The sequence below is a fragment of the Shewanella sp. KCT genome (assembly GCF_007636505.1).
GTDB classification, from domain to species: domain Bacteria; phylum Pseudomonadota; class Gammaproteobacteria; order Enterobacterales; family Shewanellaceae; genus Shewanella; species Shewanella halotolerans.
Map to the genome: position 1 here is coordinate 1 of NZ_LVDJ01000018.1, position 57,671 is coordinate 57,671.

The window sequence follows — 57,671 nt, forward strand, 5'->3', positions numbered from 1 at the left end:
TACCCCATAACTTCTTCTTTCGTAAGTATGGAAATTTATTAAATAACCTTATCGCCGTACGACCTTTCAAAGTCCCCATTAGCTCTGAAACACTCAAGCTTGGAGGAGTTCTTACCACAAGATGTACGTGATCTACTTGAACATTCAATTCCACAACAGAACATTTCTTCATGCTACAAAACACATAAATACTTCGATAAAGCTCCTTGCCAACATTTCCTCTCAAAATCTTATATCTATACTTCGGGGTCCACACAATGTGATACTGGCAACGATAGAAAACGTGAGAAGCGGATTCATATCTGCTCATGCTATTTACTCCGTTTATTTGCTGGTAACAAACAAGTGTGAGTATCTAGCATGAGCACTCTACGGGCATAGCCCAGAAGGAACGATCACCACCTCCATAGGAGGTGGTTTCAGATTGCCAATAAAAAACCTTCGCATTCGCGAAGGTTTTTTTGTCGTTAGAGATTTTTCATCACTAACATAATCGCTTTCCCAAATGTTGCTAACATTACTGCGACGAAGATACAGATAATGACGACATAGGTCAGCCACTGAAAATAGCGCCCACCGTTATCCATGTTTCACACTATCTCTTTATCGCGTTAGCCTATTTGAGTCAGGCCGCCCATGTATGGACGTAGCGCCTCGGGTACTGTGATTGAACCATCGGCATTCTGATAGTTTTCCAGCACGGCCACCAAGGTACGGCCGACTGCAAGACCTGAACCGTTCAGTGTGTGTAGCAACGCCGGCTTCTTGGCAGATTTGGCCTTATAGCGCGCTTGCATGCGACGAGCCTGGAAATCTTGCATATTGCTGCAAGATGAGATCTCACGGTAGGTGTTCTGCGCCGGCAGCCAGACTTCGATGTCGAAGGTCTTCGCCGCGCCAAAGCCCATATCACCAGTACAGAGCACAACGGTGCGGTAAGGCAGGCCCAGGCGTTGCAGTACAGTTTCGGCGTGCTGAGTCAGGCTCTCGAGCGCGGCCATAGAGTCTTCAGGCTTCACCAGCTGAACCAACTCGACCTTGTCGAACTGGTGCTGACGAATAAGACCACGAGTATCACGGCCGTATGAGCCGGCTTCGCTGCGGAAACAAGCGGTATGAGCCGTCATCTTAATCGGCAGCTCATCTTCATCGATAATGGTATCGCGGGCCAGGTTAGTCAGCGGCACCTCGGCGGTCGGGATCAGGCTCAGGCCCTGGCCTTCTTCGGTAGCAGGCTTGGTGTGGAAGAGATCTTCACCAAACTTTGGCAGCTGACCGGTACCAAGCAGGCTGTCTTCGTTAACCAGCAGCGGCACATAGGTTTCAGTGTAACCATGCTCTGTTGTGTGCAGGTCCAGCATGAACTGGGTTAGCGCACGGTGCATCCGGGCGATCTGCCCCTTCATCACGATGAAACGAGAACCAGTGATTTTAACAGCGCTCTTGAAATCAAGACCTGCGTGTTGCTCACCCAGATCCACATGATCTTTCACTTCGAAATCAAACTGCTTAGGCTCACCCCAGCGGCGGATCTCGACGTTGTCGTTTTCGTCCGCACCAATAGGCGCCGACTCGTCCGGCAGGTTAGGCACGCTCATGGCGATGGCGTTTAACTCTTCCAGCAACTGGTTGAGTTCGGCTTTCTTGCTGTCTAGCTCGGCGCCAAGATCGCCGACTTTGGCCATGATAGGCTCAACATCTTCGCCCTTTGCCTTAGCCTGACCGATAGACTTGGAGATCGCATTACGGGACGCTTGCAGCTCTTCTGTCGCCACCTGTAGTGACTTACGCTTTTCCTCTAACTTGCTGAGACGATCCACATCCAGGATAAAACCACGGGTGGCGAGACGCTCGGCGGTCGCTTCTAATTCAGTACGTAAAAATTTGGGATCTAACATGTTTTTAGTTTCTTAATAGTTAAATGCGAGAAAAAACCAACTGCTGTCCTAAGTAAACCATGAATAAACATAGACATAGGTTCAGAGCGATATTTGTAAATGCTTTCAACCAGGCGCCCTGCTGCATCAATAACAGGGTTTCGTTTGAAAAAGTTGAAAACGTCGTAAGTGCTCCTAATAACCCAACACCTACTAATGCTTTGATTTCAGGACTGACCTGACTCGCTTCACCTAGGGCATAGATCACGCCCATCAGGAAGGAGCCGATCACATTGACCATGAGTGTACCAAAAGGAAAAGAAGAGCCAAACACCTGAATCATGAATATTGAAATAAGATAACGAAATACCGCACCAATAGAACCACCCAGGGCCACAAAAATGAGATTACTCATAGCGTTTCACCTCACTTGCCCTGTCCATCTCTGCCAAGGTGGCCAACTTGGTCTTGATGCGTTTCTCGAAACCATGCTCGCTAGGATAGTAGAACTGCGTACCTGCTAGCGGCTCAGGGAAATAACACTCACCGCTGGCATAATGATTAGGTTCATCATGGGCGTAGCGATACCCCTCGCCAAGGCCGATATCGGCCATCAGCTGAGTTGGCGCATTACGCAGGTGACTCGGCACGGGCTGACTGCCGGTCTCCCGAGCCAGCTGGCGCGCCGCCTTGAAGGCGGTATAGACGGCGTTACTCTTGGGCGCGCAGGCGAGATAGACGACGGCCTGGGCAATTGCTCGCTCCCCTTCGGCCGGCCCGACCCGATGGAAACACTCCCAGGCATTGACCGCTACCGACATGGCCACAGGATCGGCGTTACCTATATCTTCCGAGGCGATGGCCAGCAGGCGACGGGCGACATATAAGGGATCGCAGCCCCCTTCGAGCATACGGCAATACCAATAGAGCGCCGCATCCGGCGCCGAGCCCCGAATCGACTTATGCACAGCCGAGATAAGGTCGTAATATTGATCGCCATTCTTATCAAATCCGGCGAGCTGTTGCCCGGCCACCTCGATAAGCATCTGGGGATGAAACTCGCCCCCGTCCGGCAGCATATCGCTCATCAACTCGATAAGGTTGAGGGCCTTACGGGCATCTCCATCACAGAGACTGGCCAACTTCTCTGCTACCTCATCTGGCATCTTAAGCTGACGCTTACCCAGACCACGCTCCTCATCTTCAAGCGCCTGACGGACTATCTTGATGATCTCAGCGTCTTGCAACCGCTTGATCAGATAGACCCTGGCGCGGGATAACAGCGCGTTATTGATTTCAAACGACGGGTTTTCCGTGGTGGCACCGATAAAAATCACAGTGCCATCTTCGATAAAAGGCAAGAAGGCATCTTGCTGGCTCTTGTTGAACCTGTGCACCTCATCGACAAATAGCAAGGTGCGCTGCCCGCGTGACTGGGCCACACTCTTGGCGTGCTCGATGGCGGCGCGGATCTCTTTCACCCCGGAGGTGACCGCAGAGATGCGCTCGACATGAGCATTGGCGTAATGGGCTACCAGTTCGGCAAGTGTGGTTTTGCCGGTTCCCGGTGGGCCCCAGAACATCATGGAGTGGGCCCTGCCGGCCTCGAGGGCCTGACGCAGCGGCTTACCCTCACCTAATAGGTGATCTTGCCCAATATATTGCGACAGGGTTTCCGGCCGCATTCTTGCGGCAAGTGGGCGGAAGTCTGGCGCGAAATCGAAACTTAAGCTAGACACAAATGGCCTTATCTAATGACTTATTCAAATGGCTTATTCTAACGGCTAATTCAAAGGCTTAATCCAATGCCTTAAGGCGCTGATCGTCAATATCGACGCCTTCGGGGACAGTAAACTGAAACAGGTTAGCATCGGCGTCCATCAATGGCGCCTGGGCTGACAGATTAAAGACGCTAAGGTTACCCTGCTGGTCAGTCAGCTTCATCACCTCGAGTTGCTCATCCTTAAAGCAGACCTCAACGCTAGTCACGCTGGCATCGACGGCCTTAGGGGTGATCTGATAGCAATCATCCTGACGCTTTACCTGATAGGCCTGCCAGGTCGTTTCGTCGCGATGTACCAAGAGCGCGATCGGCGAAGCATCGATGGCCTGATTGAAATCCAACACAGACACCTCTTCTGCGAAGGGATTGTAGATCCACACATCCCGGCCATCGGCGACAATCAGGGATTCATCCGGCTGGGTCAGATGCCAATAAAACTGATTGGGTACCGCTAGGGCGAAGGTGCCCGTGCCCTGCTGGATCACCTTGTTGTTAACGTCGGTTACCTGCTGGCTAAAATTTGCCTTGAGGTTATCAAGCTTGGCAAGTTTGTCCTTTAGGGCTACCGAATCATCGGCGTAGCTCGATGCCGCCACGACTAAAGGTATGGCACAGACTAATTGAGATAAGGGTTTTAGCATTTCAAATCCTTTCATGTAAAAGCGCTCGCTATTCACTCGGGTTACAGTCCCTATTAACTCAGGACTTTTTACTCTGGACTGTTAACTCTCTATATTTAACTCTCACCTTTTCATCAGAGAGTGTCACACGAGTTTGTCACGAGAAATATTAACGAGAGCTTAATAATCTTTCGGCGGTGGAGGCGCCAGCACCTCACGGTTACCATTATGGCCTTGAGCGCTGACGACCCCCTGCATCTCCATCTGTTCTATGATACGAGCGGCGCGGTTATAGCCAATCTTAAACTTACGCTGCACGCTGGAGATAGAACCACGACGCGTCTCGGTAACAAAGGCCACCGCCTCATCGTAGAGTGAATCCATCTCTTCATCATTCTCCGCAGCCTCACCCGGCAGCAGCACCTGTTCGCCCTCGGCCGAGCCCTGCAAGATCTCATCGATATATTGCGGCTTACCGCGGCTATGCCAGTCGGCGACGACAGCGTGGACTTCATGGTCATCGATAAAGGCGCCGTGAACACGGATAGGCACACTGGTCCCCGGCGGCAGGTAGAGCATGTCACCCATACCCAGCAGAGTTTCAGCGCCTTGCTGATCTAAGATGGTGCGCGAATCGATACGAGACGATACCTGAAACGCCATACGGGTCGGAATGTTGGCCTTAATCAAACCTGTGATCACATCAACCGATGGACGCTGGGTCGCCAGAATAAGGTGGATACCGGCGGCGCGGGCCTTCTGGGCGATACGAGCGATCAACTCTTCCACCTTCTTACCGACGATCATCATCATATCGGCAAATTCGTCGACGATCACCACGATAGACGGTAGCTTATCCAGCTCAGGCGCCTGCTCTTCCATGCTGTCTTGTGAGCGCCACAGCGGATCTGTGATCACCTCACCGCGCTCCTTGGCTTCCTTGATCTTGGCGTTGTAGCCCTTGAGGTTACGTACCCCGAGGGCCGACATCAGCTTATAACGACGCTCCATCTCGCCTACACACCAGCGCAGGGAGTTAGCGGCTTCCTTCATGTCGGTGACCACCTCACAGAGGAGATGCGGAATGCCTTCATACACAGAAAGCTCCAGCATCTTAGGGTCGATCATGATGAAGCGTACATCATCCGGCCCCGACTTATAGAGCAAGCTGGTGATCATCACGTTGACCCCCACAGACTTACCCGAACCTGTGGTACCGGCCACCAGAAGGTGTGGCATCTTACCAAGATCCACCACTACAGGCTCGCCCGAGATATCCTGACCCAGCACCATGCTAAGGTGCGACTTGCTATGCTCAAAAGATTCGCTGCCCAGCACGTCACGCATAAACACGGTTTCGCGGAACTTGTTAGGGATCTCCAGACCCACATAGGCCTTACCCGGGATCACCTCGACCACACGAACGCTCTCTGCTAGCAGTGAACGCGCGAGGTCTTTCGACAGGTTAGTGATCTTAGACGCTTTGACACCTGGCGCGAGCTCAAGCTCAAAACGGGTAACCACAGGACCAGGAAAGACCCCGACCACCTTGGCCACAATGTTAAAGTCGGCAAGCTTGACCTCGACCAGACGAGCCACCTGATCCAGCTCTTCCTGACTGATTGGGTTTGTCTTACGGTTTGGCGCATCGAGCAGTGAAATATCCGGCAGCGGCGTAACAGGCTTCTTCGGTTGAGCCTCTTCCCCACCCGGCAGGACGACTATGCCATCGACAATTTTCGCCTGCTCGACCTTCTGGTTTTTGGGCAGTTTCTTGGGCAGCACGGCGCCGGTTGAATGCTTGGCATCGAAGTCTATGGAGACTTCATCATCCTGAGCACTAAAGCTCAGAGCAGGGTCTTGCGCTTCTACCTCGGCAGCTGGTTTTGCCGTTGGCAGGCTAAAGCTTGGCTCCTTAACCCGGCCGCGAGAAGAGGTTTCTTGAGCCTCATCTTCGTCATATTCATCATCGTAATCATCCTGGTCGTCTCCATAGGCGTCCTCTTCTGCCTTAGCCAAAGCCTTCTGACGACGAGACTCCTTATATCGGTCAAATACCGACATGAACCCCTTGGTATCATCTGTTTCGGGCGCGCTGGAGAACTTCTCTGGAATATGTTTTAGCTGCCTAATGCACCAGATGGTGGCAAAACCGACCATTTCGACCACGGTTAACCAGCTGATGCCGGTCAGCAAGGTAAAGCCGGCGCCGACGAAACAGAGCAGCAGCAAGGTGGTGCCCAGCTGATTAAAATAAGGCAACATGGCATCGGCGATCACATCACCGGATACACCGCCGGCCGAGAACTCGTAGATGTCATTGGCATTCATGCTGGCCAGGGATGCCAGGCTGAAGGTGATCAACAAGAAACCAATCAGCCTTAGGCCTACCGAAAAATAGTCGATCTCCAACAGGCGATGAATACGTTTGAACAACAGCCAGCCGGTCACCGCCACTATGATAGGAATTAGGTAGGCGGTATAACCGAAGAAATAGAAGAGGACATCGGCAAGCCATGCTCCCACGGCGCCGGTAACGTTTTTAATCTCACCTTCAAAATTAGACTGACTCCATCCAGGATCAGACGAATGAAAGCTGCTCAGTGCAAGCAGAATATAGGTGGCGACCATGCAGCAGAGGATGAGTCCGCCTTCAAGCAGACGCTGCAGACCACTGAGTGTTTTGACACTATTTCCCTTAGACAAAAGACAACCCACAAAGCAAAAACGAAAAGGTGAGCCTAAGATATCAAAATAATTCATGCTATGCAGCGTTTTACCTGCCTATACAGCACAATAGCAAGGCAAAAGGCCTTCATTGGTGAAAAACTATTCGAGGTGAAAAAAAAGGAGCCTTTACGGCTCCTTTTTTACGACATAAATCGTTTTTAAGACTCAAGCGTTACATTGATTGCAACTCTATTGGTCTGCTTGACTTCTTCCATCACAACGTAGGTACGAGTATCAGAAACAGCGGGCAACTTAAGTAGAGTTTCACCTAACAAGCGACGATAGGCAGACATGTCAGAAACACGGGTCTTCAATAAATAGTCGAAGTCGCCAGACACCAGATGACATTCTTGAATATCATCTAGCAGCTGTACGGCACGATTAAACTTATCAAATACTTCTGCAGTATCGCGATTTAGCGTGATTTCTACGAACACAAGTAATGAGGCCCCAAGATAATGGGGATTTACTAGCGCAGTATATCCATTGATGTAACCTTGCTTTTCGAGTCTTTTAACTCTCTCTAAACAGGGAGTGGGGCTCAGCCCTACACGCTTTGACAACTCCACATTGGAAATGCGGCCGTCGATTTGCAACTCGTTAAGGATGTTACGATCGATCCGATCTAAGTCTTTTATAGGACTCTTTTTATTATTAACCATATTTTTAACCTTGCTTTATCACTAAAACAACATTTACTGCTACGTATGTCAAAAGTTCAGCAGCATTAACTGCCGAAGTGATACTATACTAGATTTCCCTGAAACAATCACGTTCAGGACCTATAAAATAACAATTCAACCCAGAATAAATGGGTTTTTATTCAATTTGAGGCTCGAAGATGATAATTGGTGTACCTAAAGAAATCAAAAACCACGAATATCGTGTTGGTATGGTGCCGTCAAGTGTCCGCGAATTGACCCTAAAAGGTCATGAAGTATTTGTAGAGAAGAATGCAGGTGTTGGGATCGGTTTTAGCGATCAAGACTATGTCGATGTAGGCGCATCAATCTTAGACACTGCAGCTGAAGTTTTTGCGAAAGCAGAAATGATCGTTAAGGTAAAAGAACCTCAAGCGGTCGAGCGTGCCATGTTGCGTGAAGATCAGTTGCTGTTCACTTATCTTCATCTTGCTCCCGATCTGCCACAAACTGAAGATCTTATTAAGAGCGGTGCCGTCTGTATCGCCTATGAAACAGTAACCGATGCCCGTGGCGGCCTGCCGCTACTGGCGCCAATGTCTGAAGTTGCCGGTCGTATGTCTATCCAGGCTGGTGCCATGGCACTGGAGAAGTCTAAGGGCGGCCGCGGCATGCTACTTGGCGGCGTACCTGGTGTTGAGCCAGCTAAAGTCGTTATCATCGGCGGCGGTATGGTTGGTACCAACGCGGCGCAGATGGCCGTTGGTCTGGGCGCAGACGTTGTTATCCTAGATCGCAGCATCGATGCGCTGCGTCGTCTGAACGCTCAATTCGACAACCGCGTTAAGGCAATCTACTCAACGGCTGACGCCATTGAGAAACACGTACTGGAAGCTGACCTGGTGATCGGTGGCGTATTGGTTCCTGGTGCAGCTGCACCTAAACTAGTGACCAAAGATCACATCAAGCGTATGAAGCCAGGCAGCGCAATCGTTGACGTCGCCATCGACCAAGGTGGTTGTGTTGAGACTTCTCATGCAACGACTCACCAAGACCCAACTTATATCGTTGATGAAGTGGTACATTACTGTGTAGCTAACATGCCAGGAGCCGTGGCTCGTACCTCTACCTTCGCGCTAAACAACGCGACCCTGCCTTACATCATCAAGTTGGCCGACCTGGGCTACCGCGAAGCACTGCGTCAAGACAAGCACCTGCTAAACGGCTTGAACGTAATGCATGGCAAGGTAACCTGTAAAGAAGTTGCCGAAGCCCTGAACTTCGAGTTTGTCGATCCAAGCGTACTACTCGCTTAATCAAGTAAAGAGTGTAAACAAAGGGAGCCAATGGCTCCCTTTTTCGATTAGAACAATCTAAAAGATTGCCTTTACCCCTTAGGGGAAATTCCCTACAATCGCTGCAATTCGCTAAAGGCACGGAGAAAAAGATGAGCCAAGCTAGACACTGTAACTTATTAATTTTGGGTTCGGGCCCTGCTGGGTACACCGCCGCTGTTTATGCTGCCAGAGCAAACCTAAAGCCTGTATTGATCACAGGTATGCAGCAAGGTGGTCAGCTAACGACCACGACCGAAGTTGAAAACTGGCCAGGCGACGCCGACGATCTAACCGGTCCAGCTTTGATGGAGCGTATGCAGAAGCATGCCGAAAAATTCGAAACAGAGATCATCTTCGACCACATCAACGAAGTTAACCTGCAAGAGCGCCCTTTCCAACTAAAAGGCGACAGCGGCGAATACACTTGTGATGCCTTGATCATCTCAACCGGCGCCTCGGCCATGTACCTTGGCCTGGAATCGGAAGAAGCCTTCAAGGGTAAAGGCGTATCGGCCTGTGCCACCTGTGATGGTTTCTTCTACCGTAACCAGAAGGTTGCCGTGATCGGTGGTGGTAACACGGCCGTTGAAGAAGCGCTTTACCTGAGCAATATCGCATCAGAGGTTCACCTTATCCATCGTCGCGACAGCTTCCGCTCAGAGAAGATCCTGACCAAACGCCTGATGGACAAGGTTGCGAACGGCAACATAGTACTGCATCTCGACAGCACCCTAGACGAAGTCGTTGGTGACAACATGGGTGTGACCGGTGTGAAGATCAAGAGCACCAAAGATGGCGCCATCACAGAGTTTGATGTCATGGGCGTATTCGTCGCCATCGGCCACAAGCCAAACACTCAGATGTTTGAAGGTCAGCTAGAGATGAACAACGGCTACATCAAGGTGCAGAGCGGTCTTGGCGGCAACGCCACCCAAACCAGCATTCCTGGTGTATTCGCCGCAGGCGACGTGATGGACCAACATTACCGTCAGGCGATCACCTCTGCCGGCACCGGCTGTATGGCTGCCCTGGACGCAGAGCGTTTCTTAGACGCACAGTAAGCGTTACTCATAATGAAAAAGCAGGCCTTGTGCCTGCTTTTTTTTGTCTTTAATACCAATCACGGTAGATAGGTGCTCAGAAATAGCACGGGAAAAACGTTCGAGAACAAGGTAGAGTTTTTGATAAGTAGTTATTCTACAATCAAAAATGATAACACCGTTTTCGGACGTTTTAACAAGCTAGAGTGAGCAGTTATTTACTACGATTGGTATAAGATCAGCCAAATAAATTTGCGATGATCGGGCACAAAAAAAGGGACCCTGGGGTCCCTTTCAAAGCAAAGCTCACTAATTACTTAGCTAGAGCTTCTTTTGCCTTTTCAACTAGAGTGGCGAAAACCACTTTGTCGAATACAGCGATGTCTGCCAAAATCTTACGATCGATTTCGATAGACGCCTTTTTCAGACCGTTGATGAAACGGCTGTAAGACAGACCATTTTGACGAGAAGCCGCGTTGATACGTGCAATCCACAGTTGACGGAATTGACGTTTCTTCTGACGACGGTCACGGTAAGCATATTGGCCAGCTTTGGTTACTGCTTGCTTAGCAACACGGTAAGTACGTGAGCGAGCTCCGTAATAACCTTTAGCTAGTTTTAATACTTTCTTGTGACGAGCACGTGCGGTTACACCACGCTTAACTCTAGGCATTGTTCTTTACTCCTCTAATTAAGCGTATGGTAGTTGACGTGCAATTGCTGGCACATCAGACTTCGCAACTAAACATTTAGCACGTAAGTGACGTTTACGCTTAGTGCTCTTCTTGGTCAAAATATGACGTAAATGGGCTTGCTTGCGCTTAAAACCGTTAGCGGTTTTCTTAAAACGCTTTTGTACACCCTTGTCTGTTTTCATTTTAGGCATTGCTAAAACTCCGCATTGGGAAATTAATAAAACGCAAGGCGAGCAGAGGCCCTCAGAGAGGTCTCTGCTACTTTTAAATTTGCCTTACTATTTCTTTTTCGGCGCGAGTACCATCACAGCCTGGCGACCTTCCATTTTTGGAAAAGCCTCCACAACTGCTATCTCAGCCAGGTCGTCTTTAATACGATTCAAAAGATTCATACCAAGACTCTGGTGAGCCATCTCGCGACCACGGAAACGCAGCGTTACTTTCGCCTTGTCGCCGTCTTCTAGAAAACGCTTCAGGTTGCGTAGTTTTACCTGATAGTCGTTTTCGTCAGTACCGGGACGGAATTTTATTTCCTTCACCTGTATCTGTTTCTGCTTCTTCTTTTGCTCTTTTTGGGCCTTAGCCTTGTCAAAAAGATACTTTCCGTAGTCCATTATGCGACATACAGGCGGCTCAGCGTTTGGGCTGATCTCTACGAGATCTACGCCCGCTTCATCTGCAAGTTCTTGCGCTTCGCGAAGACTTACAATGCCGATAGTTTCACCGTCTAATCCATTGAGTCGTACTTCTGATACGCCCACAATGAGTTCGTTAATTCTATTCGCCGCTGCTTTACGCACGTCTGTTTTCTTGATCTTTATGACCTATTCCTCCAACAAATTTAGACTACGGAGCGAAATCTGTTCTTTAACCATGGCAGCAAATTGATCGATTTTGATCTTACCTAGGTCAACACCATCTCTGGTTCGCACCGCGACTTCCCTATTTTCCATCTCTTGATCACCCACGACCAATAGATAGGGAACACGCCTTAGGGTGTGTTCGCGTATTTTAAAGCCAATCTTTTCATTCCTCAAGTCTTTCGAGGCACGAATTCCCTGATCTTTAAATAATTTGACCACTTCGTCAACATATTCAGACTGTTTGTCAGTAATATTCATCACAACAGCCTGAACCGGTGCCAACCAAGTTGGGAACTTACCTGCGTACTCCTCAATCAGAATACCCAGGAAACGCTCCAGTGAGCCTAAAATCGCACGGTGGATCATCACTGGCGTCTGACGGCTGTTATCTTCGGCAACATAAGTCGCACCCAGACGTCCAGGCAAGGCGTAATCAAGCTGCACTGTACCGCACTGCCATGCCCTGTCTAAGCAGTCATGGAGCGTAAATTCGATCTTAGGACCATAGAAGGCACCTTCGCCCGGTAGGATCTCATACTCGATGTCATTGGCTTTCAGCGCATCCATCAATGCCTGCTCTGCTCTGTCCCACATGGCATCGTCACCGATACGCTTCTCTGGACGGGTAGAGAGTTTTACCACGATATCGTGGAAACCAAAGGTCGCATAGGTGTCATAGACCATCTTGATACAGCCACTTACCTCTTGCTGCACCTGCTCTTCGGTACAGAAGATGTGGGCATCATCCTGGGTAAAGCCACGAACACGCATCAAGCCGTGAAGAGAGCCCGACGGCTCGTTACGGTGACAACAACCAAACTCGGCCATACGCAGTGGTAGATCGCGGTAAGACTTGAGACCTTGGTTGAAGATCTGAACGTGACCTGGGCAGTTCATCGGCTTCACCGCGTACTCGCGGTTTTCAGAGTGAGTAGTGAACATGGCTTCGGAATACTTATCCCAGTGACCACTGCGCTCCCACAATACACGGTCCATCATCAAGGGGCCTTTCACCTCTTGATAGGTGTACTGACCCAGTTTCTGACGAATGAATCTTTCAAGCTCGAGGAACAGACTCCAACCGTCGTTGTGCCAAAACACCATGCCTGGTGCTTCTTCCTGCATATGGTACAGGTCAAGCTGCTTACCTATCTTACGATGGTCGCGCTTAGCCGCTTCTTCGAGGCGAGTCAGATGCGCCTTAAGGGCCTTCTTGTCTGCCCAAGCGGTACCATAGATACGCTGCAGCATCTTGTTTTCTGAGTTACCGCGCCAGTAGGCACCGGCAACACTCATCAGCTTGAAGTTATGACAGAACTTCATGTTAGGCACATGGGGGCCACGACACATGTCGGTATATTCTTCGTGATGATAGAGCGCAGGCTGGTCGTCTTTGCTGATGTTCTCATCTAAGATGGCCATCTTGTAGCTTTCGCCGCGTGACTCGAAGGTGTCACGGGCTTCTTGCCAGCTGACGACGCGCTTAACCACATCATAGTTTGTCTTAGCCAATGCCAGCATACGCTTTTCTAGCTCGGCTACATCTTCCTCGGTCAGCTTATGGTCGAGATCCACGTCGTAGTAAAAACCGTTATCGATCACCGGGCCGATGGCCATCTTGGTTTCAGGCCACATCTGTTTGATGGCATGACCCAATAAGTGAGCACATGAGTGACGTAAGATCTCTACCCCTTCTTCGTCTTTTGCGGTGATGATAGCCAGATCGGCATCTGTCTCGATCAAGTCACAAGCATCTTTCAGCTCGCCGTTGACGCGACCTGCGATACAGGCTTTTGCGAGACCAGGACCTATGTCCGCGGCGACATCTAGGGTAGAAACGGCGTTAGCAAATTCACGCTTGCTGCCATCGGGAAGTGTAATTACAGGCATGTATAATCCTTATCCAGTGGTGACCCCTACGTAGGGCCACTTGGTCATATTGAGAAAAATTTAAGCAACTGAAGCGCAAAACATTACCGGAGTTTTGATCTACTTCAGCGCAGGCCTGACATTCTAGGGCCGCATCAGGTAAATCGCAAGGTTTAAGGCCGCCGCTTCGCCTTAAAATAGCCGCTAGCCTGACTAGCCGGCTACAGCTGGTTAAATCTGTCACCAATTGTCCATCTGGGTGTCATCGAAAAGTCATGGACGGCCCCTACTCTAGCCGCCATATCGTTATGGCTAATTCGCTAAGGAGCCCGACCATGATGAAGCTTATATTATTGACCGCACTCTTTTATCAGCCTTTGTACCCAAATGACGGTACACGCGGCGCCTCTATGCTGGAAACTGCTACACCACAAACTCAAGTACAGGCTTTCGAAGCCAAAGGTATCGAACTGCAAGCGTCAAACCTAGGCCTGGATGTGAGCCAACTGGAAAGTGAGATAGCGACTGAACTCGACAAGCAGCTCAAGGCGCTACATGCCGAGTTGCCGCAGCAAGGCGGCGATCAGGAGCTGCTCGCCAACCAAAATCGATAACGATTAAAGGCAAACTGGTCATTAGTCCGGGGCTGCAACCGCACTATAGGCAAGCTATTACCCAAACACTTGCGATGCTATTGCCAAGCTATTGCTATGCAGGGGAAAGTCATCCAAGATTGTGCTCAAAAGGTAATGAGCAACTTAGATGACAATGAACAAGTGGGCACTGGTAACCGGCGGTGCCAAACGTATTGGTGAAGCGATCGTATTAGCCTTGCATAAGAAAGGCTTCAATATATTGCTGCACTATAACGGATCTGAGAGCGATGCAATGGCTCTCGCAGGCAAGCTTAATCTCAGCCGCGCCAACTCCTGCATGGCAGTGCAGGCAGATCTCGCTACCGAACAAGGGCCCCTTAGCCTTGTCCAACACATTAATGACCAACAACTTCCGCTTGCGGCTCTTATCAATAACGCCTCGCTGTTTATACCAGACAGCAGTATTGAAGACTGGCAGTCTAGCCAGCGGCTGTTAAACCTTAATCTGCTAGCGCCCTATCTGTTAGCCACAACACTTAGTGATAATCTAGCCAGCAATCACGGCTGCGTTATCAACCTGGTAGATATTCACGGCGACCGCCCCTTAAAACGCCATGGGCTATACTCAATATCTAAGGCAGGATTAAACATGGCGACCCGGGCCTTGGCTCAAGAGTTAGCGCCTAAAGTCAGGGTCAACGGCATATCACCAGGCGCGATACTCTGGCCATCCCAGAGCGATCAAGCGGCTATCGCTAGCGTCACTCAGGCCATTCCTCTGGCGAGAGCCGGCAGCCCCGAGGATATCGCCGATACCGTATGTTTTATCCTTGAGAGCCCCTACCTTAATGGCCAAGTCATCGCTATCGATGGCGGTCGTAGCGCAACCGGATATACAGGAGCCGACGGATGAAGATTTTTGATAAAGTGATCTGTTGTCCCCACTGTGGGCACCATCAACATATCAACTTGGATATCAGTTGTGGCGATCAGGACTACTACGACGATTGTCGAGTCTGCTGTAACCCTATCCATTTTCGAACCCACATAGACGATTCCCGGCAAAAAATTGAGGTCTATGTGGACTCGGACGATGAGCAGTACTATTAGGCTAACTAAGACTCAGTGTAGGCCAACTAAGACTCAGTGCTGCTGTGTTAATTTAGCGAGATTAGGTCACCCGCACCTGGCTACGCCTTAATCTGCGCCTCAACACCAAGCCTTATCCGTTAACCAAGACGTTTAACCCAAACGCTTGGCCAATACCCGCTCTACCGTGTCCACGATAGCCTGAGTCTGACTGTCTATCTCTATATTAAGCATGGTGCCGACAGCGACCTCGTCTAAGTTGGTGATCGCCAGGGTTTCAGGGATCAGATGCAGCATAAAGCCAGTTTCGCTGACCTCGCCAACGGTTAGGCTACAACCATTCACGCCAACGAAACCTTTATAGAGAATGTAGTTCATCCACTTAGGGTCAACTTGGAGACGAATATCAAAATGGGCAGGCGTATGATTCACCTCGACCACGGTTGCTTGAGTGTGCACATGACCCGATAACACATGGCCACCTATCTCGCTACCATAGGTCAAAGAACGCTCGATATTAACCTGGCTACCCACAGACAGACAGGCCAAATTGGTAAGCCTCAATGTCTCTTCCATTACATCGAAAAACACCCTATCATCTGCCATCTCGGTAACGGTCAGACAGACGCCGTTATTGGCGACACTTGCACCTCGCTGCAAGTTTTCCTTCAGGTGTGACGGCATCGCAATTTCGATTGTATTAAGACCATCTTTTTTATGGATAGCCACCACTTCACATGTGGCTTGAACAATACCTGTAAACATTTTTTACTCTCTGCATTAAGGCTTTTTTCATGAATCAATTCGGCTTTCAAGCTAAAAAGCTCGTCCATCTTGCGTTGCCTGTGCTGATCGCCCAGGTCACCCAAACCATGATGGGTTTTATCGATACCGTCATGGCCGGACGTGTCAGCGCATTGGATATGGCCGCGGTGGCCATCGGCGGCAGTCTGTGGCTGCCAGCGCTACTGTTCGTACAGGGTTTGCTGGTTGCCTTTACCCCTGTATTTGCCAGCCATCATGGCGCCGATAATCAAAATGCTATCAGGCCAATGGCTTTTCAGGCTGCCTATATTGCCATAATCGGTGCCGCCGTAGTGATAAGCTTTCTGCTTTTTGCGCCACAGATCTTCAAATTGATGGATTTGTCTCCCGAGCTGGCCGAGCTGAGTGTCAGTTATCTCCATGGATTTGCCTGGGGCGTCCCCGCTTTCGTGCTTTATCAGGTCTTGCGAGGATGTAGCGAGGGGATCTCCTACACACTACCGACTATGGTGATAGGGTTTGTTGGCCTGGCGGTAAACATCCCCGCCAACTATATCTTCATCTATGGCCACTTAGGTGCGCCCGCGCTGGGCGGTGCGGGCTGTGGTATCGCAACGGCCCTGGTGTTCTGGGCCATGTTTATCGCCATGACCATATACATGCAATGGCATAAGCGCTTCGCCGTTATCAAGCCGCTAGGTGCCTTCCACCTGCCGGATCTTAAGACCATGAAGAGAATGACCAAACACGGAATGCCCATCGCCATGGCCTTGTTTTTCGAGGTGAGCCTGTTTGCCATCATAGCGCTGCTGCTCGCTCCCTTGGGCGCCGATGTAGTGGCAGGCCACCAGATCGCGCTTAACTTTTCATCCATTGTATTTATGTTGCCACTCTCTATCGGCATCGCCGTATCGATCAGGGTCGGATACTACCTCGGACAGGATAAGGCGGACGTGGCTAAGCTAGTGACTAAGGTCGGTCTGGTTATCGCCTTTAGCCTGGCCGCCTGCACGGCCATCATTACTGTGGTGTTTCGCACTCAGATCGCGCTACTCTATAACCAGAACCCCGAGGTGGTCACCCTGGCGAGCAGCCTGATGTTTCTGGCCGCTCTGTATCAGCTGTCTGACTCGGTGCAGGTGGTTACAGCAGGTGCCCTGCGGGGTTATCACGACACCCGCAGCGCCTTCTACATTACCCTTGTCTCCTATTGGGCCATCGGCATGGTGCTCGGCTATCTGCTGGCAGAAACCGACTTACTGGTGCCCGCCATGGGCGCCCACGGCTTTTGGATTGGTCTGATCGCCGGCCTCACCAGCGCCGCACTGCTGTTTGCCTTAAGGCTTCAGTATATTCAAAAGCATCCAAAGCAACTGGCCTTGGTTGACCAGCCGATTAATCACGCCGACCTGTAGCCAAGATCAACACAGGCAAGGTGATGTTTAGCTCATGTTTAGCTAAATAATCATCATCTTGCCTGTATCTTTATTTAAACGCTTTGCCGAATATAACGACGCTTTGGCGTTAAAAAGATCAAGTTGCGCAGCAAATCACCGCTTGATTGAAAAATTACGATTTTTTACTTGCAACTCACATCACATCCCTCGTAATATAGCGCTCGTTCGCTGGCCGACAGGTCGTGAACGGTAAAGCAGTACAACCGTAGCTCAGTTGGTTAGAGCACCACCTTGACATGGTGGGGGTCGGTGGTTCGAATCCACTCGGTTGTACCAATTTTACAAGAGATAACAGTACAACCGTAGCTCAGTTGGTTAGAGCACCACCTTGACATGGTGGGGGTCGGTGGTTCGAATCCACTCGGTTGTACCATCTTGTAAAAATATCAGCCAGCACAAGCTGGTTTTTTTATGCCTGCTTCCTGCTATTACCTGCTCGCTCTCACATCTATTGCCCCGACACCGTCGCTAGCCACTCACCTACTTTGCACTCACCATCACCACAATTGGTTCACCACCGCCGGATCTATTGCTGGCAAGATCGGTAATGCTCACCTTGGTTTTCACTCGATTGGCGATCGAGGAGTGACGCTCGAGAAACTGAAAGCTTTGTGATGCCTGATACTGGTGGGCAAACTGTGCCAGACTCACGCCATTGCAGGAGATGCTATTGACTCCGAAGCGCATGTTATGGTCATAGTTAACCAGTTTACGCTTTAACGCCGAACTGTTATCGCTACCTGCCGCGATACAGATCTTGGTCTCGGCACTACTGTCCTGCGCCACAAATCTATAATTGGCATTGGTGTTAGTGCTGGTATTAGCAGCGGCTGCAGCCTCTTCAGCCACTGCCAGCTGAGAACTCAAGCCTAAACCTAAAGCCGTAACAGCTACACCGATAGATACAAACGCCCCTGTTTTCATCTTCAACTCCTTAAGCCTTATTGATAAAGGCACAGCGATACCTTTTTATTGTTGATCCGCAAAGGCACTTAGGTCTGCATCTCATTGCATTGCCAGTCGCCTCGGCGCATCAGATCCCCTCAAGTAAAGCCCAAAAACCGCGTCAAGGTTGTTAACCCTTGATGTCAAAGTGTTGCAAGCTGTGTAGCCCAGATGATGGGAGTGGTAAACGCTGCTTATCCTACTAAAATCCTAGAGAAAAAAAGTACAACTGAGGTACACTGTTTGCTGGCGAGTGACAACAGGAGCCGGGAATGAGCCAGCGTACATTACACACCCTATTTAAACCTAAGTCGGTGGCCATCATTGGAGCCTCTAACGGCGCCAAGCGCGCCGGCAATGTCGTAATGCGCAACCTGCTCTCCAGCGGGTTTTCCGGGCCTATCATGCCGGTCACGCCAAAATACGATGCCGTGATGGGCGTGCTAGCCTACCCCAATATCGAAGCCCTGCCGCTTAAGCCAGATCTGGCCATCATCTGCACCGCAGCCAGCCGCGTCCCCGCAATCGTCGAACGTCTCGCCCAATTTGGCTGCAAGGTAGCGATTATCAATGCTTCCGGCATGGCCAATCAGCTCGATGAAGAGGGCCAGAATCTACTGACGCTGACCCGCGCCCACGCCAAACGCTACGGCATGCGTATCCTCGGCCCCAACAGCCTGGGGATGATGTTGCCCAATTTAGGGCTCAATGCCAGCCTGGCACACACCAGCGCCCTGCCCGGCAAAATCGCATTTGTCTCCCAGTCTGCCGCCATCTGCACCACAGTGCTCGATTGGGCCAACAACAAGGGGATTGGCTTCTCCTCCTTTATCTCCCTGGGCGATGCCACAGATATCGATTTCGACGAGCTGCTGGACTTTCTCGGGCGAGACTCGCGTACTACAGCGATCATGCTCTACATTGACTCTGTCAACGAGAAGCGCCATTTCCTCTCTGCCGCCCGCGCTGCAGCACGGAACAAGCCGATATTAGTGATCAAATCGGGTCGAAGCCTAGAGGGCACCACAGCCGCAAAGCTTCACACAGGCGGAGAAGTAGGTAACGACGCCGTCTACGAGGCCGCATTCAGACGCGCGGGTATGCTGAGGGTAAACGATTTGGTGGAGCTTTTCGCCGCGGTAGAAACCCTGGCCCACTCTGCTCCCCTGCAAGGCGAGCGTTTGGCCATACTCAGTAATGGCGGCGGCCCCGCCGTATTAGGCCTGGATCAGCTAATTCTCGGCGGCGGTAAAGCCGCCACCTTAGATGATGATACCTTCGACAAACTTAACGCCTTGCTACCCGATACCTGGTCCGGGCAAAACCCAGTAGACATAGGTGGCGATGCCGATGCCAAGCGTTACACCCAGAGCCTGGATATCCTGATGAACGCCGATGTGGCCGATGCCATCTTGGTGTTGCACTCTCCTTCTGCTCTTGGAGATAGCATAGAGATCGCCGACAGCATCATAGAGCTCGTCTCAAAACATCCAAGGCGTCACAAGGTCAATGTGCTCACAAACTGGAGCGGCGAAGACTCGGCCTATCAGGCCCGTAAACACTTTAACCGCGCCGGGGTGCCCACCTATCGCACACCAGAGGGAGCCGTCGGTGCCTTCATGCATATGGTGGAATACAGACGCAACCAAAAGTTGCTGCAGGAAGTGCCGCAATCTATCCCAGATAATATTCCCACCGATGCCCAACTTGCGCGCTCCTTGCTGCAACGGGCGATTGCCGACAACAAGCAGGTGATCGAGACCCATGAGGCAAGTGCCATCCTAAAGGCCTATGGGCTTAACACCATAGAGACCCACTTTGCCGCCAGTGCCGAGCGCGCCGCCGAAATTGCCGAACAGGTAGGCTATCCCGTCGCCCTCAAGGTGCAGTCACCTGATATTCACCATAAATCCGATGTTCATGGCGTCATGCTCAACCTCACCTCCCATCAGGAGGTGTTACAGGCCGCCGATGCCATGGTCGGCCGGGTACATTCGCTCAACCAAGACGCCGACATCCAGGGGCTGATAGTGCAGAAGATGGCGCTCACCGCTGGCACCCAAGAGATCCGCGTCGCGGTGACCCATGATCCCGTATTTGGCCCGGCCATCCTGCTTGGCGAAGGCGGCTCCGAGTGGCAGCCCAGCACAGATGCGGCGGTTGCCCTGCCACCACTGAATATGACCCTGGCCCGCTACATGGTGATCCAGGCGCTGAAGACCCACAAGCTCAAAGACAGGCATCTGCCGCTGGGCTTAGACATGAACGCCCTGTGCGTCATGCTGACCCAGATCTCCCATCTCATCATAGATTGCCCCGAGATCGCGGGCTTAGATCTTAACCCTGTGCTGTGCGCCGGTGAGCAGATCACCCTGTTAGATGTGAATATTCAGCTCAATGCCAATGCCCAGGACAATACCAACCGCCTGGCGATTTGCCCCTACCCTAAGGAGCTTGAAGAGCATGCGGTATTGAAAAACGGTCTCAAGATCATGCTAAGGCCTATTTTGCCGGAAGATGAGCCTAAGCATCTGGCTTTTGATAACTCCCTCTCTGACGAAGACAGGTATAAACGCTATTTTGGCGTGCGCTCTAAGATGACCCATGAAGAGATGGCGGTGCTTACACAGATTGACTACGCCAGGGAGATGGCCTTTATCGCTACCACTAAGGGCGCCGATGGCGATGATATTACTTTAGGCGCCGTGAGGGCCTCCATCGACCCCGACAATACCGAGGCCGAGTTTGCCATGGCGGTGCGCAGCGATCATCAGGGGATAGGCATAGGTAAACTATTACTGGAAAAATTGATCGCCTATTACAAGGCCAATGACACTGAGGTGCTTACTGGCTTCACCATGTTTGAAAACCGCAACATGGCAAGCCTGGCGAAGAAATTGGGCTTTAGTGTGACCTTCGACATGGAGGAGCATCTGATCAAGATGGACATGCCCCTCAAGCCGAAACAAGACTAGCTGGTACGCCCAGCTTATGCGCTGTGCTTGTTTACCGAACGTACAAGCGTTAACCACTAATATGCTTAGCGTCTAACATCTGCTTTAAACTGCCGCTGACAGCAAGGCTAGCGCTTAACTGAGTTAGCCTTTCACACAGTTGCGGCCCGCCGACTTGGCTCTATATAGGGCTTCATCGGCGCGCACCAGATAAGACTCTCTGTCGTCATCGTGGCGCAGTGTCGCCACCCCGATGGAGACGGTGATCGCCCCAAGTGATAGCTTCTTATCTTTGCCTATGCTTAGATGGCGCTCGGCGATACGTGCCCTAAGCTGCTCGGCCACCACCATTGCACCAGAGTGCTCGGTATCGGGCAGCAGGATCACAAACTCTTCGCCGCCGTAACGCGCGACAAAGTCATCCCCCTTCACCCCTTGCTTTAACGCCAATGCGATATAGGCAAGTACCTTGTCTCCCACCAGGTGACCGTGGGTGTCATTAAACTGCTTAAAGTTGTCGATATCGACCAGCAGCAAGCTGCTAAGGCGCTGCTCTCTTCTAAATCGTTGAATATGACCCAGCACCTCCTCATCGAAGGCGCGGCGATTACGCAGCGAGGTAAGCTGATCTGTCATCACGGCAATATTGAGATCTTCCATCTCTGCCTTTAGGGCAGCGACCTCCTGATTCATCGTCTTCAGATTCGCTTCCATCTGACGATTGCTGATCACCACCTGAGACACCTCTTCGGCCAGGGTATCGACTAGGCGCTCGAGGGTCTTAGGGTCTGGTTCCTGGCTGATATTTTGCTGAAAGGTGGTCAGGCTGAGGTTAAACTGCGCCGTACCAGCAGTGACCTCGGATAAACGGGTCATAAAATTATTGATTAAGATCTGCGTCTCTATCTGCACATTCTCGATCACCTCGGGTGACTGCTCGCGAATGAAGCTGTTATAGAGGCCAGCATTGACCTCGGCGGTAAACTGGGCGCGGCTGGCCACTAAGGTGTCTATGGCGCGCTTAAGATCCAGATTGACCCCACGGAAATACTCATACCACACGGCATAATTATCTGGGGTTACTGGGATATTGAGTTCAGACATGCGCGGAACGGCATGCCTGAGAATTTTAGCGGAAAGTTCGGTCTCGGTAAGTTGTTTAGCCAAATTCATAGAGATTTTCGCCATTTTATTATTAGAGAAACACTAGCGCACACTAGGCGCCTTCATCCGAGTACCTTAGTGAATGAAGGCGCAATCTCTACAATAACGAAAATTTTAAGCCTTACCAGCTATTTTTGTTGTTTTTATGTTACAAACCACTATTTTACCCGGCAAGTCGCAAACAGATCCATCTCCTTGCGATACACCTCGGTCGATACGTTCATCAACCCGAGCAAGCTGGAGAAGAGGTTATCGTGGGAGAAGCCGCCCTTGGTGGCATATTCACGCAGACACTGCTTGTCTAAACCATTGTCGGAGGCAAAATCCGCTGAGAGCCAGGCTAACATAGGGATCTTGATCTGCTCATCCGGTGCTATCGCATAAGGTGCACCGTGAAGGTACATGCCACTCTCCCCCAGCGACTCGCCGTGGTCGGACACATAGAGCAAGGCAGTGTCGGCCTTGTTCTGCTGCGCCTCGAGGCGTGAGATCACCTGAGCGATAATATAGTCGGAATACAAGATGGTGTTGTCATAGGTATTCATCAGCTCTTCATTACTGCAGTTTTGGATGTCGCTACGCTGACAATCGGGTACAAACTTGCGATGGGCTTCTGGGTAGCGCAAATAGTATGTCGGGCCGTGTGAACCTATGATGTGCAGCACGATAAGGGTATCCTGGCTGATACCTTCGCCAAGGCGCTTATCGAGTTCATTCAGCAGCACCTGATCGTAGCAGTAGTGACCATCGCAGAGCTCTGGGTCGCTATTGAGATCTATGTTGATGTGTTTAACGCGGTCACACACGCCCTTGCAGCCACTGTCATTATCCAGCCAGTTAAGCGAGATACCGGCGTGATCCAGCACGTCCATGGCGGTGTCCTGGGCCTGGGCCCGGCGCGCGTCGTAATCTTCTCTATCCATACTCGAGAACATACAAGGCAGTGACACCGCGGTCGCGGTGCCGCATGACTCGGTATCTTTAAAGGCAATCATGTCATAGGCCTTGGTATGGGCATTGGTCAGCTTATCATAGCCATAATACTCATAGTTATGGGCCCTGGCGGTCTCGCCGACCACAACCACCACCAAGTTAGGCTTGCCGTTATGATCTAAGGTCAGGTTCTTGGCATCTTTGCCCTGCACCTTATAGACCAGCGGTTCCTGGAAGTAGTTAACCTTGACATACTTGATCATAGATCCGATGGCATAGGTAGGGACTATGTAGCGCTTCATCTGATCGTTGTTACGGCCAAAGGCGACATAGTTTTGATAATAGAAGAAGCCGATCACCGCGATACCGGCAAGCATAGCGAACATGAAGGCAAGCTTATGCAGCAGCTCTTTGACGAAAGGCTTGTAGACGATATCGGCCTTTAAGATCAGCAGCGCCGGCAACAATCCGGTCAGGGTAAAGTTTAAAATTGATGACCAGTTAAGATAGGTTAAGGCCTCGGCGCTGTTGGTCTGCACTGTGTTTTCGATCATGCCATAATCGAACACGACGCCATATTGCAGCGCCGCGAAAAACACGCTGGAAGAGATCAGAGTAACCATGATGAAAAACGGTTTAAGTAGATACTTAACCGAAAAAAGCGAGAAGATGAAGCTTAACGCGAAGATAAGAAATAGCGGAATGGTGGCGATGAAGAGGTAATTAACCTCGGCTTGTTTTTCTATACCCTGCTTAACGATCTGAAACAGCGGAATATTAAATATGCCAACATAAAATAAGGCGGTGATCAGCGTAAACTGATTCGCCGAAAGGGTTTTAACGCGTGACAGCACTGAGTGTTCTCTCTGTAAATAAACCAAAAATGACGTTAAAAAAATAACCAAGCCGCCTGTTACAACGGCCTGTTAGTCCATTAACGCCAAAACTACTTTTTCATCTTCTGCATCATCTTCCGCATCAGAACCAAACCTAGCCTGAGTCAGAAGCTATTCATGCTCAAAGCACTTAGCGAAGTAGCAATTAGCTATCAAAAATTTGCCTTTAGTCAAAATTCAGATAGCCTCGGCGCAGAAATGTTGCGGCAATATTACCAATCAACACACCGCGCCACAATTGTAATCGCCATCCGCCTACCAACACAGGCACAGATCACCTTTGTTAACAGCTATGACTTAAGGGTGATAGCTGAAAGGCTATTTGTTAACTGACAGCTACTAGTTGCTAGTTGTTAATTGCCAGTTGTTAATCGCATAAGACTATTGACGAGCAAGGCTTTAGCGCTTTGAAGTAACACTCGGGAGTCTACACACCCGAGGTGAAAAAAAAGTGTTTTTACAGACGCAGTGCATGAGTAGCGGGTTAAAACTCGCTGTTCATGCGCTGAAAAAAACTCAACAAGAGCTCACGTTCGCTGTCGGAGAACTTAGCGGTAAGTTGATCAGACAAGCCATGGTGCAATTGGTCATGCTCCCGGTAGACAGCCTGCCCCTGCTGGGTTAGACCAACCAGAATCGATCGTCTGTCTTGCTGGTGGGCCTTACGCGCAACTAGGCCCGCCTGCTCCATCTTATCGATCTGCACCGTCAGCGTACCTGTGGTGATCCCCATCTTCTCCGCCAACTCTTTCATGCGCATGTCACCATTGCCGCCCAAAATCTCCACGGCATGGATCTGAGGTAAGGAGTAGCCGGCATCCTTGACTACAGCCATCTCCCAAGACGAGAGCTTTTCATAAAATTCGACTATGGTGTGGCTCAATAGGTCATTATTCATCGTTAACGCACAATTCCTTTTTAAAGAGTTCGAAACTTAAGCTTATTCTGCCCCTTGGCAAGCTACTTGGCGGCAAGTGATGAGTTCGACCGTCAGATGGTCAATACGTTCAAATTTGGCCAACTTCTGCTTGAAATAATCCAGCTCCTTCGGCGCATGGCTGACGATAGAGACCATGGCGGCATAATGATCGGCGCTAACACGCCAGACGTGAATGTCGCTCACCTGATGATCTTGCTCGGCCTCAATCAACTCAACCATCTGCTTAACGTATTGTTTCTCTATGCTGGCATCGAGCAGAATCGGCCCAGTTTGCTTCATCAAGCCCCACGCCCAGCTGGTGATGATCACAGCGCCAACCACGCCCATCACGGGATCTAACCAGGTCAGTCCCAGATACTTACCGAACAGTAAGGCGCCAATGGCGAGCAGAGAGGTCAAGGCGTCGGCCATTACATGGAAATAGGCTGCGCGCAGGTTGTGATCATGATGACCCTTGTCACCGTGTGCATGCGCTTTCTCATGTTTATGCTCATGAACATGGTGATGAGCGTCATGCTCGTGGCTATCTTCGTGCTCATGGCTGTGATCATGCTCATGGTTGTGATCGTGATGATGCCCGTGACTGTGGTTATGACTGTGATGATGCCCGTGGTGGTGGTGATGTCCATGGTGGTCTTTTAGCAAAAAGACAGAAATTACATTGACCGTCAGGCCGATCACCGCCACAAAGATGGCTTCGTTAAAGTGGATCTGCTCTGGGTTAAACAGCCGGCTCACCGACTCAACCACCATAAGCAGCGCTACCAGTCCGAGCGCGACGGCACTGGTAAAGCCCCCTAAGACGCTTACCTTACCTGTACCAAAGGCAAAATCAGGGCTGTTGGCATGTTTCTTCGCATAGTGATAGGCAAACAGGGTAATGAGAAACGCCGCGGCATGGGTCCCCATATGCCAACCGTCGGCCAATAAGGCCATCGAACCGTATACGGTACCAGCAACAATCTCGGCGATCATGGTAAATAGGGTTAGCAGCAACACATAACGGGTGTTGCGCTCGCCATCACTGTTTAAATTGGCGAACTGATGACTGTGCTGCCAGGGGGCTAGATGATCCTTAACGTTAGACATGAATGTTTCTCTATTTGTTTTTATTGGTTAACTTTGGCTAGTTAACTGTTGGTTGTTTAACTTGGGTTGATTAACTTTTAACGGTTAACTTCTACTGGTTCGTATATAGGTTCGTACATAGCTTTGTACATAGGCTCGTATATCGATTCGTAGCTATCGGTTGTCATTATCAGTACTGGAGACGCTCTCTCCAAATACTTTGAAAACCAAACAGTCGGCATATTAACTAGTTTGATTTTCAAAGTAAACAAATATGAGATGCTCGAATAGAAAACTGCCATTCTCGTCACAAGCCATCTTAAAAATTAACTAAAAACAATTAATTAAAAATTATGTCTTTGCTTTTAACCCTTTTCCTCTATGCTAGCGTTTATACCTGTATAACCGTTCAATTTAACGCTAGGAGCTTTCATGAAATTACCATTGAACAAATATACATCTGCCCTACTAATCGGCCTGGGTCTCCCCCTTAGCACCTTCTGTGCCCAGGCGACCAGTCCGGCTAAGCCACAGCAGTTAACCATGCCCGTTGCAGTGAGCTACTCTGCGAGCGACTATCAAGCCGAGGAAGCTACTAAGATGTTTCCTGCGCCAGCTGACGGCCTGGTGCAGCATATTCTTACCCTGCCAAAGCTTGCCAATGAAGGCGACTATCGCCTGGAGATAGCCATCGGCCGTAGCGAAGAGGTAGATTGCAACAAGCATGGGCTGTCGGGGGAGATAACTCAGCATACGGTAAAAGGCTGGGGCTATAACTACTATCAGGTGGATGCCATACATCAAGGTCCTAGCACCATGATGGCCTGTTTCGATAAGGCAAAAAAGACAGCATTTCTCACCCTGCCTGAGAAACTTACCTTAGCCTACGACAGTCGCTTACCTAAGGTGTTTTACTTGCCAGCAGGTGCTCAGCTTAGATACCGCATCTGGCAGGCCAGCAGCGACTACCAGTACAGCGAAGCCAAGTAGTTCTGTTCAGCCTTACAGCCTATAGCTCATATTAATCAGATACAAAAAAACCTCTGCCTAGGCAGAGGTTTTTTATATTGCTTTCTGTATTTACAAGCAGTTATTACAGGCCGTTGATGGCGTCTTTACACAACTGAGTGATACGCGCCCAGTCGCCCTGCTCCATCGCATCGGTTGGGGCAATCCAGCTGCCGCCGATACAATCGACATTCTTAAGCGCCAAATAATCTTTGTAGCTGCTCGGGGTAATACCGCCAGTTGGGCAGAAACGTATGTCGGCTAGCGGACCAGAGAAAGCCTTCAGCGCATTCACGCCGCCAGATGCCTCAGCAGGGAAGAACTTAAAGTTGGTGTAACCCAAGGCCATACCCGCCATCACCTCAGAGATGCTAGCAACGCCAGGGATTAACGGCACACTGCCTTTCATCGCCGCCTTTAGCAGCTCAGGCGTGGCACCCGGGGTGATCACAAACTGAGCGCCGGCGTCGATTGCCTGCTGCAGCTGCGCTTCGTTAAGCACAGTACCCGCACCAACCAAGGCTTCGGGCACCTCTTTGGCGATCTTGGTGATCGCTTCCAGCGCACAGGGGGTACGCAGCGTCACTTCCAATACGCTGATACCACCCTCAACCAGGGCTCTGGCGAGTGGAACCGCATCCTCAATCTTATTAATCACCATGACGGGAACGATCGGGCTACGTTTAAAAATATCTTGGGGTTGAATTGACCAGTTATTCTCAGCCATTGCTAAAAGCTTCCTCAATGATTAATAATTTTCGTCTATGGTCGTGGTGCAACGTGCACCCGTCTCTGGACTACTTAAATTGGAACGCAGCGCCGCAAACAGTTCGCGGCCCATGCCGAAACTGGTACTGCGTAGATCGACTTTTTCCGCTTCACGACTCGCCAGTACAGCCTCATCGACCAGCAGGCTCACCTCACCTGTATTGGCATCGACACGAATCAGGTCACCATCTACAACTTTAGCGATCAGACCACCGCCTAATGCCTCTGGCGTCAGATGGATCGCCGCAGGCACCTTACCGGACGCGCCGGACATACGGCCATCGGTCAGCAGCGCAACCTTAAAGCCTTTATCCTGTAGCGAGCCCAGGATAGGCGTTAGCTTATGCAGCTCAGGCATACCGATCGCCTTAGGTCCCTGACCTTTAACCACGACCACACAGTCTCTGTCGAGCTCTCCGGCCTTGAACAAGCCTTCAAGTTTGTTTTGATCGTCGATCACTACGGCTGGCGCCTCGACAAATCGGTGCGATTCGGCAACCGCTGATACCTTGATCACCGCGCGGCCCAGGTTACCCTTAAGCAGCTTCAATCCGCCGTTGGCCTGGAATGGCGACGCCACGCCCGTCAGCACCTCTGTATCCAGAGAGTCACTTGGGCCTTCGACCCAAACCAATTCATTGTCGATAAGGCGTGGCTCCTGGGTGTAACGACGCAGACCAGGACCGGCCACCGTCAGCACATCTTCATGTAGCAATCCTGCATCGAGCAGTTCCTTGATCAGGAAGGCCATACCGCCAGCGGCGTGGAAGTGGTTGATGTCGGCGTGACCGTTAGGATAAACGCGGGCGAGTAACGGCACGGCATCAGACAGCTCAGAGAAATCATCCCAGTTAACGATAATGCCGGCAGCACGGGCAGCGGCAACGATATGCATGGTCAAATTGGTTGAGCCACCCGTTGCCAGCAAGGCAACTATGCCATTGACCACAGATTTCTCGTTAACCACCTCACCGATTGGTGTGTATTGAGTACCCATCTCGGTCAGACGACACACCTGCTTTGCCGCCATCTTATTGAGGGCTTCACGCAGCGGATCGTCAGGATTCACGAATGAGGAACCTGGTAGTTGCAGGCCCATCACTTCCAGCATCAGCTGGTTGCTGTTTGCCGTACCGTAGAAGGTACAGGTGCCCGCGCTGTGATAAGACTTAGACTCGGCTTCCAAGAGCGCGGCGCGATCCACCTGCCCCTGGGCAAACTTTTGTCGAACCCGCGCCTTCTCCTTGTTAGGAATACCGGATTTCATCGGACCGGCTGGCACAAACAACATAGGCAGATGACCGAAGCTCAGAGCGCCGATCAACAGGCCAGGAACTATCTTGTCACAGATCCCCAGCAGCAAGGCGCCGTCAAACATGTTGTGAGACAGACCCACAGCCGTTGACATGGCAATTACCTCACGGCTAAGCAGACTGAGCTCCATGCCGGGTTGCCCTTGGGTCACACCGTCACACATGGCTGGCACACCGGCTGCAACCTGGGCAACGCTGCCGACCTCGTGACAGGCCTCTTTCAGCAGCTGAGGGTAATGCTCATATGGCTGATGGGCCGACAACATGTCGTTGAAGGCGGTGACAATACCTATGTTGGCCTTGTTGAATGCCTTGATGGCATTCTTATCCGCCGGGCTACAGGCGGCAAAACCGTGGGCTAGGTTGCCACAGCTTAGGCTGCTGCGATGAACGCCATTGGCTTTTGCTTCGCCCAGCGCCGCAAGATACTTTGCACGAGTCGCTTGGCTTCTGGCAATGATCCTGTCGGTAACTGACTGTACTACTGAATGCATAATCGCTCCTTAAGCGCTCCAATAAACATCGACGGGTGTCTTATGCTGGGCAAGTACCGCACGTATCGGCATCGCCTTGGCATCGTCATTCTCAAGCGCTTGTCGGTAAACGGCGAGCTTCTGTTCACCGACTATGTGTAAATAGATTTGGCGTGACGCTAAAATCCCCTGCTTAGAGATGGTCATGCGACCATGGGGCGCCTCACCCGGATTCACCGCCAGACACAGTGCTTGGGTGCTCAGCGCCTGTTCAATCTCCTTAGCGCACGGGAACCAGGAACAGGTATGGCCGTCGTTGCCCATACCAAGCACCACCACATCGAAGGGCTTAGGGAAATTGGCGAGTTGCTCAATGGCCATGTCGACGCCAGCCTCTGGGGTGGCGAACATATTCTTCAGGCCGCGAAACTTGGCGCCCGCGGCGCGGTTTTGCAGCAGGTGCTGCCTCACCAAGCGCTCATTGGAATCGCTGTGCTCGCTATCGACCCAGCGCTCATCGGCCAGAGTGATATAGACATCGTTCCACTCAATCGCCTTCTGACTCAGCAGCTTGAACAGCGCCAATGGTGTAGAGCCGCCAGACACTACCAGGCTCGCCTTACCACGGGCATCGATAGCCGCCTGAAGCTGCTCGGCGATGCGGTCGGCAAGTTGTGCCTCCAGGCTGTCTTTGCTATCAAAAGATTTGAATACGGATTCTTTAATCATCTTAAAATTCCCTTATTCGTCCCAAGAGCGGCCGTCTTTAGCGATCAAAGCAACTGATGCCACAGGGCCCCAGCTACCGGCTGGGTATGGCTTAGGCTTCTCATTGCTCTCTTCCCACGCCTGGATGATGCCGTCGACCCAGGTCCATGCCTGCTCAACTTCATCGCGGCGCACGAACAGTGCCTGATTACCCAGCATGGCCTCAAGCAGCAGACGCTCATAGGCATCGGCGATACGGTCGTTCTTGAAGGTATCGGAGAAACTCAAATCCAGCTTAGTGGTTTGCAGTCGCTGTTTCTGCTCAAGACCCGGCACCTTGTTCATCATCTGGATCTCAACTCCTTCGTGAGGCTGCAGACGAATCGTCAACTTGTTTGGCGGCAGGTTACGGTAGCTTGAGCGATACAGGTTGTGTGGTGGGTTCTTGAAATAGACGACAATTTCAGAACTCTTGGTCGGCATACGCTTGCCGCTACGCAGATAGAAAGGCACACCGGCCCAACGCCAGTTGTCGATATCGACGCGCAGGGCGACGAAGGTTTCGGCGTGAGACTGAGTATTAGCGCCCTCTTCCTCTAGGTAACCAGGTACTGGCGCCCCTTTGAGGAAACCGGCAGAGTACTGACCGCGCACCGTGTTTTCATAGATGTTATCGGCATCTATCTTACGCAGTGACTTAAGTACCTTTACCTTCTCATCGCGAATGCTGTCTGCGTCTAGGTTTACCGGTGGATCCATGGCGACCAAGGTAAGTACCTGTAGCAGATGGTTTTGGATCATGTCGCGCATCTGACCGGCCTTATCGAAATAGCCCCAACGCCCTTCGATACCCACCTCTTCGGCAACGGTGATCTGCACATGATCTATCGTGCGGTTATCCCACTTAGAGGCAAACAAAGAGTTGGCGAATCGCAGTGCGATCAGGTTCTGTACCGTCTCTTTACCTAGGTAGTGGTCGATACGATAAACCTGGTTTTCATTAAAGTAGGCGCTGACTTGATCGTTAATGACTTTAGAAGAAGCGAGATCTGAGCCGATGGGCTTTTCGAGGACGACACGGGTATCGGGATAGATAAGGTTTTGTTCATGCAGGCAGCGACAGATATCGCCGAAGATGGCCGGCGGCGTCGCGAAGTAGTTCACCATGACGCGCTTCTTGGGCTCGAGGATCTCATGGAAGGCACTGTAACCTTCTGCCTCGGTGAAGTTAGTCCCAATGTAGACACAGCGCTTTAGGAATCGCTCGAGGGTTTCATCACACAGGGCTTCTTTAACGAAGCTCTTTAATGCCGTGACAACCAGCTCCTGATACTCATCATGGCTAAAGGCGTCTTTGGCTACTCCGATTATCTTAGTCTCCTCATTAAGTAGACCTGCCTTATCCAGTTGATAAAGAGAAGGGAGTAACTTACGTCTGGCGAGATCGCCTTTGGTGCCGAACAATACAAAATCACAAGCTTTGGCTTCTGGTGATGTCATGCCCATAGCTTAAAAATCTCCTATGTACTGTGTCCCATCGTTTCGATGAGAAGCTCACATGTTTGTTGTAATATAACAACAGAATTTGTTAATTGCATCTAAATTTTGCAAAAAATGACCTATTAGTAAACTAGCAACGAGACACCAAAATCTGATATGCTTTTTGTGATTAAATTACTATATATAGTAGAAAGTTTGCTCTGTAGTTAGATCATAATTCGTCATATAAACCAAACTGTAGCACTTTTTGTTTGGTTCTATCATGACATAAAAGAATAAATATAATTACATTACAATCCAGTGGATGTACGCATATGAATACCCTAGAAAAGGTTCAGAAAAACCTAACACATTTCAGTAAGTCGGAACGTAAAGTGGCTGAGGTGATCCTGGCGTCACCACAAACCGCGATTCACTCCAGCATCGCCACCCTGGCCAAGATGGCCGACGTGAGTGAACCTACTGTGAACCGCTTCTGCCGCCGTCTCGACACTAAAGGCTTCCCCGATTTTAAGCTGCACTTAGCACAGAGCCTGGCCAACGGTACGCCTTATGTCAGCCGCCACGTCGAAGAAGACGACAGCCCAGACTCCTACACCACTAAGATCTTCGAATCTTCAATGGCGGCACTGGATACCGCCAGACAGAGCATGGACACAGCTGCCATCAATAAGGCGGTCGACATTCTTACTCAGGCAAAGAAGATCTCCTTCTTTGGCCTTGGCGCCTCGGCCTCTGTTGCCCATGACGCACAGAACAAATTTTTCCGCTTCAATGTACCAGTGATCTGCTTCGACGATGTTTTGATGCAACGCATGAGTTGTATCAACAGCAGCGAAGGCGACGTCGTGGTGTTGATCAGCCACACAGGCCGTACCAAGTCACTGATTGATATCGCCCGTCTGGCCCGTGAGAACGGCGCCGCGGTGATCGCCATCACCTCACGTAACTCGCCGCTGAGCGCCGAATGTACCCTGCCAGTGACCATGGAAGTCCCCGAAGATACCGACATGTATCTGCCCATGGCTTCACGCCTGGCTCAACTGGTCATTGTCGACGTGTTGGCAACTGGTTTTACCCTGCGCCGCGGCCCACGTTTCAGAGAGAGTTTAAAGCGGGTAAAAGAGGTGCTGAAAGAGTCTCGCATCGACAAAGAAGCGACACTATAGTCCAGTTTTGTAAGGATATTAGGCGGCCCTTGTATAAGGGGCCGCCTTTTTTTTCACTTTTAATCGCAGCAGTTCACAAAATTAATAATTTGAGATAGATCATTTTGTTTGTAATTTTCCTACAAAACTCCATTTTGTCTGTTAATATAGAGTAAGATTATTTAAAACTTAACGGAGTATCTCATGTTCCGCAGAACCAAAATTGTAACGACTCTGGGTCCAGCAACCGATCGTGACGACAATCTACGTCGTATCATCAAAGCTGGTGCAAACGTTGTTCGCCTAAACTTCTCTCATGGTTCACCTGAAGATCACCTGAAACGTGCCACCGACGTGCGAAATATCGCCAAAGAACTCGGTGTTCACGTTGCCATACTGGGTGATCTACAAGGCCCTAAAATCCGTGTATCAACCTTCAAAGACAACAAGAAGGTGCAACTGGATATCGGTCAGGCATTTATCTTAGATGCCGATCTCGAAAAAGGCCAAGGTGATGAACACCAAGTGGGTATCGACTATAAAGAGCTACCACAAGATGTCACCATCGGCGATATCCTGATGCTCGACGACGGTCGTGTTCAGCTTAAAGTAGAAAAAGTTGAAGGTAATAAGGTTCACACCACAGTGACGGTTGCCGGTCCCCTGTCTAACAACAAGGGCATCAACAAGAAAGGTGGTGGTTTGTCCGCAGCGGCGTTGACCGAGAAAGACAAGCAAGACATCATCACAGCAGCGGCTATCAAGGTCGACTACCTGGCAGTTTCTTTCCCACGCAGCGGCGCCGATCTGAACTACGCCCGTGAACTGGCCCAGAAGGCTGGTAGCAATGCCCTGATCGTCTCTAAAGTCGAACGCGCCGAAGCCGTCGCCTCTGATGAAGCGATGGACGATGTGATCCTGGCCTCTGACGCCGTGATGGTTGCCCGTGGTGACCTGGGTGTTGAAATTGGTGATGCTGCCCTGGTTGCGGTGCAGAAGAAACTGATCAGCCGCTCTCGTCAGCTGAACAAGAGCGTGATCACCGCGACTCAGATGATGGAGTCTATGATCACCAGCCCAATGCCAACCCGCGCCGAAGTAATGGACGTGGCTAACGCCGTGCTCGATGGCACTGACGCCGTGATGCTTTCGGCCGAAACCGCTGCCGGTGACTTCCCAGAAGAAACCGTTAAAGCGATGGCTAACGTTTGTCTTGGCGCCGAGGCACACCCAAGCGTTCAGGTGTCTAAGCACCGTATGGACGAGCGTTTCACCTCTGTTGAAGAGACTATCGCGCTATCAACTATGTATGCGGCCAACCACCTAGAAGGCGTTAAGGCTATCGTTGCTCTGACAGAATCTGGTGCGACGCCTCAGCTTATGTCTCGTATCAGCTCTGCCCTGCCTATCCTTGCCCTATCACGTCACGATGTGACTCTAGCTAAGATGGCACTGTATCGCGGCGTACAACCTGTCTACTTCGACTCAACGGCCTACGGCGCAGACGAGCTGGCGAAGAAGGCACTCGAAGCTCTGACCGAAGCGGGTTACCTCACATCCGGTGACATGGTACTGATGACCAAGGGTGACGCGATGGAAACTATCGGTGGCACTAACACCTGTAAGGTTCTGATCGTCGCCTAAGACTTTCAGCGACAACCTAGTGGTTCGTTAATCTAGATGAACCGCCTGAAAAAGAAAAAGGTACGCAATGCGTACCTTTTTTTATGCCTGGCCTATAGTCAACGCCAGAACATTAGAGCTGAAAGTTCAAGATCATAAAGCTTTACAGGCTTTCAAACTCATCCACAGCGATCGCTATCTTACGTAGCCTGTCGGCCTCGAGTAGCGTGTCGCGCTCGGCCTCAGTGATGATCTTAAGCTCATAGGCTTGGGCATACAGGGCATCGTTTGCCTGTTTACGCTCAAGTTTGCCTTCCTTCTGAGCCTTGCGCAGCGTCTTAAACAGGTGCTTTGCCTTGTACTGAGCGATAAACGCATCTTCCACCTCGGCGATCCCGCCATTATCCCCTTCGAAATCTGGGCACAGATGGGTCAACCTATCACGGGCCGGACCGGGTCTGAGCATGCTCTGACACACGGCAATGGTGAGCTTGTCGTCCGGGCCATTGAAATGGTTACCCAGTGGAAACACCAAGGCTCGCATCGCATAGGCCAGCGGGCGGTTAGGGAAGTTACGCAGCGCGCCGTAAAGCGCCTTAGCCGCTCTTTGCAACCTAAGCTGCATCACATAGTGTACGGTCGGCAGGTCGTCCTGCTGACGACCATTATCTTCGAACAGCTTGAGGGTGGCCGAGCCCAAGTAGAGTTCGCTGAGCACATCACCCAAACGTGCCGACAACATCTCCTTGCGCTTGAGATCGCCGCCCATTACCAACATGGAGAGATCGGTGACGAAGGCAAGCGCCGCCGACAGACGAGTCATATCCTTATAGTACTGCTTGGTTTCGCCGGACACGGGCGCCGAGTTGAATCGGCTGCCGGTTAAGGCGCCCCATAGTGAACTTAGGGCATTACGAGCCGCATAGCCCATGTGACCCAGCAGCAGATTATCAAAACGCTCTAACGCCTCGCCGGTATCTTCCATGGCCGCGGCTTCCATCTCGGCCAGTACGTAAGGATGACAACGTGTCGCCCCCTGTCCGAAGATCATCAGGCTGCGGGTAAGAATGTTCGCCCCTTCTACCGTGATCGATATCGGCGTGGCCATATAGCCATGACCTAGATAGTTTTTAGGCCCAAGCTGGATCCCCTTGCCCGATTGAATATCCATGGCATCGTTGAGCACATCCCGGCCCATCTCTGTCATATGATACTTGGCGATGGCGGTAACCACCGAAGGCTTGACCTTAAGATCGATCCCCGTGGTAGTCAGACGGCGCGCCGCCTCCAGCTGATAGGTGTTGGCGATGATACGCGCCAAGGCCTCTTGCACCCCTTCAAACTGGCCGATGGACAAGCCAAATTGATGGCGTACATAACCGTAAGCAGTCGTGGTCTTAGTGGTGACATGACCAGATGCCGTCGCCAAGGCGGGCAGCGAGATGCCGCGACCGGCCGAGAGACACTCGACCAGCATGCGCCAGCCCCGGCCCGCGTACTGTGGCCCACCAATGATCCAATCCAGCGGAATGAAGACATCCTCGCCGCGAGTCGTACCATTCATGAAGCCCATGTTAAGCGGATTGTGACGATTACCTATCTCAACGCCAGGATGATCCGTTGGAATAAGGGCGCAGGTGATCCCTATCTCTTCTCTGTCTCCCAGCAGGCCTTCAGGATCACGCATCTGGAAGGCCAAGCCCAATACGGTAGATACCGGAGCCAGGGTGATATAACGCTTGTCCCAGTTAAGCTTGAGGCCTAACACCTCTTCGCCCTGGAACTCACCGCGGCACACTATGCCGGTATCGGGAATGGCGCCCGCATCTGAACCCGCCTCGGGGCCTGTCAGAGCAAAACAAGGCACGGCTTCACCGCTGGCCAGTTTCGGCAGCCAGTGATCGCGCTGCTCCTTGGTGCCATAGTGGGTCAGCAGTTCGCCAGGGCCTAGGGAGTTTGGCACCATAACACTCACCGCCGCACTGACGCTGCGACTGGCAAGCTTACTGACGATGGTTGAGTTGGCATAGGCAGAAAAGGCCTTACCACCATATTCTTTGGGGATGATCAGGGCGAAGAAGCCCTCTTTCTTGAAGTAGTCCCACAGCTCGGGCGGCAGATCTTTACGCTCCTGCACTATGTTGAAATCATCAATCATAGTCAGGGCCGTCATCACCTGCTCATCGATAAAGGCTTTCTCCTCTTCGGTCAGCCTTGGACGGCCGTAGCTGTGCAGCGTATCCCAATTAGGCTTGCCACGAAATAGCTCTGCTTCCCACCACACATCACCGGCTTCCATCGCCTCTTTCTCGGTATCGGAGAGCGGCGGCAACACCTTCTTAAAGAAGGCGAATACGGGCCGCGTGATGCACTGCATACGAATATTTTTCACGCCAAAAAGCACTATGATAACCAATAGTGCCAGGATAAAGAGTGTCATGTTGCCCCCTACTGCGTTGTCACAGGCACTGCCACACCGGCAGCCAGATATGGAATAACCTTGCGGATCACGGCTTCGATATCATTGTGCTCATTGAAATCAGCCTCGGCAATTTCGGTCAAGGCATCGGCCGATGCCATGGTGAAGACCACAGTGCCTAAGGTAAAGTGTAATCGCCAAAACATCTCTGCGGGGGGAATATGTGGCGCGCTTTCGGCTACCGCCTTCACAAACTCGCTCAGATGCTCACCATAATGCGTGGTAATAAACCATCTCAGGTGCCCCTGACTCTCGATATAGCCACGGCCCAACAGCTGCAAAAAGGTGCGGGTGCCGTCGGCCTTAAACTTGTTAAGCTCGAGGAGCGGTTTTACCAATGACGAGAAGATCTCATTCAGGCTTGGTTCGCTAGCCTGTTTTAATTGCACCACGGCATCTGAGGCTTCTGGCATGAAACGGTCCAGATAGCGCGCGAGTACGGCGCGGATCAGCTCTTTCTTAGAGCCAAAATGATAGTTTACCGAGGCGAGGTTAACCTCTGCCTTGCTGGTGATCAGCCGCAAGGAGGTTTCTGAAAAGCCGCGCTCGGCGAATAGCTTTTCTGCCGCATCCAGTATTCTTGTTTTCGTGTCGGATCGATTTGCCATTCCGTGACCTACAACTCTGATTTAAACGTGTGTTTAAATTAAACACTGGTTCACCTATTGTCAAATGGAAATCAACAAGCTTTGCGAAGCCTTGCACAGGCATGGGGACCATTAATGGCTATGGCAGACAAGGAAACGCGCGATCAACTGTAAAATTTAATGAAATTGAGTAAACTATGCCCGACAAAAAGCCACACAAAAATAACAAAGGAAGCACTCATGAAACCAATTTGTGCCAAGTTGACACCGGTTGCCGTGGTCATCGCACTCTCTCTAGGGATCAGCGGCTGTAAAGACGATAACAATGCTAATACAGAAAGCAAGGCCACTGCAGAAAGCAAAGCCCAGCAGGCGGCAGGGCAAGATGGTCTAAAACAGCAAAGCTCTAAGCAAGATAAGCTGGCCGAGGCCAAACAGTTTATCAGCAATGCCGAGAACCAACTCGCCGATCTGTCTATCGAACAAAACCGCGCCGAGTGGATCTACAGCAACTTCATCACAGAAGACACGGCCGCCCTTGCCGCCTCTATCGGCGAACGCCAAACCGCCCTATCGGTACAACTTGCCACCCAGGCCGCCAATTATAGCCAGCTACCACTGGATGAGGTCAACGCCCGTAAACTGAACATCTTACGTAGCGCACTGGTGTTGCCAGCCCCTCTGGATCCTAAGAAGAATGCCGAGCTTGCCAATATCAGCGCCGAGCTAAATGGCCTCTATGGTAAAGGCAAATACTGCCTGGCCGATGGACGCTGTCTCACTCAGCCTGACCTTTCAGGCATCATGGCCAGCTCACGTGATCCAAAAGAGCTTGAGGAGATCTGGAAAGGCTGGCGCGAGATCGCCAAACCTATGCGTCCGCTGTTTGAGCGCGAGGTGGAGTTAGCCAACGAAGGGGCTAAAGATCTCGGTTATGCCAACCTGTCTGAACTCTGGCGCAGCCAGTACGACATGCAGCCCGATGCTTTCTCTGCAGAACTCGACAGACTCTGGGGCCAGGTAGAGCCTCTGTATGAATCGCTGCACTGTTATGTCAGGGGCGAGCTAAACGAAAAATATGGCGATGAAGTCGCACCGAACCAAGGCCCTATTCCGGCACATCTGCTCGGCAACATGTGGGCCCAGCAATGGGGTAACGTCTATGACATGGTGGCGCCGCAAGATGCGGATCCTGGCTATGATGTGACCGAGCTGCTGGCAAAACAGGGCTACGATGAGCATCAGATGGTTAAACAGGCCGAGAGCTTCTTCACCTCGCTCGGTTTCGACCCACTGCCGGAAACCTTCTGGAGCCGTTCACTCTTCCTGCAGCCTAAGGATCGCGATGTGGTCTGTCACGCCTCGGCCTGGGATCTGGACAATCTGGATGATATTCGTATCAAGATGTGTATCCAGAAGACGGCGGAAGATTTCACCGTGATTCACCATGAACTCGGGCACAACTTCTATCAACGCGCCTATAAAGAGCAGCCATTCATCTTTAAGAACAGCGCCAACGACGGCTTCCATGAGGCGATTGGTGACACGGTCGCCCTGTCGATCACGCCAAACTACCTAAAGCAGATCGGCCTACTGCAAGAGGTGCCAGATGCCTCCAAAGATATCGGTCTCTTGCTAAGACAGGCACTGGATAAGGTGGCCTTCCTGCCCTTCGGCCTCATGATAGATCAATGGCGCTGGAAGGTATTCAGCGGGGAGATCACTCCAGCACAATACAACCAAGCCTGGTGGGAGCTGCGTGAGAAGTATCAGGGCGTTAAGGCGCCAATCGCCCGCAGCGAAACCGACTTCGATCCGGGTGCCAAGTACCATGTACCCGGCAACGTGCCCTACACCCGCTACTTCCTGGCGCATATTCTCCAGTTCCAGTTCCATAAGGCGCTGTGTGATATCGCCGGCGATAAGGGCCCGGTTCACCGTTGCAGCATCTATGGTAACAAGGACGCAGGCGCTAAGCTAAACGCCATGTTAGAGATGGGTCAGAGTAAACCTTGGCCAGAAGCCCTTGAAGTGGTCACTGGCTCGCAAAACATGGATGCCTCTGCGGTACTCGATTACTTTGCGCCGCTAAAAGTCTGGCTGGATGAGCAGAACAAGCAAGCTAACCGTCAGTGTGGATGGTAAGCGGCAATCTCATCGAACAGGTGCACATGCAGGTACAAATAGCTCTGCACATAGCTCTGATTTGAGTGAGTAGAAACAAAAAATCACCTCCTCGGAGGTGATTTTTTTGTATATGTAAGCGCTAAAACGTCGGCATTAGGCCCTAGGGAGCTGCAAACTGGCTCATCACCAAGCCTAGTGCAATAGGCCCTTCAGAGTTAAGCCGCCGCATTAGGCTCACAAGTGTTAGGCCCAGCGGTGCGTGCCCTTAACATGTTGCTCTGCGGTGTCTAACTTATCTTGCTCCGATTTCGTTAGCATCACCATCATGGCACCTGGGCCGCCCCAGGCCGGTGGCGCACTATGAAATCCCTGCACCACCTCTATCTCGGCAAGCCAGGCAGCAACATAAGATTTGAGTTTGGCGGGAATAGGCTGACTATTTACTCCAGTGCCGTGGATCACGATAAGGTTTCTTAACCCTGACGCCTGACTGTTTATCACAAAATCGAAAAGCAGCTCTCTGGCCCTGGCTAGACTCAGGCCGGTTAAATCCAGATCCGCCTGCACCTCATATTTTCCCTGGCGAAACAGCTTAAACACTTGTCCCTGCACGCCCTGTTTCTTAACGCTCACCACGGCGTATGGCTCCTGCGGCGTAATATCATTCAGTTCAAGGGACAATTTCTCAAGCGCTAAGCGCCGCTGCGCATCATGGTGACGCCTCTGCCCCTCAGTGCTCAAGCCTCTCTTAACCGGCGTCACCGCATTACTTGCCTTTAACGGCTTAACACCTTGCATAGAAGCGAGAAATAAAGCGCTTTCATCTTCACTCATGCCTATCTCCTCCACTTCTGTCTTTCACTAACACGCCGGGAACCGCTATGGGTGCTATTGTTACGAGGCACACCACCTAAAAGCTCACTCAATGCATAAGCTCATCACTAAGTCACTCGCAGAGTTATTCGCTAGGCCAATTCGCTACATCAGTTGTTAAACCAATTACCGCATACAAGCGCCCGGTCAGGTAAAAGTATCCGTTTAGGCTCAGCAAAACTCAAGTACGGTATCGGGCGGGGCCCTTCAAGCGCCTCAAATTTCACCAGTCTAAGGTCAGCAACCTGGTAGGTTTTGCTTTTCATGCCATAAAAAGCTCAGACGCCTTGATGCTTGTAAACGTCGAGAAAAGAGGAGATTAGCGGCAAAGTTGCAGAAAAAAACATCGCCTAGCATCAGAGACACAATTTGTTAAGAACTAAATCTTTCGCATCAAAAGGCCATGGATTATAGTGACCCTAGTAATAGCAGCAGCGTATAGCTAAATGAAACTCTTCAAATTTGTCCTTGTCTTGGGGCTCTGTGCTCTCAATTTCCAAGCCTTTGCCCAAAATAATGACAATGATGCCTTAAATCAGTTCTATAAGCAGTTCAGCATCGCGTTTGAACAGCTGGACGCGGCCGTGATTCAGGATATCTACGCGGAAAATGCCTGCTACATTCCCGAGCAACAGAACAAAGAGATCACCATGGGGCGCGATAACATTATCGAGCTCTACAAACGCTTCTTTGGCAAGATTAAACATAAGAATGCCCAGATAGAGGTGGATTTTCGCGTGGTCGAGCGCCAGCTAGACAAACAACAGGCGACCGATGTGGGCTACTATCTTATCCGCTTCTATCCGCCTAAAGAAACTGAAGAACCCGTGAGTGAGTTCGCCGGCAAGTTTGTCACCGTCTCCAAGAAGAAGGCCGATGGCAAGTGGTATCTCACAGTAGATACCAACAATCGTTCGGAACCGTCGTTTTACTATAGCGCCAAGCCCTTACCTAACCTCTATTACGGCCGTCAGTTTTCGACACTAAACGAGTCAAACAGCAATCATGATTAACCCCTCCCTCCCTTGCCCCTGTGGCAGGTCGGTGAATGATAAACCCCTAAGCTACAACCAGTGTTGTGAACCTTTTCATCTCGGGGTCATTGCGCCAAATCCCGAATCCTTGATGCGTAGCCGCTATTCGGCCTTCGCGCTCAAACGCCATCAGTATCTTATCGATACCCATCATCCCGACTATCTTAACGGCCTGAGTGTCGAGATCCTCGATGAAGAGAATCATACGAGTTGGCTGGGGCTGAGCGTCAATCGAAGCAGCAGAGCTCAAGATGCGGGAATGGTGGAGTTTCACGCCTGGTACCAAGACAGCGACGGACTGGACGCCATTCATGAAATCTCAGACTTTGTGAAACAGGATGACCGCTGGTGGTACACCCAGGGCGAGCAACTTGTGCCCAAATACCCCAAACGCAACGATCCCTGCGTCTGCCAGAGCGGCAAGAAATTTAAGCAGTGCTGTCTTAAATAGTTAGATTGGATTATTAGCCGAGAAAACTAATAGATAGGCTGTCAAACCGGCTATGGCGGCTTATCCACCACAAACCAGAGCCCCCACGCAAACTTTCACCGCTAGATCACTACAGAGCGGTGGCATTACTGTGGCATCAGTTTGGTTGCTTTAATGCAGCGGCGTCTCGGCATTGGCTCGCAGGAACTGGCTGAATTCGGCTTCCCTAAGGGCTGGGCTGTAGAGGAAGCCTTGGGCCTGATGACAACTCAATGCCGACAGGAAAGATTCCTGCTCGGCGGTCTCTACACCTTCGGCCGTCAATGACAGATTGAGCGCCTTGGCCATGGCGATGATGGCGCTGACGATCTCGCGGCTCTCACGACTGACACTCAGATCTGATATGAAGGATCTGTCTATTTTAAGCTTAGAGATGGGGAACTGCTTGAGATAACGCATCGAGCTATAACCCGTGCCGAAATCGTCGATCGCCAGCCCCACCCCTAACTCGGCCAACTCTTTACAAAGGTTAGTCGCATAGACCACATCTTCCATCAACTCGGTCTCGGTGATCTCTAAGATCAAGGTATTGGGGCGAATACGGTAACGAGTAACCAGTTGCCATACCTGATCATAGAGCTGAGTACTGAAAAACTGCCGCGCCGATACATTCACATGCATGGAGATGTTGATGTTATGGTGCTGCCACAGATTGAGTTGACGGCAGGCGGCTTCTAATACCCATTCGCCTATGGCGGCGATCATGCCGGTTTGCTCGGCGATATCGATAAAGGCGCCGGGATAGAGCACCCCTTTCTTGGGATGATGCCAACGGATCAAGGCCTCTGCGCCGATATAGGCCTGTCGGCCGAGATCTTTAAGCGGCTGATAATAGAGTTCAAACTCGCGATTCTTCAGCGCCGCCTGCAGATCCCGCTCGATCTGCGCATCTTCTTTGAAGGTGTTTAACAGGGCGTGGTTGAAGATCTGTATCGCGCTCCCCTGCTTCTTCTTGGCATATTGCACTGCGATATCGGCGCAGGTAAGCGCAGAGAACCCAGCCTCCAGGGCATCGATTTCGACCACAGAGAGCGCAGGTTTAGCCTCAAATGATTCGGCGCCCACCTGCACAGGCAGGCTCAGCTGATGATAGAGGCGCTTGATGGCATAATCCAGGCTCTGCTCATCCTCTACTCCTTGTAGCACCAGGGCAAACTCATCGCTGCCCACACGGGCCATCAGCTCCGCCTTCTTGACGCTGGCGAAATGTTTGATACGACGCGCCACCTCGATCAACAGGCTATCACCCTTCTCGTGACCATAGGTATCGTTGAAGCGCTTAAAGCCTCTGAGATCAATCAACATCAGGTGGCCGCTACGGAGTTTTTCCAAGGCGCGATTGAAATAGCTGCGGTTATACAGGCCAGTCAGCGAACAGCGCCAGGCAAGACGCTCGAGCTCATTCTGCTGTACCAGCTCTTCCGAGCAATCTTCGGCTGTCACCAGGGCGTAATGGTTGCCCCTTGGCGTGGTGAAGGGACGCACCCGATAGCGCAGCCAATAGCTTTCGCCGTCTCGGCGGGTCAACTGGGTGTTTCCCTTAGTGATCTTGCCTTGCTTGACTTGGGCCAGAACCGCATCGGCCTGCACCGGCGATTGCTTAAAGAAATCCAGACAGGCTAGCGATTTGCCTAAGATCTGCTGCTTAGGCACCCCAGAGATGGCGTGATGGGCGCCGTTGACGTATTCAATCTTATCCGTGGCCAGATTGACTACCATACTGATCTGTTCAGACTGCTCTATCGCCTTCAAGAACAGACTCAGGCGTTCGTCTGTGTCGTAGGCTCTCTGGGTGGCCAGGGTCAACGCAAGCTGATCGGCGACCTGGGAAACGATATGGATCTCGCTTTCCGGCCATTCATGGGGCTGTAAAGACTCGAGATAGAGCACACCTTCCAGATGGCCATTGATACGAATCGCCACATCGAGATGTGACACCACGGCGCTGGCCTGTAGATGCTCACGAATCTCGGCGACGCGGCTGTCCTGCTCCACGTCGAGCACATCTATGATACGACCGCGTTTAAGTTGTTCGAAATAGTTAGGACAAAGACCCTGTGCGGGACGCGAAACATGATTCTGAGAAGACAGATTAACTGATGCTTGGCTTTGAGAACCCCTATGAGCAATCAGCTCACTGGTCTCGCAACCGGAAAACAGGCAAACACCTATGTTGTCGACCTTCAGGGATTGACTGAGCAGATCACAGGCAAGCTCGGCCGTCTCTTTAAACTGGCCTTCTTGTTTCTGCGTCGAATTGACTATCGTTTCAAGCAGATGTTGAAATTGTCGCTTGGTCATAAAATCCTACTGCCGATAACCTTTGCCAATAAGAAGGTTATCAAGGTAAAACCGCCAAAGACGGTACAACATAGATGTTATTGTTATTATTTAACGTTCAATTTGTGCACATTACACGAATAACTAGCTAATTAGCAAGCAAATATAGCAGGCCCTTATTAGAGGCCATGCTCGAGTTGAAAAATCATCTTCTCGGCGCTGTAACCAAAGGTCAGACGTAGCTCCTGGCCGCCTTCAACCGCCTTAATTTCACTCTCTACGCCCTCGAAACGCTGTTTGGCCGCTTCTGCCATGGCTTGCAACTCACTCTGGGCCTTGTCACCCTCACGAACCAGAGTCAGTACTGTGTCAAACTCGTCTATCACAGCGCCTATGTCGGCATAGCTGCCACAATCGTTACAGGTATCGTTGACTAACTCGGATTGACCTTCTTGAATCTTCTTCATTTTGACGCTTAACCTTTTTACTGAAAATGCTCTTAGCTATATATAGCAAAACCCGAGCGTTCGCACTTAAAACTAAGCCAAAATGTCTCCTAACGCACGTTGCCTGACGATCTGCTCGGTAAAATGGGGCAACTCCATCACAGGTGCATCGGCATCGAGTTCATTATGAAAACGTGCCAGGGTAACGGGATCGCAGTTAGCCAACACCTCTTGCATCGCCAGTGGGTCTCGCCCTCTATGCACCAAGGGCTCGGGGTTTAAATATTGCTGTAGATGAAAACCACAGAGACCCGCTTGATGAAATTGCTCACTATTATCTCTGTCTTCACCCAGATGCAGTGCGCTGGTCAGGGGCTGAGCGTCCGGTAACTCAAACTGACGCTTAAGCTTCGCTTCCACATCACTGGGGGTTTGCTCCAGGTTAAACTGCGCCATATCGCGGGCGTCGTTAGACAGCATGGCCAGCAGCAGACCAAATTCGCCCCGGCGATGGTCGACTATCGCCTGGTTGAGTCGGGTCCCCAATTGATTTTCGTTGATGATCAACTGACTAGTTCGCATAAAAAAACATCAATAAAACAGCTCGTTGCTATTTAATCGACCGCTTGCGCCATAACTTTAGCAATTATTTTAAATTGGGGCTTTACAGCGCCAACGATTCTGACTACTATGGCCGCCGCAATTGAGGAGGGGTTCCCGAGTGGCCAAAGGGATCAGACTGTAAATCTGACGGCTCAGCCTTCGAAGGTTCGAATCCTTCTCCCTCCACCATTTGCCTACAATGTAATAAAGAGATACTCGTGGAGGGGTTCCCGAGTGGCCAAAGGGATCAGACTGTAAATCTGACGGCTCAGCCTTCGAAGGTTCGAATCCTTCTCCCTCCACCATCTTTATCTTGTTATTACCTTGTGCTGCTGTAAAAAAATATGGAGGGGTTCCCGAGTGGCCAAAGGGATCAGACTGTAAATCTGACGGCTCAGCCTTCGAAGGTTCGAATCCTTCTCCCTCCACCATTTTTTCTCCGCGTTATCTCATCTCTCAGCTTTACCCTAAACTTCAGCTTTACCCTAAACTTCAGCTTTCCCTTAAAACTTAGCTTCCCCGTCTGCTTTACCTATTGCCATAAAACGCATCTGTTTTTAGCCAAAACTAATTCATCCCGTTTGCTACCCACTGCAACATACCGCTTAAGCCATTTTCCAGTCGATCCTTCAATCATCACAACAAGCGCCCTCGACGCTCGGTCGCATTTCTTTTCGATTTTCCTTTTCGTTATAATTTATTTCGTTAAGCTATAACGTCTATCCGCTCAATAACCTCAGGAGCCACCATGGATCAATCTTGGGTCAACCAGGCCATCGCAAAGATCGAGGCTGATTATCAACGCAGTGCAGACACTCATCTGATCAAGCTGGAACTGCCTATGCTCCCCGGCATCGACATTTACCTAAAAGATGAAAGCACCCATCCCACAGGCAGCCTCAAGCATCGCCTGGCGCGATCCCTGTTTCTCTACGCCCTGTGTAACGGCTGGATCACCCAAGATACACCCATCATAGAGTCTTCATCCGGCAGTACCGCAGTATCAGAGGCCTACTTCGCGCGCCTACTGGGCCTGCCATTTATCGCCGTGATGCCCGCCTCAACTGCCAAGAAGAAGATCCAACAGATCGAGTTTTATGGTGGACGCTGCCATTTCGTCGAGCATTCCAGTCAGATCTACGCCGAGTCACAACGCCTGGCCGACGAGCTATCGGGCCACTATATGGATCAGTTTACCTACGCAGAGCGCGCCACCGACTGGCGCGGTAACAACAATATCGCCAACTCCATCTTCGAGCAGATGCAAAGAGAACCGCATCTCGTCCCCAGCTGGATCGTGATGAGCCCTGGCACAGGTGGCACCTCGGCCACCATAGGCCGCTATATTCGTTACCAGTGTGCCAAGACCAAGCTTTGTGTGGTCGACCCAGAAAATTCGGTGTTCTACGACTATTACCATAGTGGCGATGCCAGCATAAGCTGCGCCGGTGCCAGCCGTATCGAAGGCATTGGCCGGCCACGTGCCGAGCCCTCTTTTATCCCAGGGGTTGTCGACCATATGGTCAAGATTGATGACGGCGCATCGATCGCCACCATCTATTGGTTAGAGAGGCTGATCGGCCGCAAGGCAGGTCCTTCTACAGGCACCAACCTCTATGGCGCCCTGCAACTAGCGAGCGAGATGCATGCCAACGGTCAAACCGGTTCTATCGTTACCCTACTATGCGACTCGGGAGATCGTTATCTCGATACTTACTACGACAAGCAATGGGTCGATGAGCATATTGGCGATATCACGGAATATCAGACCAAGCTAGCGGCCTTTAACGAGTCGGGGCATTTGGAATAGCGAGTTCAATCTTTTCGGCTCTGGATCAAGGACTTTAGAGAAGATAAGCAAGCTTAATGAGTCATCAACAAAAACGGCGCCTTTAACTGTTTACTCCCGGTTGGCGCCGTTTTTTTATGTAAATATAAGTATCCCTAATACTCAATCGATATTCAGATATTTATGGGTCTGAATAGAGAGGCGCCAGTTGCGCTCGATGCAGACCTTCATCGCCAACTCGGTGGCGCGGGGCTTCTGGCTAATCGGCTGAAGGCAGATTGTCTTGCCAAGGGTGTCTATGCCTTTGAGCAGCTCGTCGAGTTCCTCGATGTGGGAGGCCTTGGCGACCGGGTGTTTGATCTCATCGGCGCGTTCCAGCGCCTGCTCTAACACCTTATATCCGCCCTTCATGTTGATCTTAGGCGATACCGTCACCCAGGCACGAGGGTCCACTAACACATCGAAGGTCCCGCTGGTCTCGATTTGACACTGCATACCGGCATCGGCAAAGGCCTGGGTCAAGGCGATCAGGTCATAGATACAAGGTTCTCCACCGGTGATCACCACATGTTTGGCGCTAAAGCCCTGCACCTTGAAGTGCATCAACAGCTCACGGGCATCTAACTCGGCCCAACGGCCGATGGCGCCGTCCACCTGGATCACTTGCTCCGAGGAGACGCGGTTCTCGGCTAAGGTTTCCCAGGTATGCTTGGTATCGCACCAGGAACACCCCACAGGGCAGCCCTGCAGACGGACGAAGATCGCCGGCACGCCCGTGTATACCCCTTCACCTTGGATGGTTTCAAAAACTTCATTAACCGGATACTTCATCTTAAACCTCGTCACTTGCGGGCGGCTTTTATAGAAGATTTTGCCCCTACAAGCAAGTATAACCCCATTAATTCCCCAAGGTTTCACCAATTTTTCCATGGCTTAGGCAGATCGCCACAAGAAAATTTGCAAGGCCTTCATGGTCAGTTAAACTATCGACAAATTTTCTATCCGGACAGAGCAGATGTCTAAAGCTGTTGTTGTGTTTAGTGGCGGACAAGACTCCACCACCTGTTTAATTCAAGCCCTGAATCAATATGATGAAGTGCATGCGGTTACCTTCGATTATGGCCAGCGCCACAGCGAAGAGATCGCCACCGCCGCCAAGCTGGCCAAGGACCTCAAAGTCGCCAGCCACAAGATATTAGATGTAACCGTGCTGAACGAGCTGGCTATCTCAGCCCTGACCCGTGATGCCATCCCCGTATCCAACGAGCTGATGGATAACGGCCTGCCCAACACCTTCGTGCCTGGGCGTAACATACTGTTTCTCACCTTGGCCGGGATCTACGCCTATCAGCTGGGCGCCGAAAGTGTGATCACCGGCGTGTGTGAAACCGACTTCTCCGGCTATCCAGATTGTCGCGATTCATTTATCAAGGCGATGCAATCGGCGCTCGAGCAGGGAATGGATCGTGAACTTAAGCTTGTCACTCCCTTAATGTGGCTTAACAAGGCCCAGACCTGGGCACTGGCAGACAAATACCACAGCCTGGAGCTGGTCAGAGACCAGACCCTCACCTGCTACAACGGTATCATCGGCAGTGGCTGCGGCACCTGCCCCGCCTGCCTGCTGAGAGCCAAGGGACTGAATGACTATCTGGATGACAAAGATGGCGTCATGGCCCAACTGGACGCAAAATGTTAGGTCGGCTGACGTCGCGCGCTACGCCCTATGGCGTGGTGCTGGGGATCAGCATACTCTGCAGCCTGCTCTACTTTCTCCACCTGGACGGCACGCTCGCCTTTCGCCGCAGTGCCATTGCGCACGGAGAGTGGTGGCGCCTGGTTAGCGGCAATCTGCTGCACACCAATCATTGGCACCTGCTGATGAACCTGGCGGGTCTGTGGGTGATCAGTTTTCTGCACGAGAACCACTACCGCGCCGGTAATTTCACCCTACTGTTTGCCCTGCTCTGCCTACTTCAGGGGCTAGGCCTCTACTGGTTTTTCCCCACCTTAGGCGGTTATGTAGGCCTCAGCGGCATGCTGCATGGTTTGTTTGCCTACGGCGCCCTCAAAGATATTCAGATGAAGATCCGCTCCGGCTACCTGCTGTTTGCCGGCGTCTGCTTCAAGGTGGCTTATGAGCAGTATTACGGTGCCACGGATCAGATCACTAAGCTAATCGATGCCAGGGTCGCCACAGAGGCGCATTTGGTAGGTGTGATCAGCGGCGTGCTGGTCTTTTTGCTCTATCGTCTCATCAGGCGACTGGCGCGCTAATGACCAGGCACTAATGACAAAGCGCTAATAACCTAACGCTAGTAACCTAGTTAACGGCATTGCTTATAACATTGGCCCTGAAAAGATAAAAAGGCTCACCTAGGTGAGCCTTTTCTTTGTGCATCGCTTATACGTGAGTGCTAAGCCTTAATAAGCGCCTCGCGCAGGGCCAGCACCTCATCACGCAGCGCTGCCGCCTGCTCAAACTCCAGGTCTCTTGCATGCTGGTGCATACGTTTCTCCAGCTCATCGATCTGATGGCTAAGGCTAGAGGCATCTTGCTTGGCATAGGTAGTTCTGGACTCGGCCACCTTCTGGTATTTCGGCAACACCTTGGCGGTATGCTCGTTGTAATCCCCCAGATCCATCACATCGGCGATCTTCTTCGACACCCCCTTCGGCGTGATGCCGTTAGCCAGGTTGAACTCATGCTGCTTCTCCCTGCGACGCTCAGTCTCGCCGATCGCCTTGGCCATCGACTTAGTCATATTGTCGGCGTAGAGGATCACCTTGCCGTTCACGTTACGGGCGGCGCGACCTATGGTCTGAATGAGGGAGCGCTCTGAGCGCAGGAAGCCTTCCTTATCGGCATCTAAGATGCACACCAGGGAGACCTCCGGCATATCCAGGCCCTCCCTGAGCAAGTTGATGCCGACCAGCACATCAAACACACCCAGGCGCAGGTCGCGGATGATCTCCACTCGCTCGACCGTATCTATGTCTGAGTGCAGATAACGTACCTTGACACCATGCTCATCGAGATACTCGGTGAGATCCTCCGCCATACGTTTGGTTAGCGTGGTTACCAACACCCGCTCGTTCACCGCGACGCGCTTGTTGGCTTCAGACAGAAGATCGTCCACCTGAATTGCGACCGGGCGCACCTCTATCTCGGGATCCAGCAGGCCTGTCGGCCGCACCACCTGCTCGGCGATCTCGCCGTCGCTCTTATCAAGCTCATACTGCGCCGGGGTTGCCGACACAAAGATGGTCTGTGGCATCAAAGACTCAAACTCTTCGAACTTGAGCGGACGGTTATCCAGCGCCGAGGGCAGACGGAAACCATACTCCACCAGATTCATCTTGCGCGAACGGTCACCCTTATACATGGCGCCTATCTGCGGCACGGTCACGTGGGACTCGTCGAGGATCAACAGGCCGTCGGCGGGCAAATAATCCAGCAGGGTCGGCGGGCCCTCGCCTGGACGTCTGCCTGAGAGATAGCGGGAATAGTTTTCGATGCCGGAGCAGTACCCCAGCTCTGTCATCATCTCAATATCGTATTGCACCCGCTCAGAGATCCGCTGCGCCTCGATAAGCTTATTATTGTCCAGCAGATACTGCTTGCGCTCTCTGAGCTCCTGCTTGATCTCCTCTGTAGCCGCCAGGATCTTCTCTCTGGGCGTCACATAGTGGGTCTTAGGATAGACGGTAGTGCGCGCGATGCGCTGCAGAATATGGCCGGTCAAGGGATCAAACAGGCTGAGACGGTCAATTTCATCGTCGAACAGTTCGACACGGATCGCCTGCTTGTCAGATTCGGCCGGGAAGATATCGATCACCTCACCGCGCACCCTGAAGGTACCGCGATCCAGCTCGATATCGTTACGGGTATATTGCAGCTCGCTCAGGCGCTGCAGGATCTCCCGTTGCCCCATAAAATCGCCCTGACGCAGATGCAGCAACATCTTCATGTAGGATTCAGGGTCGCCCAAACCATAAATGGCCGATACAGAGGCGATCAGCACCACATCGCGCCGCTCAAGCAACGCCTTAGTTGCAGAGAGTCGCATCTGTTCGATATGAGCGTTGACCGAGGCATCCTTCTCGATAAAGGTATTGGTCGACGGCACATAGGCTTCGGGCTGATAATAGTCGTAGTAGGAGACGAAATACTCGACGGCATTATTAGGAAAGAACTCCTTCATCTCGCCATAGAGCTGGGCCGCCAAAGTCTTGTTGGGCGCCATGATGATAGTTGGGCGCTGCATCTGTTTGATAACATTGGCGATGGTAAAGGTTTTGCCGGATCCCGTTACCCCAAGCAGTGTCTGGCTTGCCAGTCCGGCATCTAGGCCGTCGACAAGTTGCTTGATCGCGCCGGGCTGATCGCCAGCCGGCGCGTATTGCGAAACGAGATCAAATGCTGATTCACTCAATGGTGCACTCCTTTATAGCTGTGCACCTATCTTAAAGTACCCACAGCTATTAGCCAATGAGACTCGCCATTTTCTTGATCGGCAGAATTCACCGAAACGCCCCATAAATGTCATCCTCTTGTCATGTAAGTTTTGTACAAATGGCAAATTCACGCTTCATGGTCAAAAAACAGGCTAAAACTCACGCCTGTAGCCAATTTAATACACAAGTAAAGGGCCAAAACTCATTACATATCTGTAACGTCATGCAGATAAATGTATTAAGGGGCTTGATTTTCATAAGTTGTTGATAATTGGTGCCAATATTAAGATGCGCTAATTCTTGTCATTTTAAGTACAACCCGCAGAGCCACTGCGTTTGCCCGGCGATTTAGTGCCTAACCCACAGGCTTATCCACAGATTTAGTGGATAACTCCCGCAACCTCAGGATAATCGCGGCTTTAGCCCCTTTTACACATAGCCGCCCTTTTTGCTGTAGGGATGTAATTTTACTACATTTGAAAACCCAGCCTATCAGAGGAGTGTCGTCGGCTGTCATATAGCGTCAGCATAAAATGCCAATAGCCGATAAATTTCAGCCAGATATGGCCGTTAAAGCAGCAAAATGCGCACTTAGCGATCACTGTGCGCATTAGATGAGCACTTAACAGCATAATTACACTTTTTTTGCCAAGTCGAGTTGACTCATGTGTAAGAGCGATTTAATATGCGCTCCGTCTTCAACGACGAGTCGCTTACACGATTCCCCAGTAGTTCAGTCGGTAGAACGGCGGACTGTTAATCCGTATGTCACTGGTTCAAGTCCAGTCTGGGGAGCCAAAGCGTCACATTGAAGAAGACGAGTTAGCTATATAAGATGTTCCCCTGTAGTTCAGTCGGTAGAACGGCGGACTGTTAATCCGTATGTCACTGGTTCGAGTCCAGTCAGGGGAGCCAATATAGTTAACCATATAAGTATCAATTCCCCAGTAGTTCAGTCGGTAGAACGGCGGACTGTTAATCCGTATGTCACTGGTTCAAGTCCAGTCTGGGGAGCCACTTATAGCATAGAGAAGTATCTACTCCCCTGTAGTTCAGTCGGTAGAACGGCGGACTGTTAATCCGTATGTCACTGGTTCAAGTCCAGTCTGGGGAGCCACTTCACTATCATATCTCTCTCGATTCCCCAGTAGTTCAGTCGGTAGAACGGCGGACTGTTAATCCGTATGTCACTGGTTCAAGTCCAGTCTGGGGAGCCACCCTCTTAAGTTTTATCCTCTGCGTTAACCTAAAAAACTCATCGGCCATAAAGCGTTAGACTAACTGTTTCAAATTTAGCTAGAATGGGAAGTCGATCAATTTAGGTTACTTTTTATGGGCGTTGGAAAATCTATACATCTATTGCTGATAACGGCTTGTCTTGCCTTAACGGCTTTGGCGTATCTCAACCAGCGACAAGAAATCGCCGCAATAGCCGACTTCCAACTTAAGGAATATCAGGCCGATCCCATCTGGCAACAGCCCCTGCCCGAACAAGGCCAGGCGCTCTATGCTCTGCTAACTAAGCAATATGAGTTTCAATTCTTTCAATATGTGCATCAGTTAGACGGCAACCTCAATTACACCCAGGGCCAGCTGATCGCCTCAAAAACAGATCTGGCAACTGCACTCTTTAATCAGCCAAGGGAAAATACCCAGGCACTGCCCCAAGGCCGGCTGCAGGTTAAACTCTCCAGCCGTACCATAGCAAAGGATGCATTAACTCATTTTACCCAAACTCTTATCTGGATAGTCGGTGGCTATCTGGCCCTGGCGGTACTCTTTACCCTGTTGATGGCCAGACAGAAACGGGCCATCAATTATGCGGTCAATGCCCTGAACGGCTTCGCCGAGCTTAAATTTGATGCCATCGCCCAGTCACGTTTTCACGGTGAACTTAAACCCTTAGGTAAGGCACTGGAACATTGCCGCGTTGCCGTGCACGATAAAATCGATCAGCTACAGCAACAGACAGAGCAGCTCAATCGCGAGGCCTATCAAGATCCCGTTACCCTATTTGGCACCCGCCCTAAATTTACCGAGAAGCTCGACGCCCTCGCCAAGCCCGGCAAGTCGCGCATCGGACTCATGGCAATGATTAAGGCCACCGAACTGGGTCATGTTAACCAGAGCCAGGGGCGCGCAGCGGGAGATGACTATCTGGCAGGCGTTGCGACCTGCATCCGCAAGGCGTTACAAGGGATGCCAAATATTGAGGCGTTTAGGATCAGCAGCGCCGATTTTGCCGTTTTCATCCCAGATATGGTGTTAAAGGATGCCCAGCAGCAGCTGGAAAAGCTAAAAGCCCAGTTCGATGAGTACCAGCAAGGCAGCGATCTCGATTCGGTCGCCTATATTGGCATGGTGCCTTACGAGCAAGGCGGCGACGCCCTGTCTCTGGTCTATATTGCCGACGCCGCCGTAAGCATCGCCCAGACACTCGGCCCCAACAGCTATCATGTGCAGGAGAAGCTCAGCGACGAGGAGCTGGTTGGCGATTCCCACTGGAAGCTGGCCATCGAAGATATTATCAAGCGCCGCGCCATCAAGTTTCACGCCCAGGATATTCAACCCTGTCGCGGCGCCGACAACGTCTACAGCGAGCTGCTGTCGCGCTTCTATAGCAACGAGGGCAAGTTTCTGCCTACAGGCACAGTGATCGCCATGGCCGAGCGTCATGGGCTCAGCGTAGAGCTTGATAAGATCATCATACTCAGCACACTGCGCCTGTTGCTCGACACCCCGACCTTCACCGGCGCCTTGGGCATCAATATCAGTACCGCCTCGGTCAACCAGCCCGCCTTTACTGCCTGGCTGAAAGATATCTTCGTACGTCAACGCCAGATCGCCTCGCGACTGGTGTTGGAAGTAAATGAGGCGGGAATGCAGGCCAATATTCGTCAGGCCCATAAGTTTGTGCGCGACATGCACAGTGTCGGCGCTCGGGTGGCGGTCGAGCACTTTGGCATGGGCTTCACCTCCTTCAAGTTCTTTAAAGAGATCAGACCCGACTTTATTAAGCTCGATGGCAGCTACTCTCAAGCAATAGATACAAATAGCAACAATCGCTTCTTCGTGAAGATGATAGTCGATGTGGCCCGTAAACAGTCGGTGAAGGTGATCGCCTCCAGTATCGAGCGTCAGGAAGAGAAGTTTGCCCTGGAGCAGCTTTTGGTGGACGGCCTGCAAGGCTTTTACATCGCTAAGCCTAAACCATTCACCCTAAAGGATGAACAATCTGCGCGCAGTCAGACGGCGGGATAAATAATCCCTTCATTCTTTGTGTTGTTTATCCCGGCCGAAAGGCTGATAATACCCGTAAATTAGATATAGATAACCCATTGAGATGAGCGAATATCTCCTCCTATTGATCGGCACAGTGCTGGTCAACAACTTTGTATTAGTTAAATTTCTCGGCCTCTGCCCCTTCATGGGAGTCTCGAGTAAGTTGGAGTCGGCTATCGGCATGTCGATGGCGACCACCTTCGTGCTCACTCTTGCCTCTATCTTAAGCTATCTGGTCGACAACTATCTGTTGACCCCTTTCGATCTCAGCTATCTGCGCACCATGGCCTTTATCTTGGTTATCGCCGTCGTGGTGCAATTTACCGAGATGCTGGTACAGAAGACCAGCGCCGCCCTGCACAGGGCTCTGGGGATCTATCTGCCGCTGATCACCACCAACTGCGCCGTTCTGGGTGTTGCCCTGCTCAACGTCAACGAGAAGCACGATTTTATCGAATCGGCCATCTATGGTTTTGGCGCGGCGGTCGGTTTCTCCATCGTCTTAATCCTCTTCTCCGCCATGCGTGAGCGCCTCGCTGCCGCCGATGTTCCGGCCCCCTTCAAGGGCGGCGCCATCGCCATGATCACTGCAGGCCTGATGTCTCTGGCCTTCATGGGCTTCACAGGTTTGGTTAATTAAGCATGAGCCAAGTTATTATTGCCATCATCCTATTAGGATTACTCGCCCTCGCCTTCGGTGCGCTGCTGGGCTACGCCGCCGAAAAATTTAAGGTCGAAGGGGACCCCATTATCGACCAGGCCGAGGCACTGCTGCCGCAAACCCAATGTGGCCAATGCGGCTACCCAGGCTGTCGCCCCTATGCCGAGGCAATCGCCAACGGCGAGAAGATCAACAAGTGTCCACCGGGCGGCACCGCCACCATGGAGAAACTCGCCGAGTTGATGGGCGTCGACCCAGAGCCGCTCACCGCCAGCGCCGAGACCCAGGTGAAGAAGGTCGCCTTTATCCGCGAGGCTGAATGTATCGGCTGCACTAAATGTATTCAGGCCTGTCCGGTCGATGCCATCTTAGGCACAGGCAAGCAGATGCACACGGTTATCACAGACTACTGCACAGGTTGCGATCTGTGTGTCGAGCCCTGCCCAGTAGATTGTATCGACATGATCCCAGTCGCCGAGACGCTGCAAAACTGGAGCTGGCAGCTCAATGCCATACCTGTGGTCAATATTAGCGAGGAATCTAAGTGTTAACCTTGTTAGAACAGATAGATAAAGGCACACTCTGGCGTATTCCCGGCGGTATTCACCCACCCGAACATAAAACGCTTTCCAATCAGAGCAAGATAAGCCGCTTGCCCCTTGCGGACCACTACCTCATTCCTGTCCCGGGCGTCGGCGAAAACTGTACTTTAGCCGTTAAAGTCGGCGACACTGTCACTAAGGGACAGCCCCTGACTCTGGGCGAAGGCTTTCGCCATCTGCCGGTCCATGCCCCTGTCTCAGGCAAAGTATTCGCCATCGAGGAGCGTGCCAGCAACCACGCCTCCGCACTCCCCGTGCTCACCTGCGTAATTGAAAACGATCATCAAGAGCAGTGGATCGAAAGCGTTCATGCGCCACTGAGCCTTGAACAAGTGGCCGAGATGGACAACGACGCCATCATCAGGCGGATTCAGTCGGCGGGCATAGCGGGCCTTGGCGGCGCCGCCTTCCCAACCCATATCAAGCTCAAACCGGTTAGCGAGATTGAACTGCTGATCATCAACGGCGTCGAGTGTGAACCCTATATCACCTCAGACGACAAGCTGATGCAGGAAAGCTGCGATGAGATCGTCCGCGGCATAGAAATAGTCCATCAGTTACTCAGCCCGAAACGCATCATTGTCGCCATCGAAGACAATAAACCTGAGGCCGTCGAGCAGATGGGCCATGCGCTCAACCGCAGCCAGCTGCCGAGTCACTGCGCGCGAGTGAGCAAGATCCCCACGCTCTATCCGTCGGGCGGCGAGAAGCAACTTATCCAGATCCTTACAGGACAGGAGGTGCCATCGGGTGCCATTCCTGCCAACCTGGGCATTCTGGTGCAAAACGTGGGCACCGCCTACAGCATCGCCCAAGCAGTCTATCGCAACATGCCGCTGATCGAGCGCGTGGTGACACTGACAGGCCAAAATATCGCTAAGCCCGGCAACTACTGGGTTCCTATCGGCACGCCAGTCGAGCACCTGCTAGAGGTGGGTCAGTTTAGGGGCGATGCCAATGCCCCGGTGATCATCGGTGGTCCCATGATGGGCTACATGCTGCCGAATGTGGCGGCGCCTATCACCAAGGGCACCAACTGTGTCCTGATGCCGAGCGAGCAAGAGATTGCACCGCCGAGTCCGGAGCAGCCCTGTATCCGCTGCGGCGAGTGTGCCCAGGCCTGTCCAGCGCAGCTGCTGCCCCAGCAGCTGTTCTGG

50 protein-coding genes and 10 tRNA genes (1 of these 60 running past the window's edge) are annotated in these 57,671 nt (G+C 51.5%); 31 read left to right on the forward strand and 29 right to left on the reverse strand.

Features of this window, described 5'->3' with window-relative positions:
- The 7 genes from tnpA to lrp all read right to left on the reverse strand — a co-directional run.
- Positions 1-310, reverse strand: a 310-nt coding sequence (gene tnpA / locus AYI87_RS18955) for an IS200/IS605 family transposase (protein WP_144204216.1), incomplete at its 3' end; no start/stop codon positions are given.
- A 301-nt stretch (positions 311-611) separates the two neighbouring features.
- Positions 612-1,898, reverse strand: coding sequence for a serine--tRNA ligase (gene serS, locus AYI87_RS18960; RefSeq protein WP_144204217.1), 1,287 nt, complete (start codon positions 1,896-1,898; stop codon positions 612-614).
- Positions 1,899-1,917: 19 nt separating this feature from the next.
- The gene (gene crcB / locus AYI87_RS18965; protein WP_144204218.1) at positions 1,918-2,292 is read right to left on the reverse strand and encodes a fluoride efflux transporter CrcB; all 375 of its coding nucleotides are present in this window, start codon (positions 2,290-2,292) and stop codon (positions 1,918-1,920) included.
- A complete protein-coding gene (locus AYI87_RS18970) occupies positions 2,285-3,616 on the reverse strand; it encodes a replication-associated recombination protein A (RefSeq protein ID WP_144204219.1) in 1,332 nt (443 codons plus the stop codon). The genes crcB and AYI87_RS18970 overlap by 8 nt, the downstream gene beginning before the upstream one ends.
- A 58-nt stretch (positions 3,617-3,674) precedes the next feature.
- Entirely contained in the window at positions 3,675-4,301 is a 627-nt protein-coding gene (lolA, locus tag AYI87_RS18975) for an outer membrane lipoprotein chaperone LolA (protein WP_144204220.1), read from the reverse strand.
- 159 nt (positions 4,302-4,460) lie between these two features.
- Positions 4,461-6,986 carry a DNA translocase FtsK gene (locus AYI87_RS18980; protein ID WP_144204221.1) on the reverse strand — a complete coding sequence of 842 codons (2,526 nt, stop codon included), beginning with the start codon at positions 6,984-6,986 and terminating at the stop codon, positions 4,461-4,463.
- Positions 6,987-7,168: 182 nt separating this feature from the next.
- Positions 7,169-7,672, reverse strand: a complete 504-nt coding sequence (gene lrp, locus AYI87_RS18985; protein WP_011865823.1) for a leucine-responsive transcriptional regulator Lrp — start codon at positions 7,670-7,672, stop codon at positions 7,169-7,171.
- Between the two features lie 179 nt (positions 7,673-7,851).
- Between lrp and ald the strand changes: the two genes are divergently transcribed.
- Both ald and trxB read left to right on the forward strand, forming a co-directional pair.
- A complete protein-coding gene (gene ald, locus AYI87_RS18990) occupies positions 7,852-8,967 on the forward strand; it encodes an alanine dehydrogenase (RefSeq protein WP_144204222.1) in 1,116 nt (371 codons plus the stop codon).
- A 131-nt stretch (positions 8,968-9,098) separates the two neighbouring features.
- Positions 9,099-10,049: a thioredoxin-disulfide reductase gene (trxB, locus tag AYI87_RS18995; protein ID WP_144204223.1), complete on the forward strand. Its 951-nt coding sequence runs from the start codon at positions 9,099-9,101 to the stop codon at positions 10,047-10,049.
- A 292-nt stretch (positions 10,050-10,341) separates the two neighbouring features.
- Here the strand turns inward: trxB and rplT are convergent, their stop codons facing one another.
- The 4 genes from rplT to thrS all read right to left on the reverse strand — a co-directional run bounded on the left by rplT (position 10,342) and on the right by thrS (position 13,476).
- Positions 10,342-10,701, reverse strand: a complete 360-nt coding sequence (gene rplT, locus AYI87_RS19000; RefSeq protein WP_011865827.1) for a 50S ribosomal protein L20 — start codon at positions 10,699-10,701, stop codon at positions 10,342-10,344.
- Between the two features lie 18 nt (positions 10,702-10,719).
- Positions 10,720-10,914: a 50S ribosomal protein L35 gene (gene rpmI / locus AYI87_RS19005; protein ID WP_011865828.1), complete on the reverse strand. Its 195-nt coding sequence runs from the start codon at positions 10,912-10,914 to the stop codon at positions 10,720-10,722.
- Between the two features lie 87 nt (positions 10,915-11,001).
- Positions 11,002-11,544 carry a translation initiation factor IF-3 gene (infC, locus tag AYI87_RS19010; RefSeq protein ID WP_041406632.1) on the reverse strand — a complete coding sequence of 181 codons (543 nt, stop codon included), beginning with the start codon at positions 11,542-11,544 and terminating at the stop codon, positions 11,002-11,004.
- A 3-nt stretch (positions 11,545-11,547) separates the two neighbouring features.
- Complete coding sequence (gene thrS / locus AYI87_RS19015; RefSeq protein WP_144204224.1) at positions 11,548-13,476, reverse strand: threonine--tRNA ligase; 1,929 nt, start codon at positions 13,474-13,476, stop codon at positions 11,548-11,550.
- A gap of 314 nt (positions 13,477-13,790) precedes the next feature.
- On the opposite strand from thrS, the gene AYI87_RS19020 reads away from it, so the two are divergent.
- From AYI87_RS19020 to AYI87_RS19030, 3 genes are all read left to right on the forward strand, one after another.
- The gene (locus tag AYI87_RS19020; protein WP_144204225.1) at positions 13,791-14,069 is read left to right on the forward strand and encodes a hypothetical protein; all 279 of its coding nucleotides are present in this window, start codon (positions 13,791-13,793) and stop codon (positions 14,067-14,069) included.
- A 148-nt stretch (positions 14,070-14,217) separates the two neighbouring features.
- Positions 14,218-14,964 (forward strand): SDR family oxidoreductase, encoded by a 747-nt coding sequence (locus AYI87_RS19025; RefSeq protein WP_144204226.1) that lies wholly within the window; start codon positions 14,218-14,220, stop codon positions 14,962-14,964.
- Complete coding sequence (locus AYI87_RS19030) at positions 14,961-15,161, forward strand: CPXCG motif-containing cysteine-rich protein (protein ID WP_011865833.1); 201 nt, start codon at positions 14,961-14,963, stop codon at positions 15,159-15,161. The genes AYI87_RS19025 and AYI87_RS19030 overlap by 4 nt, the downstream gene beginning before the upstream one ends.
- Before the next feature lie 132 nt (positions 15,162-15,293).
- On the opposite strand, the gene AYI87_RS19035 is transcribed toward AYI87_RS19030, so the two are convergent.
- A complete protein-coding gene (locus AYI87_RS19035; protein ID WP_144204227.1) occupies positions 15,294-15,905 on the reverse strand; it encodes a riboflavin synthase subunit alpha in 612 nt (203 codons plus the stop codon).
- Positions 15,906-15,934: 29 nt separating this feature from the next.
- On the opposite strand from AYI87_RS19035, the gene AYI87_RS19040 reads away from it, so the two are divergent.
- The 3 genes from AYI87_RS19040 (at position 15,935) to AYI87_RS19050 (ending at position 17,735) form a co-directional block, all read left to right on the forward strand.
- Positions 15,935-17,320 (forward strand): MATE family efflux transporter, encoded by a 1,386-nt coding sequence (locus AYI87_RS19040; RefSeq protein ID WP_144204228.1) that lies wholly within the window; start codon positions 15,935-15,937, stop codon positions 17,318-17,320.
- Positions 17,321-17,561: 241 nt separating this feature from the next.
- Positions 17,562-17,638, forward strand: a tRNA-Val gene (locus AYI87_RS19045).
- 20 nt (positions 17,639-17,658) lie between these two features.
- Positions 17,659-17,735, forward strand: a tRNA-Val gene (locus AYI87_RS19050).
- A gap of 107 nt (positions 17,736-17,842) precedes the next feature.
- Here the strand turns inward: AYI87_RS19050 and AYI87_RS19055 are convergent.
- The gene (locus AYI87_RS19055) at positions 17,843-18,286 is read right to left on the reverse strand and encodes a DUF3718 domain-containing protein (protein ID WP_144204229.1); all 444 of its coding nucleotides are present in this window, start codon (positions 18,284-18,286) and stop codon (positions 17,843-17,845) included.
- A 293-nt stretch (positions 18,287-18,579) separates the two neighbouring features.
- On the opposite strand from AYI87_RS19055, the gene AYI87_RS19060 reads away from it, so the two are divergent.
- Complete coding sequence (locus tag AYI87_RS19060; protein WP_144204230.1) at positions 18,580-21,282, forward strand: GNAT family N-acetyltransferase; 2,703 nt, start codon at positions 18,580-18,582, stop codon at positions 21,280-21,282.
- Positions 21,283-21,405: 123 nt separating this feature from the next.
- On the opposite strand, the gene AYI87_RS19065 is transcribed toward AYI87_RS19060, so the two are convergent.
- Both AYI87_RS19065 and AYI87_RS19070 read right to left on the reverse strand, forming a co-directional pair.
- Complete coding sequence (locus tag AYI87_RS19065; RefSeq protein WP_186300678.1) at positions 21,406-22,434, reverse strand: GGDEF domain-containing protein; 1,029 nt, start codon at positions 22,432-22,434, stop codon at positions 21,406-21,408.
- A 149-nt stretch (positions 22,435-22,583) separates the two neighbouring features.
- A complete protein-coding gene (locus AYI87_RS19070; RefSeq protein ID WP_144204232.1) occupies positions 22,584-24,212 on the reverse strand; it encodes a phosphoethanolamine transferase in 1,629 nt (542 codons plus the stop codon).
- A 159-nt stretch (positions 24,213-24,371) separates the two neighbouring features.
- On the opposite strand from AYI87_RS19070, the gene AYI87_RS19075 reads away from it, so the two are divergent.
- Positions 24,372-24,587 (forward strand): hypothetical protein, encoded by a 216-nt coding sequence (locus AYI87_RS19075; protein ID WP_144204233.1) that lies wholly within the window; start codon positions 24,372-24,374, stop codon positions 24,585-24,587.
- Positions 24,588-24,738: 151 nt separating this feature from the next.
- On the opposite strand, the gene AYI87_RS19080 is transcribed toward AYI87_RS19075, so the two are convergent.
- Positions 24,739-25,152 (reverse strand): MarR family winged helix-turn-helix transcriptional regulator, encoded by a 414-nt coding sequence (locus AYI87_RS19080; RefSeq protein ID WP_144204234.1) that lies wholly within the window; start codon positions 25,150-25,152, stop codon positions 24,739-24,741.
- Between the two features lie 42 nt (positions 25,153-25,194).
- Positions 25,195-26,283: a cation diffusion facilitator family transporter gene (locus tag AYI87_RS19085; protein WP_144204235.1), complete on the reverse strand. Its 1,089-nt coding sequence runs from the start codon at positions 26,281-26,283 to the stop codon at positions 25,195-25,197.
- 411 nt (positions 26,284-26,694) lie between these two features.
- On the opposite strand from AYI87_RS19085, the gene eco reads away from it, so the two are divergent.
- Positions 26,695-27,252 carry a serine protease inhibitor ecotin gene (gene eco, locus AYI87_RS19090; protein ID WP_144204236.1) on the forward strand — a complete coding sequence of 186 codons (558 nt, stop codon included), beginning with the start codon at positions 26,695-26,697 and terminating at the stop codon, positions 27,250-27,252.
- 103 nt (positions 27,253-27,355) lie between these two features.
- Here the strand turns inward: eco and AYI87_RS19095 are convergent, their stop codons facing one another.
- From AYI87_RS19095 to zwf, 4 genes are read right to left on the reverse strand one after another with little or no spacing between them, the layout of a single operon-like run.
- On the reverse strand, positions 27,356-27,997 hold the full coding sequence (locus tag AYI87_RS19095) for a bifunctional 4-hydroxy-2-oxoglutarate aldolase/2-dehydro-3-deoxy-phosphogluconate aldolase (protein WP_144204237.1): 642 nt from the start codon (positions 27,995-27,997) through the stop codon (positions 27,356-27,358).
- A gap of 21 nt (positions 27,998-28,018) precedes the next feature.
- Entirely contained in the window at positions 28,019-29,845 is a 1,827-nt protein-coding gene (gene edd, locus AYI87_RS19100) for a phosphogluconate dehydratase (protein WP_144204238.1), read from the reverse strand.
- A 9-nt stretch (positions 29,846-29,854) separates the two neighbouring features.
- Positions 29,855-30,553, reverse strand: a complete 699-nt coding sequence (pgl, locus tag AYI87_RS19105; RefSeq protein ID WP_144204239.1) for a 6-phosphogluconolactonase — start codon at positions 30,551-30,553, stop codon at positions 29,855-29,857.
- Positions 30,554-30,565: 12 nt separating this feature from the next.
- Complete coding sequence (gene zwf / locus AYI87_RS19110; RefSeq protein WP_144204240.1) at positions 30,566-32,038, reverse strand: glucose-6-phosphate dehydrogenase; 1,473 nt, start codon at positions 32,036-32,038, stop codon at positions 30,566-30,568.
- Between the two features lie 308 nt (positions 32,039-32,346).
- On the opposite strand from zwf, the gene AYI87_RS19115 reads away from it, so the two are divergent.
- Both AYI87_RS19115 and pyk read left to right on the forward strand, forming a co-directional pair.
- Positions 32,347-33,201, forward strand: coding sequence for a MurR/RpiR family transcriptional regulator (locus AYI87_RS19115; protein ID WP_011865847.1), 855 nt, complete (start codon positions 32,347-32,349; stop codon positions 33,199-33,201).
- A gap of 183 nt (positions 33,202-33,384) precedes the next feature.
- Entirely contained in the window at positions 33,385-34,824 is a 1,440-nt protein-coding gene (gene pyk / locus AYI87_RS19120) for a pyruvate kinase (RefSeq protein ID WP_144204241.1), read from the forward strand.
- 142 nt (positions 34,825-34,966) lie between these two features.
- On the opposite strand, the gene AYI87_RS19125 is transcribed toward pyk, so the two are convergent.
- Together AYI87_RS19125 and AYI87_RS19130 are read right to left on the reverse strand one after the other, a co-directional pair.
- A complete protein-coding gene (locus AYI87_RS19125; RefSeq protein ID WP_144204242.1) occupies positions 34,967-37,243 on the reverse strand; it encodes an acyl-CoA dehydrogenase in 2,277 nt (758 codons plus the stop codon).
- Positions 37,244-37,251: 8 nt separating this feature from the next.
- On the reverse strand, positions 37,252-37,890 hold the full coding sequence (locus AYI87_RS19130) for a TetR/AcrR family transcriptional regulator (RefSeq protein WP_011865850.1): 639 nt from the start codon (positions 37,888-37,890) through the stop codon (positions 37,252-37,254).
- A 219-nt stretch (positions 37,891-38,109) separates the two neighbouring features.
- Between AYI87_RS19130 and AYI87_RS19135 the strand changes: the two genes are divergently transcribed.
- On the forward strand, positions 38,110-40,014 hold the full coding sequence (locus AYI87_RS19135; protein ID WP_144204243.1) for a M2 family metallopeptidase: 1,905 nt from the start codon (positions 38,110-38,112) through the stop codon (positions 40,012-40,014).
- A gap of 225 nt (positions 40,015-40,239) precedes the next feature.
- Here AYI87_RS19135 and smrA read toward each other — a convergent pair whose 3' ends face one another.
- Complete coding sequence (gene smrA / locus AYI87_RS19140) at positions 40,240-40,830, reverse strand: DNA endonuclease SmrA (protein ID WP_144204244.1); 591 nt, start codon at positions 40,828-40,830, stop codon at positions 40,240-40,242.
- 485 nt (positions 40,831-41,315) lie between these two features.
- On the opposite strand from smrA, the gene AYI87_RS19150 reads away from it, so the two are divergent.
- Complete coding sequence (locus tag AYI87_RS19150) at positions 41,316-41,882, forward strand: YybH family protein (RefSeq protein WP_144204245.1); 567 nt, start codon at positions 41,316-41,318, stop codon at positions 41,880-41,882.
- Positions 41,875-42,354, forward strand: a complete 480-nt coding sequence (locus tag AYI87_RS19155) for a YchJ family protein (protein ID WP_144204246.1) — start codon at positions 41,875-41,877, stop codon at positions 42,352-42,354. Before AYI87_RS19150 ends, AYI87_RS19155 begins: the two co-directional genes overlap by 8 nt.
- A gap of 150 nt (positions 42,355-42,504) precedes the next feature.
- Here AYI87_RS19155 and AYI87_RS19160 read toward each other — a convergent pair whose 3' ends face one another.
- The 3 genes from AYI87_RS19160 to AYI87_RS19170 form a co-directional block, all read right to left on the reverse strand.
- Positions 42,505-44,694 carry a putative bifunctional diguanylate cyclase/phosphodiesterase gene (locus AYI87_RS19160; RefSeq protein WP_144204247.1) on the reverse strand — a complete coding sequence of 730 codons (2,190 nt, stop codon included), beginning with the start codon at positions 44,692-44,694 and terminating at the stop codon, positions 42,505-42,507.
- Between the two features lie 158 nt (positions 44,695-44,852).
- A complete protein-coding gene (locus tag AYI87_RS19165) occupies positions 44,853-45,140 on the reverse strand; it encodes a DUF406 family protein (protein WP_144204248.1) in 288 nt (95 codons plus the stop codon).
- A gap of 72 nt (positions 45,141-45,212) precedes the next feature.
- Positions 45,213-45,701, reverse strand: a complete 489-nt coding sequence (locus AYI87_RS19170) for a VC2046/SO_2500 family protein (protein WP_144204249.1) — start codon at positions 45,699-45,701, stop codon at positions 45,213-45,215.
- Between the two features lie 125 nt (positions 45,702-45,826).
- Between AYI87_RS19170 and AYI87_RS19175 the strand changes: the two genes are divergently transcribed.
- From AYI87_RS19175 to AYI87_RS19190, 4 genes are all read left to right on the forward strand, one after another.
- Positions 45,827-45,911 (forward strand) — tRNA-Tyr (locus AYI87_RS19175).
- 31 nt (positions 45,912-45,942) lie between these two features.
- A tRNA-Tyr gene (locus AYI87_RS19180) sits at positions 45,943-46,027 on the forward strand.
- A gap of 41 nt (positions 46,028-46,068) precedes the next feature.
- Positions 46,069-46,153, forward strand: a tRNA-Tyr gene (locus AYI87_RS19185).
- 317 nt (positions 46,154-46,470) lie between these two features.
- Entirely contained in the window at positions 46,471-47,532 is a 1,062-nt protein-coding gene (locus tag AYI87_RS19190) for a PLP-dependent cysteine synthase family protein (protein WP_144204250.1), read from the forward strand.
- A 141-nt stretch (positions 47,533-47,673) separates the two neighbouring features.
- On the opposite strand, the gene queE is transcribed toward AYI87_RS19190, so the two are convergent.
- A complete protein-coding gene (gene queE, locus AYI87_RS19195; RefSeq protein WP_011865859.1) occupies positions 47,674-48,342 on the reverse strand; it encodes a 7-carboxy-7-deazaguanine synthase QueE in 669 nt (222 codons plus the stop codon).
- 184 nt (positions 48,343-48,526) lie between these two features.
- Here queE and queC point away from each other — a divergent pair, with 184 nt between their 5' ends.
- Both queC and rrtA read left to right on the forward strand, forming a co-directional pair.
- Positions 48,527-49,210: a 7-cyano-7-deazaguanine synthase QueC gene (gene queC / locus AYI87_RS19200; RefSeq protein WP_144204251.1), complete on the forward strand. Its 684-nt coding sequence runs from the start codon at positions 48,527-48,529 to the stop codon at positions 49,208-49,210.
- Positions 49,204-49,788 carry a rhombosortase gene (rrtA, locus tag AYI87_RS19205; RefSeq protein ID WP_144204252.1) on the forward strand — a complete coding sequence of 195 codons (585 nt, stop codon included), beginning with the start codon at positions 49,204-49,206 and terminating at the stop codon, positions 49,786-49,788. Before queC ends, rrtA begins: the two co-directional genes overlap by 7 nt.
- A gap of 140 nt (positions 49,789-49,928) precedes the next feature.
- Here rrtA and uvrB read toward each other — a convergent pair whose 3' ends face one another.
- The gene (gene uvrB, locus AYI87_RS19210) at positions 49,929-51,947 is read right to left on the reverse strand and encodes an excinuclease ABC subunit UvrB (RefSeq protein ID WP_144204253.1); all 2,019 of its coding nucleotides are present in this window, start codon (positions 51,945-51,947) and stop codon (positions 49,929-49,931) included.
- 744 nt (positions 51,948-52,691) lie between these two features.
- Here uvrB and AYI87_RS19215 point away from each other — a divergent pair.
- From AYI87_RS19215 to rsxC, 9 genes are all read left to right on the forward strand, one after another.
- A tRNA-Asn gene (locus tag AYI87_RS19215) sits at positions 52,692-52,767 on the forward strand.
- A gap of 41 nt (positions 52,768-52,808) precedes the next feature.
- Positions 52,809-52,884, forward strand: a tRNA-Asn gene (locus AYI87_RS19220).
- A 26-nt stretch (positions 52,885-52,910) separates the two neighbouring features.
- Positions 52,911-52,986, forward strand: a tRNA-Asn gene (locus tag AYI87_RS19225).
- A 24-nt stretch (positions 52,987-53,010) separates the two neighbouring features.
- Positions 53,011-53,086: transfer RNA gene (locus AYI87_RS19230), tRNA-Asn, on the forward strand.
- A 24-nt stretch (positions 53,087-53,110) separates the two neighbouring features.
- Positions 53,111-53,186: transfer RNA gene (locus tag AYI87_RS19235), tRNA-Asn, on the forward strand.
- Positions 53,187-53,301: 115 nt separating this feature from the next.
- Positions 53,302-55,230, forward strand: coding sequence for an EAL domain-containing protein (locus AYI87_RS19240; protein ID WP_144204254.1), 1,929 nt, complete (start codon positions 53,302-53,304; stop codon positions 55,228-55,230).
- 82 nt (positions 55,231-55,312) lie between these two features.
- Complete coding sequence (rsxA, locus tag AYI87_RS19245) at positions 55,313-55,891, forward strand: electron transport complex subunit RsxA (protein ID WP_144204255.1); 579 nt, start codon at positions 55,313-55,315, stop codon at positions 55,889-55,891.
- Positions 55,892-55,893: 2 nt separating this feature from the next.
- The gene (rsxB, locus tag AYI87_RS19250; protein WP_144204256.1) at positions 55,894-56,463 is read left to right on the forward strand and encodes an electron transport complex subunit RsxB; all 570 of its coding nucleotides are present in this window, start codon (positions 55,894-55,896) and stop codon (positions 56,461-56,463) included.
- A protein-coding gene (gene rsxC, locus AYI87_RS19255; RefSeq protein WP_144204257.1) for an electron transport complex subunit RsxC crosses the window boundary here: on the forward strand, positions 56,457-57,671 show its 5' end (the start). The gene runs 1,422 nt beyond the window's last position; the window shows 1,215 of its 2,637 coding nt (coding positions 1-1,215); it begins with the start codon at positions 56,457-56,459; the stop codon falls past the right edge of the window. Before rsxB ends, rsxC begins: the two co-directional genes overlap by 7 nt.

Excerpts from the sequence above, each read along its gene's own strand:
- serS (WP_144204217.1), bottom strand. The coding sequence starts at position 1,898 with ATGTTAGATCCCAAATTTTTACGTACTGAATTAGAAGCGACCGCCGAG.
- crcB (WP_144204218.1), bottom strand. The coding sequence starts at position 2,292 with ATGAGTAATCTCATTTTTGTGGCCCTGGGTGGTTCTATTGGTGCGGTA.
- lolA (WP_144204220.1), bottom strand. The coding sequence starts at position 4,301 with ATGCTAAAACCCTTATCTCAATTAGTCTGTGCCATACCTTTAGTCGTG.
- lrp (WP_011865823.1), bottom strand. The coding sequence starts at position 7,672 with ATGGTTAATAATAAAAAGAGTCCTATAAAAGACTTAGATCGGATCGAT.
- ald (WP_144204222.1), top strand. The coding sequence starts at position 7,852 with ATGATAATTGGTGTACCTAAAGAAATCAAAAACCACGAATATCGTGTT.
- trxB (WP_144204223.1), top strand. The coding sequence starts at position 9,099 with ATGAGCCAAGCTAGACACTGTAACTTATTAATTTTGGGTTCGGGCCCT.
- rplT (WP_011865827.1), bottom strand. The coding sequence starts at position 10,701 with ATGCCTAGAGTTAAGCGTGGTGTAACCGCACGTGCTCGTCACAAGAAA.
- rpmI (WP_011865828.1), bottom strand. The coding sequence starts at position 10,914 with ATGCCTAAAATGAAAACAGACAAGGGTGTACAAAAGCGTTTTAAGAAA.
- thrS (WP_144204224.1), bottom strand. The coding sequence starts at position 13,476 with ATGCCTGTAATTACACTTCCCGATGGCAGCAAGCGTGAATTTGCTAAC.
- AYI87_RS19020 (WP_144204225.1), top strand. The coding sequence starts at position 13,791 with ATGATGAAGCTTATATTATTGACCGCACTCTTTTATCAGCCTTTGTAC.
- AYI87_RS19025 (WP_144204226.1), top strand. The coding sequence starts at position 14,218 with ATGACAATGAACAAGTGGGCACTGGTAACCGGCGGTGCCAAACGTATT.
- AYI87_RS19030 (WP_011865833.1), top strand. The coding sequence starts at position 14,961 with ATGAAGATTTTTGATAAAGTGATCTGTTGTCCCCACTGTGGGCACCAT.
- AYI87_RS19035 (WP_144204227.1), bottom strand. The coding sequence starts at position 15,905 with ATGTTTACAGGTATTGTTCAAGCCACATGTGAAGTGGTGGCTATCCAT.
- AYI87_RS19040 (WP_144204228.1), top strand. The coding sequence starts at position 15,935 with ATGAATCAATTCGGCTTTCAAGCTAAAAAGCTCGTCCATCTTGCGTTG.
- AYI87_RS19055 (WP_144204229.1), bottom strand. The coding sequence starts at position 18,286 with ATGAAAACAGGGGCGTTTGTATCTATCGGTGTAGCTGTTACGGCTTTA.
- AYI87_RS19060 (WP_144204230.1), top strand. The coding sequence starts at position 18,580 with ATGAGCCAGCGTACATTACACACCCTATTTAAACCTAAGTCGGTGGCC.
- AYI87_RS19065 (WP_186300678.1), bottom strand. The coding sequence starts at position 22,434 with ATGAATTTGGCTAAACAACTTACCGAGACCGAACTTTCCGCTAAAATT.
- AYI87_RS19075 (WP_144204233.1), top strand. The coding sequence starts at position 24,372 with ATGCTCAAAGCACTTAGCGAAGTAGCAATTAGCTATCAAAAATTTGCC.
- AYI87_RS19080 (WP_144204234.1), bottom strand. The coding sequence starts at position 25,152 with ATGAATAATGACCTATTGAGCCACACCATAGTCGAATTTTATGAAAAG.
- AYI87_RS19085 (WP_144204235.1), bottom strand. The coding sequence starts at position 26,283 with ATGTCTAACGTTAAGGATCATCTAGCCCCCTGGCAGCACAGTCATCAG.
- eco (WP_144204236.1), top strand. The coding sequence starts at position 26,695 with ATGAAATTACCATTGAACAAATATACATCTGCCCTACTAATCGGCCTG.
- AYI87_RS19095 (WP_144204237.1), bottom strand. The coding sequence starts at position 27,997 with ATGGCTGAGAATAACTGGTCAATTCAACCCCAAGATATTTTTAAACGT.
- edd (WP_144204238.1), bottom strand. The coding sequence starts at position 29,845 with ATGCATTCAGTAGTACAGTCAGTTACCGACAGGATCATTGCCAGAAGC.
- pgl (WP_144204239.1), bottom strand. The coding sequence starts at position 30,553 with ATGATTAAAGAATCCGTATTCAAATCTTTTGATAGCAAAGACAGCCTG.
- zwf (WP_144204240.1), bottom strand. The coding sequence starts at position 32,038 with ATGGGCATGACATCACCAGAAGCCAAAGCTTGTGATTTTGTATTGTTC.
- AYI87_RS19115 (WP_011865847.1), top strand. The coding sequence starts at position 32,347 with ATGAATACCCTAGAAAAGGTTCAGAAAAACCTAACACATTTCAGTAAG.
- pyk (WP_144204241.1), top strand. The coding sequence starts at position 33,385 with ATGTTCCGCAGAACCAAAATTGTAACGACTCTGGGTCCAGCAACCGAT.
- AYI87_RS19125 (WP_144204242.1), bottom strand. The coding sequence starts at position 37,243 with ATGACACTCTTTATCCTGGCACTATTGGTTATCATAGTGCTTTTTGGC.
- AYI87_RS19130 (WP_011865850.1), bottom strand. The coding sequence starts at position 37,890 with ATGGCAAATCGATCCGACACGAAAACAAGAATACTGGATGCGGCAGAA.
- AYI87_RS19135 (WP_144204243.1), top strand. The coding sequence starts at position 38,110 with ATGAAACCAATTTGTGCCAAGTTGACACCGGTTGCCGTGGTCATCGCA.
- smrA (WP_144204244.1), bottom strand. The coding sequence starts at position 40,830 with ATGAGTGAAGATGAAAGCGCTTTATTTCTCGCTTCTATGCAAGGTGTT.
- AYI87_RS19150 (WP_144204245.1), top strand. The coding sequence starts at position 41,316 with ATGAAACTCTTCAAATTTGTCCTTGTCTTGGGGCTCTGTGCTCTCAAT.
- AYI87_RS19155 (WP_144204246.1), top strand. The coding sequence starts at position 41,875 with ATGATTAACCCCTCCCTCCCTTGCCCCTGTGGCAGGTCGGTGAATGAT.
- AYI87_RS19160 (WP_144204247.1), bottom strand. The coding sequence starts at position 44,694 with ATGACCAAGCGACAATTTCAACATCTGCTTGAAACGATAGTCAATTCG.
- AYI87_RS19165 (WP_144204248.1), bottom strand. The coding sequence starts at position 45,140 with ATGAAGAAGATTCAAGAAGGTCAATCCGAGTTAGTCAACGATACCTGT.
- AYI87_RS19170 (WP_144204249.1), bottom strand. The coding sequence starts at position 45,701 with ATGCGAACTAGTCAGTTGATCATCAACGAAAATCAATTGGGGACCCGA.
- AYI87_RS19190 (WP_144204250.1), top strand. The coding sequence starts at position 46,471 with ATGGATCAATCTTGGGTCAACCAGGCCATCGCAAAGATCGAGGCTGAT.
- queE (WP_011865859.1), bottom strand. The coding sequence starts at position 48,342 with ATGAAGTATCCGGTTAATGAAGTTTTTGAAACCATCCAAGGTGAAGGG.
- queC (WP_144204251.1), top strand. The coding sequence starts at position 48,527 with ATGTCTAAAGCTGTTGTTGTGTTTAGTGGCGGACAAGACTCCACCACC.
- rrtA (WP_144204252.1), top strand. The coding sequence starts at position 49,204 with ATGTTAGGTCGGCTGACGTCGCGCGCTACGCCCTATGGCGTGGTGCTG.
- AYI87_RS19240 (WP_144204254.1), top strand. The coding sequence starts at position 53,302 with ATGGGCGTTGGAAAATCTATACATCTATTGCTGATAACGGCTTGTCTT.
- rsxA (WP_144204255.1), top strand. The coding sequence starts at position 55,313 with ATGAGCGAATATCTCCTCCTATTGATCGGCACAGTGCTGGTCAACAAC.
- rsxB (WP_144204256.1), top strand. The coding sequence starts at position 55,894 with ATGAGCCAAGTTATTATTGCCATCATCCTATTAGGATTACTCGCCCTC.